General features: G+C 42.5%; 45 protein-coding genes and 2 CRISPR repeat arrays (1 of these 47 only partly in view). Of the genes, 14 read left to right on the top strand and 31 right to left on the bottom strand.

The features are described 5' to 3' along the window. Positions 1-335 precede the first annotated feature (335 nt). Positions 336-1979 carry a peptide ABC transporter substrate-binding protein gene (locus FFM77_RS03245; RefSeq protein WP_137634308.1) on the top strand — a complete coding sequence of 548 codons (1644 nt, stop codon included), beginning with the start codon at positions 336-338 and terminating at the stop codon, positions 1977-1979. A gap of 61 nt (positions 1980-2040) precedes the next feature. On the opposite strand, the gene FFM77_RS03240 is transcribed toward FFM77_RS03245, so the two are convergent. Further along, positions 2041-2472, bottom strand: coding sequence for a pyridoxamine 5'-phosphate oxidase (locus tag FFM77_RS03240; protein ID WP_137634307.1), 432 nt, complete (start codon positions 2470-2472; stop codon positions 2041-2043). A 143-nt stretch (positions 2473-2615) separates the two neighbouring features. Further along, positions 2616-3329: an outer membrane protein assembly factor BamD gene (locus FFM77_RS03235; RefSeq protein WP_137634306.1), complete on the bottom strand. Its 714-nt coding sequence runs from the start codon at positions 3327-3329 to the stop codon at positions 2616-2618. A gap of 173 nt (positions 3330-3502) precedes the next feature. Between FFM77_RS03235 and FFM77_RS03230 the strand changes: the two genes are divergently transcribed. Further along, positions 3503-4015 carry a hypothetical protein gene (locus tag FFM77_RS03230; protein ID WP_137634305.1) on the top strand — a complete coding sequence of 171 codons (513 nt, stop codon included), beginning with the start codon at positions 3503-3505 and terminating at the stop codon, positions 4013-4015. A gap of 65 nt (positions 4016-4080) precedes the next feature. Here the strand turns inward: FFM77_RS03230 and FFM77_RS03225 are convergent, their stop codons facing one another. Together FFM77_RS03225 and FFM77_RS03220 are read right to left on the bottom strand one after the other, a co-directional pair. Next, positions 4081-4959 carry an EamA family transporter gene (locus tag FFM77_RS03225; protein ID WP_137634304.1) on the bottom strand — a complete coding sequence of 293 codons (879 nt, stop codon included), beginning with the start codon at positions 4957-4959 and terminating at the stop codon, positions 4081-4083. Beyond that, positions 4959-5528: a TetR/AcrR family transcriptional regulator gene (locus tag FFM77_RS03220; RefSeq protein WP_137634303.1), complete on the bottom strand. Its 570-nt coding sequence runs from the start codon at positions 5526-5528 to the stop codon at positions 4959-4961. Before FFM77_RS03220 ends, FFM77_RS03225 begins: the two co-directional genes overlap by 1 nt. A gap of 119 nt (positions 5529-5647) precedes the next feature. On the opposite strand from FFM77_RS03220, the gene FFM77_RS03215 reads away from it, so the two are divergent. Together FFM77_RS03215 and FFM77_RS03210 are read left to right on the top strand one after the other, a co-directional pair. Beyond that, positions 5648-6685, top strand: a complete 1038-nt coding sequence (locus FFM77_RS03215; protein WP_137634302.1) for an SDR family oxidoreductase — start codon at positions 5648-5650, stop codon at positions 6683-6685. Positions 6686-6978: 293 nt separating this feature from the next. Further along, complete coding sequence (locus tag FFM77_RS03210; RefSeq protein ID WP_137634301.1) at positions 6979-7515, top strand: hypothetical protein; 537 nt, start codon at positions 6979-6981, stop codon at positions 7513-7515. A gap of 190 nt (positions 7516-7705) precedes the next feature. Here FFM77_RS03210 and pepI read toward each other — a convergent pair whose 3' ends face one another. The 5 genes from pepI to FFM77_RS03185 all read right to left on the bottom strand — a co-directional run bounded on the left by pepI (position 7706) and on the right by FFM77_RS03185 (position 13180). Next, positions 7706-8590 carry a proline iminopeptidase gene (gene pepI / locus FFM77_RS03205; protein WP_137634300.1) on the bottom strand — a complete coding sequence of 295 codons (885 nt, stop codon included), beginning with the start codon at positions 8588-8590 and terminating at the stop codon, positions 7706-7708. A gap of 28 nt (positions 8591-8618) precedes the next feature. Further along, the gene (locus FFM77_RS03200; protein WP_137634299.1) at positions 8619-10175 is read right to left on the bottom strand and encodes a PucR family transcriptional regulator; all 1557 of its coding nucleotides are present in this window, start codon (positions 10173-10175) and stop codon (positions 8619-8621) included. Positions 10176-10763: 588 nt separating this feature from the next. Then, positions 10764-11414: a nitroreductase family protein gene (locus FFM77_RS03195; protein ID WP_137634298.1), complete on the bottom strand. Its 651-nt coding sequence runs from the start codon at positions 11412-11414 to the stop codon at positions 10764-10766. A 29-nt stretch (positions 11415-11443) separates the two neighbouring features. Beyond that, positions 11444-12289, bottom strand: a complete 846-nt coding sequence (locus FFM77_RS03190) for an acetoacetate decarboxylase family protein (protein WP_137634297.1) — start codon at positions 12287-12289, stop codon at positions 11444-11446. A 30-nt stretch (positions 12290-12319) separates the two neighbouring features. Further along, positions 12320-13180, bottom strand: coding sequence for an SDR family NAD(P)-dependent oxidoreductase (locus FFM77_RS03185; RefSeq protein ID WP_137634296.1), 861 nt, complete (start codon positions 13178-13180; stop codon positions 12320-12322). Between the two features lie 291 nt (positions 13181-13471). On the opposite strand from FFM77_RS03185, the gene yaaA reads away from it, so the two are divergent. Further along, positions 13472-14218: a peroxide stress protein YaaA gene (gene yaaA / locus FFM77_RS03180; RefSeq protein WP_137634295.1), complete on the top strand. Its 747-nt coding sequence runs from the start codon at positions 13472-13474 to the stop codon at positions 14216-14218. Between the two features lie 55 nt (positions 14219-14273). Here the strand turns inward: yaaA and FFM77_RS03175 are convergent, their stop codons facing one another. From FFM77_RS03175 to FFM77_RS03160, 4 genes are all read right to left on the bottom strand, one after another. Further along, positions 14274-15314 carry a zinc-dependent alcohol dehydrogenase family protein gene (locus tag FFM77_RS03175; protein WP_137634294.1) on the bottom strand — a complete coding sequence of 347 codons (1041 nt, stop codon included), beginning with the start codon at positions 15312-15314 and terminating at the stop codon, positions 14274-14276. Positions 15315-15506: 192 nt separating this feature from the next. Then, positions 15507-17087 carry a cation:proton antiporter gene (locus FFM77_RS03170; RefSeq protein WP_137634293.1) on the bottom strand — a complete coding sequence of 527 codons (1581 nt, stop codon included), beginning with the start codon at positions 17085-17087 and terminating at the stop codon, positions 15507-15509. A gap of 180 nt (positions 17088-17267) precedes the next feature. Further along, positions 17268-17840: a plasmid pRiA4b ORF-3 family protein gene (locus tag FFM77_RS03165; RefSeq protein ID WP_137634292.1), complete on the bottom strand. Its 573-nt coding sequence runs from the start codon at positions 17838-17840 to the stop codon at positions 17268-17270. A 30-nt stretch (positions 17841-17870) separates the two neighbouring features. Then, positions 17871-18536 carry a type 1 glutamine amidotransferase gene (locus tag FFM77_RS03160; RefSeq protein ID WP_137634291.1) on the bottom strand — a complete coding sequence of 222 codons (666 nt, stop codon included), beginning with the start codon at positions 18534-18536 and terminating at the stop codon, positions 17871-17873. Positions 18537-18935: 399 nt separating this feature from the next. Between FFM77_RS03160 and FFM77_RS03155 the strand changes: the two genes are divergently transcribed. Further along, a complete protein-coding gene (locus FFM77_RS03155) occupies positions 18936-19304 on the top strand; it encodes a type II toxin-antitoxin system RelE/ParE family toxin (RefSeq protein WP_137634290.1) in 369 nt (122 codons plus the stop codon). Beyond that, positions 19291-19566, top strand: coding sequence for a helix-turn-helix domain-containing protein (locus FFM77_RS03150; protein WP_137634289.1), 276 nt, complete (start codon positions 19291-19293; stop codon positions 19564-19566). Before FFM77_RS03155 ends, FFM77_RS03150 begins: the two co-directional genes overlap by 14 nt. 84 nt (positions 19567-19650) lie before the next feature. On the opposite strand, the gene FFM77_RS03145 is transcribed toward FFM77_RS03150, so the two are convergent. Then, the gene (locus FFM77_RS03145) at positions 19651-21609 is read right to left on the bottom strand and encodes an elongation factor G (protein ID WP_137634288.1); all 1959 of its coding nucleotides are present in this window, start codon (positions 21607-21609) and stop codon (positions 19651-19653) included. A 183-nt stretch (positions 21610-21792) separates the two neighbouring features. Here FFM77_RS03145 and FFM77_RS03140 point away from each other — a divergent pair, with 183 nt between their 5' ends. Continuing rightward, on the top strand, positions 21793-23205 hold the full coding sequence (locus tag FFM77_RS03140) for a 4-hydroxyphenylacetate 3-hydroxylase N-terminal domain-containing protein (protein ID WP_171001543.1): 1413 nt from the start codon (positions 21793-21795) through the stop codon (positions 23203-23205). Between the two features lie 57 nt (positions 23206-23262). Here FFM77_RS03140 and FFM77_RS03135 read toward each other — a convergent pair whose 3' ends face one another. After that, positions 23263-23799, bottom strand: coding sequence for a hypothetical protein (locus tag FFM77_RS03135; RefSeq protein ID WP_137634287.1), 537 nt, complete (start codon positions 23797-23799; stop codon positions 23263-23265). Positions 23800-24126: 327 nt separating this feature from the next. Here FFM77_RS03135 and FFM77_RS03130 point away from each other — a divergent pair, with 327 nt between their 5' ends. The 3 genes from FFM77_RS03130 to FFM77_RS03120 all read left to right on the top strand — a co-directional run bounded on the left by FFM77_RS03130 (position 24127) and on the right by FFM77_RS03120 (position 26472). Then, on the top strand, positions 24127-24780 hold the full coding sequence (locus FFM77_RS03130; protein ID WP_137634286.1) for a FusB/FusC family EF-G-binding protein: 654 nt from the start codon (positions 24127-24129) through the stop codon (positions 24778-24780). Between the two features lie 102 nt (positions 24781-24882). After that, entirely contained in the window at positions 24883-25308 is a 426-nt protein-coding gene (locus tag FFM77_RS03125; RefSeq protein WP_137634285.1) for a MarR family winged helix-turn-helix transcriptional regulator, read from the top strand. A 6-nt stretch (positions 25309-25314) separates the two neighbouring features. Beyond that, positions 25315-26472, top strand: a complete 1158-nt coding sequence (locus FFM77_RS03120) for an MFS transporter (protein WP_137634284.1) — start codon at positions 25315-25317, stop codon at positions 26470-26472. A 118-nt stretch (positions 26473-26590) separates the two neighbouring features. On the opposite strand, the gene FFM77_RS03115 is transcribed toward FFM77_RS03120, so the two are convergent. Together FFM77_RS03115 and FFM77_RS03110 are read right to left on the bottom strand one after the other, a co-directional pair. Beyond that, positions 26591-27274: a type 1 glutamine amidotransferase domain-containing protein gene (locus FFM77_RS03115; protein ID WP_137634334.1), complete on the bottom strand. Its 684-nt coding sequence runs from the start codon at positions 27272-27274 to the stop codon at positions 26591-26593. Continuing rightward, complete coding sequence (locus tag FFM77_RS03110; RefSeq protein ID WP_137634283.1) at positions 27271-27609, bottom strand: ArsR/SmtB family transcription factor; 339 nt, start codon at positions 27607-27609, stop codon at positions 27271-27273. Before FFM77_RS03110 ends, FFM77_RS03115 begins: the two co-directional genes overlap by 4 nt. Positions 27610-27785: 176 nt before the next feature. On the opposite strand from FFM77_RS03110, the gene FFM77_RS03105 reads away from it, so the two are divergent. Then, positions 27786-28793, top strand: coding sequence for an NADP-dependent oxidoreductase (locus tag FFM77_RS03105; protein WP_137634333.1), 1008 nt, complete (start codon positions 27786-27788; stop codon positions 28791-28793). Between the two features lie 197 nt (positions 28794-28990). Next, positions 28991-30115: a D-alanyl-D-alanine carboxypeptidase gene (locus FFM77_RS03100; protein ID WP_137634282.1), complete on the top strand. Its 1125-nt coding sequence runs from the start codon at positions 28991-28993 to the stop codon at positions 30113-30115. Positions 30116-30346: 231 nt separating this feature from the next. After that, positions 30347-33366: direct repeats of the CRISPR family, unit length 28 nt; unit sequence GGATCATCCCTACATACGTGGGGAATAC. Between the two features lie 29 nt (positions 33367-33395). On the opposite strand, the gene cas2e is transcribed toward FFM77_RS03100, so the two are convergent. The 13 genes from cas2e to FFM77_RS03035 form a co-directional block, all read right to left on the bottom strand. After that, on the bottom strand, positions 33396-34286 hold the full coding sequence (cas2e, locus tag FFM77_RS03095) for a type I-E CRISPR-associated endoribonuclease Cas2e (protein WP_137634281.1): 891 nt from the start codon (positions 34284-34286) through the stop codon (positions 33396-33398). Continuing rightward, entirely contained in the window at positions 34286-35236 is a 951-nt protein-coding gene (gene cas1e, locus FFM77_RS03090; RefSeq protein WP_137634280.1) for a type I-E CRISPR-associated endonuclease Cas1e, read from the bottom strand. Before cas1e ends, cas2e begins: the two co-directional genes overlap by 1 nt. 4 nt (positions 35237-35240) lie before the next feature. Then, positions 35241-35912 carry a type I-E CRISPR-associated protein Cas6/Cse3/CasE gene (gene cas6e / locus FFM77_RS03085; RefSeq protein ID WP_137634279.1) on the bottom strand — a complete coding sequence of 224 codons (672 nt, stop codon included), beginning with the start codon at positions 35910-35912 and terminating at the stop codon, positions 35241-35243. Between the two features lie 15 nt (positions 35913-35927). Further along, on the bottom strand, positions 35928-36629 hold the full coding sequence (cas5e, locus tag FFM77_RS03080) for a type I-E CRISPR-associated protein Cas5/CasD (RefSeq protein ID WP_137634278.1): 702 nt from the start codon (positions 36627-36629) through the stop codon (positions 35928-35930). Next, a complete protein-coding gene (gene cas7e, locus FFM77_RS03075; RefSeq protein WP_137634277.1) occupies positions 36610-37683 on the bottom strand; it encodes a type I-E CRISPR-associated protein Cas7/Cse4/CasC in 1074 nt (357 codons plus the stop codon). Before cas7e ends, cas5e begins: the two co-directional genes overlap by 20 nt. Next, positions 37683-38285: a type I-E CRISPR-associated protein Cse2/CasB gene (gene casB / locus FFM77_RS03070; protein ID WP_137634276.1), complete on the bottom strand. Its 603-nt coding sequence runs from the start codon at positions 38283-38285 to the stop codon at positions 37683-37685. Before casB ends, cas7e begins: the two co-directional genes overlap by 1 nt. A gap of 9 nt (positions 38286-38294) precedes the next feature. Continuing rightward, positions 38295-39995, bottom strand: a complete 1701-nt coding sequence (locus tag FFM77_RS03065; RefSeq protein ID WP_137634275.1) for a type I-E CRISPR-associated protein Cse1/CasA — start codon at positions 39993-39995, stop codon at positions 38295-38297. Continuing rightward, entirely contained in the window at positions 39985-42750 is a 2766-nt protein-coding gene (gene cas3, locus FFM77_RS03060) for a CRISPR-associated helicase Cas3' (RefSeq protein ID WP_137634274.1), read from the bottom strand. Before cas3 ends, FFM77_RS03065 begins: the two co-directional genes overlap by 11 nt. 701 nt (positions 42751-43451) lie before the next feature. After that, a CRISPR array of direct repeats spans positions 43452-44578; the repeat unit is 28 nt; unit sequence GGATCATCCCTACGTATGTGGGGAATAC. 359 nt (positions 44579-44937) lie between these two features. After that, positions 44938-45354, bottom strand: a complete 417-nt coding sequence (locus FFM77_RS03055; RefSeq protein ID WP_137634273.1) for a putative immunity protein — start codon at positions 45352-45354, stop codon at positions 44938-44940. Between the two features lie 390 nt (positions 45355-45744). Beyond that, a complete protein-coding gene (locus FFM77_RS03050) occupies positions 45745-47847 on the bottom strand; it encodes a hypothetical protein (protein WP_137634272.1) in 2103 nt (700 codons plus the stop codon). Beyond that, entirely contained in the window at positions 47840-51445 is a 3606-nt protein-coding gene (locus FFM77_RS03045; RefSeq protein WP_137634271.1) for a hypothetical protein, read from the bottom strand. The genes FFM77_RS03050 and FFM77_RS03045 overlap by 8 nt, the downstream gene beginning before the upstream one ends. Before the next feature lie 2305 nt (positions 51446-53750). Then, positions 53751-54605, bottom strand: coding sequence for a hypothetical protein (locus FFM77_RS03040; protein ID WP_137634270.1), 855 nt, complete (start codon positions 54603-54605; stop codon positions 53751-53753). A 1141-nt stretch (positions 54606-55746) separates the two neighbouring features. Further along, a complete protein-coding gene (locus FFM77_RS03035; protein ID WP_137634269.1) occupies positions 55747-56460 on the bottom strand; it encodes an SDR family NAD(P)-dependent oxidoreductase in 714 nt (237 codons plus the stop codon). 70 nt (positions 56461-56530) lie between these two features. Here FFM77_RS03035 and FFM77_RS03030 point away from each other — a divergent pair, with 70 nt between their 5' ends. Next, positions 56531-56911 (top strand): MerR family transcriptional regulator, encoded by a 381-nt coding sequence (locus tag FFM77_RS03030; RefSeq protein WP_171001542.1) that lies wholly within the window; start codon positions 56531-56533, stop codon positions 56909-56911. Between the two features lie 544 nt (positions 56912-57455). Here FFM77_RS03030 and FFM77_RS03025 read toward each other — a convergent pair. Further along, positions 57456-57671: the 3' portion of a DUF4411 family protein gene (locus tag FFM77_RS03025; protein ID WP_137634267.1), read on the bottom strand. Its footprint extends 285 nt past the window's final position; the window shows 216 of its 501 coding nt (coding positions 286-501); its start codon lies beyond the right edge, outside the window; the stop codon is at positions 57456-57458.

Here is a 57671-nt window from a genome sequence, read left to right as displayed (position 1 = left end):
TCGTTGCTGAGAGTATGGCCGAACGCAGGTAATTAAATGGACCACCGAGGGCTTTTCCGAAATTTCGAGAGTACGAAAAGACGTGCGGCATACGTCAGTTGTCAGGAGAATGATGGTTCTCTACTAAGAAGGAGTGCATATTTAGTCAATTAGTGACTGAAGTGGACTCAAGTAAGGTGGCACCGCGGTTTATTAACCGTCCTTAACACAGCATTGGCTGGCTAAGGACGGTTTTTTTGACTTTAAAACGGGGTGAACCAGATGCAACAGCAACGATGGCAAAGCTTAATGATGACGACAACCAACTTAATTTAAACCTTTTGGAGGATCAACTCATGAGCTTATTTACACACAAAAAATCTTTATTACTAATCGGTGGGATCATCATTATCGGCGGCATCGCCTTCACCGTTAATGCCCAATCAAAACCGACTAAAACAGCGGTAGCACAACGTCTTAATCTATACGAAGCCACTGCTTTAACGACTTTGGATGTCTCTAAATCGACTGACGGCGTCTCAAATGCCCAACTTAGCCAAGTCAACGAAGGGCTTTACCGCTTGGATAAAAATAGCCAACCGGTCAACGCCTTAGCTAAAAAAACGACGATTACCAATGGCGGTAAAACTTACCTGATCGACCTACACAAAAACGGCTACTGGAGTAACGGACAAGCTGTTACCGCCCATGATTTTGTCTATGCTTGGAAACGAACCGTCACGCCAAAGACTAAGTCGGAATTCACCTATCGCTTTACCAACATCAAGAACGCCAGCGCCATTATTGCTGGTAAAAAGGCCCCTAGCACGTTAGGTGTTCAAGCAACCGGTAAGTATCAACTCAAGATTACGTTAAGCAAGCCCGCCGCTTACTTTAAAAAGTCATTGGCTAGCACGATTTTCTATCCATTGAATCAAACGGCCGTAAAAAAATACGGCAATAAGTACGGGACTTCAGCTAAAACGACGGTCTTTAACGGCCCATTCGTTTTGACCGGCTGGACTGGGACTAATGATCACTGGACCTTGAAGAAGAACCCCCACTACCGGGATAAAAAGGTGGTCAAACTTAACCAAATTAACTATCAAGTGCTAAAGTCTGGGACCACCGCTTACAACCTCTATCAAGCCAACAAGCTAGATATGGTCACTTTAACTGGTGAGCAAAACATTCAAAACCAGCATAACCAAGACTTGAAGACCTTATCCGCTGGGCGAGTCGGCTTTATCCAATATAATCAAAAGGATAAAGTTGCAGCTAATCAGGCTTTACGGACGGCCATTTCACTCGCTATTAATCGGCAACAACTGGCTAACAAAGTCCTTGAAAACGGCTCAATCGCCGCTAAAAGTTTTGGCGTCCACGACATGCTCAAGAATCCTAAGACCGGGACTGATTTCATCGATGACGCGACCGTTAAAAATACCGCGACGACTAACCTGCCACTTGCTAAAAAAGACTATCAAACGGCTTTAAAGCAATTGAAACAATCGCATTTAGACTTGACGATTACTTGTGGCGATGACGATACTAGCCATCAAGTCGCGGAATTCCTGCAAGGACAATTAACGAGTCATTTAACTGGGCTAAAAGTTACCATCAAGGCCATGCCATTTACCGCTATGCTGGGCAAAGTCTCACAGGGTGATTTCCAATTGAACCTAACCAGCTGGGGCATGGACTTCGCCGATCCATCGCAAGCCCTTACCATCTTAACGTCTAAGAGCAATTCCAACATGGGGCATTATCAAAGTAAGCCTTACGATCAAGCGATGACGGCAGCGGAAGGTGTGGATGCAATGACCCCCACGACTCGTTACCAAGCTCTTGTCAAAGCTGCTAAAACGGCAATGACCGATCAAGCAGTGACGCCATTGTATGAAGGCCGCTCACATGTCTTAGTTAAATCACGTGTTAAAGGCGTGGTTTATAATAAATTCAGCGGTGATATGAATTTCCGAACTGCCTATGTAAAGTAAACGCAATTTGAATTAAAAAAATCAGTCAACAAATTCGTTGGCTGATTTTTTTCGATTCAATTTAAAAATGCAACGTGCCTTTACCTTGACCCAAACCTGGATCAACAAAAACATCCTTTAATTTCAGTTCAAAAACGACTAATTTAGACCCAATCATATCCCAAACCTTTTGATAATTTGGCACCGTATCTAGATACAACGGCAATAAATCTTGCATCGTCAAAGCCGACCGCTTCAATTGCACGTGCTGGGCACGCATGTAAGGATTACCCGCCGTGCCATCGTTAGGTACCGTGATAAATGCCACATCGGGATTTTGATTGTAGACTGCTAATGCAGGACTATCTTTAACTGACGAGAAATACAACGTATTTGGTTGTTCCTCACGCCAAACGATGTTTACAATCTTAACGTCGGCTTCGTCATTAACCGCCGTACTCAACGCAATCTTATTCGTCGTTGCTTTAACTTGTTTAAAGCCTGCAATATCCATTATTATTCCGCCCTTCGATTAGTCTCTCTTAGGAACTAATTATACCGCAAATTCCAGTCAAATCAAACAAGTGTTCGTGGTGATTGTACGATTATCATACGCTTTGTTCCACGTGAAACATTCCCTTTAACTCAATTAAATGATTATTTCAAATTTGGATATTGCTGTAACAACTTCCCCGCCGATTCCGCTAAAGCGGCATTAGTCGCATTGCCACTACCCGCAAATGCCTGAATAATGTCAGCATCGGGAATTCCCTTAAGTACCGATGCTGAAAAGCCTTGATTTGACACTAATAGCCGCCGCAAATCATTGGCTTGCTGATGTTCAGCTGGCGAAACCGCCTTCGAACTACTAGACGTTGACTTAGCAGTTGTTGAAGAACCAGCCGCTTCACTAGACTGACTGCTTGCAGCTTGGCTAGCCTTGATCGCCGAAGCTTGTTTCGCCTTGACCCGGGTAGCCAAGTGATCTAAAGCAGTCGTTAATGCCGTTGACCCAGTTGCCTTTTGGCCTTGTGCTAGTTGCGTTTGGGCCCTAGCGTAATTCTGCTGATCAAAAGCCGTCTGTGCTTGATTAAGCGCTCGAACTTGCGCCAAATACTGTCTGGCCCGTTTGGCTTTTGGTTTAGTATCGACGGCATTTTCAAAGTAGGCTTGTGCTTTAACGTATTTGCCGCGGGCTACTGCATCTAGCCCTTTTTCCAAGCTTCGTTGATAATAAGAAACTTGTTTAACTGAGCTAGTCTTGGCACTAGTGGCTGACTTGTCAACTTGCGTTTGCTGACCACAGCTCGTTAATACCGGTGCCACCACCAGCAAAGAACTAACTATTAACACCCTTTTTAATCGTCGCATGGTTATCCCCTCCAAAAAAGATACTCGTTTATCATAACCATAGCGATCCGATAACGTTCTTGCAACGGTTTAAGTACTGGCTACTTTCCTTGAAACTAACTATCCTAACTGTCATTGCAACGCCCACGTCTTTTTCTATAATTAAAGATGATGACAAAGGAGGAGTTTAAAAGATGAAACACATCAAAAAGGTAGTCTTAGCAATGGCAGCCATCACAGCACTAGCTGTCACCGTGCCACTTGCACCCACAGCTTCCGCACAAGCTAGTACGACCACCACGCCTAAAACGTTACGCGGTACCTGGTACACCTACGCTGGGAGTCATCGCTACAACGTCACCAAGATTACAGCGCATACCGTGACGCGCTACGACCTAAACGCTCGCGGTATGGTCAGTGCCAAACAAAGCTATACCAATCACAAGTCTGGCCGCTACCGTTTGCATGTCACTAAGCATCGCAACCGTTACGGCGGTACCGTCTATAGCCTTAACAAAGGTCAAGCCGACTATCAAAAATTACCTTTAATGTGGGTTAGCCATCGTCGTATTCATGGGACCCGTTACCGCGTCTTAAAAAGTTATACCAATGGCGGTTACTTCAACGTCGCCACTAAACATAAACTCACACACAGTGGCTCTTATCAATACATGGGCAGTAACCCGTTGCACCAAATCGGTAAATAAAAAATCAGCGTTCATCACCAATTTTGGCGACGAACGCTGATTTTGTTTCACGTGAAACTATTCGATTACTTAAGCTTGATACCCGGTCGATTAGCGAAGATAACGGCACTAATAATCACGATTACCCCGACTAACTGTAGCCAGCTAACCCGTTCACCTAACAGTAAGAACGCCACCACAATCGATGCCGGCAACTCCAGCGACGATAAGATGGGACCGACCCCCAACGGCACTAACGGCATAAAGCGTGAATAACACGCTAGCGGTAAAATCATTGAGAAACAAGCCGTTAGTAACCCCCATTTCACCGCCACTAACGAGAACGGCACATTGATCAACTGCGGTCCCCAAGCTACCACAATTAAGCCCAGCGCACCGACACACAATAACCAGGTCTTCGTTAATGGCTCCAAGTTATTGCCGAGACTCGCGGTAAACTGCAAGGTTCCCGCATAAGCGACCGCCGCAAGAAAGCTAAACAACAACCCCCAACCGGACAATGCTGTCGTGATGGGCAATAAATCGGCCGCCAAGACCGTACCGGCTAAGACTAAAATAATGCTCAATAATTGTCGTCGTGACGGCCATTGACGCTTGATCATTGCACCCAGCAATACCGACAACCAGACTGATTGCATCAACATCACTGCGGCGACGGCCACTGGAATCGACCGTAACGCTAAGATATAGAACGTATTGGTAAAGCCAGAAGCGGTCCCAGCCGCCATCACTAATAAGACTTGTCGCCAACTCGTCCCCTGCGTTTTCAACCGGTTCCCACGACTCACGTGTACAAGCGTCAAGATGACAGCCGAACTTAAAAACGACCAAAACAATAACGGTCCATTTTGAACCCCGGCGCGACCAGCTAACTTAAATAATGACGCTGGAATCCCATAACTGATGGCGCCTAAACCGACGATCCATGGCGCTAGTCGTTTCATTAGGCGTCCACCCCGGCAGTTAACGCCTGTAAAGTTGCCGTTTGAAAGGTCGCTAGCAACTTATGAATCATGCTTAATGGCTCGACTTGACCATTTAGTAACCAGTTGCGCCAGATCTGATAAACGCCGGCGCTCATAAACTGCGCCCAATACTTTTTCTGGACAGCCGTTAAAGGCGTTGTCACTAATAAATCATCATAGAGCCGAGCCAAATTTTCGTTAAATAATTGCTGAATAACGGGTTCAAAGCCACGGGTCACTGCTAATTCTAATGTTGTCGCATAATCCGTGAAGAAGGTTCGTACTGCCGCCTGCTTTTGGGCGACCGGGACATGTTGACGAATATCATCAAACCGCGCGGCAATCACCGGTTCAAAATAGGCCGTTAAGACATCGGCCAAAGTCGTAAAGTTACGGTAAAATGCCATCCGACTCACGCCCGCGCGCTTCACTACTTGGGTCACGGTCAACTCACTCAAATCTTTTGTTGCTAAAAGCTGCAATAAAGCCGTTGCGAGATACGTCTTTGAATCCCGTTTAATCGCTTGCGCATGCTTGGTTGCTGCCATAACACTTCCCTCTTTCTGTCACAGATGCCCCTTAACCACTAGCATCTGGTTTAAGTTCATTGTAAGCTATTTTTACAGACGTTACAAATGTCACAAAAATATCTTGGAGGCACTTAAACATGCAAAAACAATTAGTGGTCGTCACTGGTGGTAGTGGCTTTATTGCAATCCATATCATTTTACAATTACTGCAACGAGGCTATGCGGTGCGCGCGACCGTTCGCAGCCTTAATAAACAGGCTTTAATCGAAACCATGTTAAGAAACGGTGGGCTCACCGACCTTAGCGACCTTTCACTCATCGAAGCTGACTTAAGTCATGACCGTCATTGGGCCGCGGCCATGCAAGGTGCCAGCTATGTCATGCATGTCGCTTCACCAACCCCTAAATTACAATTTAAAGATGAAGCCGAGATGATTAAACCCGCGGTCGACGGCGTATTACGGGTTCTCACCGCCGCTCGGGATGCCCACGTCAAGCGCGTCGTCTTAACCTCCGCATATGGCGCAGTCTTTGCCGGGCATCCCCAACAGCGGACACCGTTCACTGAAACCGACTGGTCAGATTTAACGGTGAAGCACATCCACCCCTACCAAAAGTCAAAAACCTTAGCTGAACGTGCTGCTTGGGACTTTATCAAGCGTGAAGGCCACGGTATGACCTTAGCAGCCATCAATCCAGTTGGCGTGATGGGTCCGGTATTAGCCAGCACATATTTCCATTCAAATATTCAAATTCAAGAACTGTTAGCTGGCAAAGTACCGGCCGTCCCACACATCGATTCCGGTTATGTTGACGTACGCGATGTTGCCCAGCTCCATATGTTAGCCATGACCAGTCCTAAAGCTGCTGGTGAACGTTTTCTAGCAACAACTGGTGAAACCTTATCAATGCTAGATGTCGCTAATAGCTTACGGTCGGCCTATCCTCAATACGCGTCACGACTACCGAAACACCAATTGCCGAATGTCATCGTTAAAACGGCCGCTATCTTCCAGCCTAACCTGCGCATGCTAGCGTCACTAGTTGGCGGCTACGCTGAGACCAGTAATGCCAAAGCTCAGTGCCTACTTGACTGGCACCCCCGTTCGGCTAAAACCGCGATTTTAGCCACTGCCCAATCAATGTTTGATTTAAACCTCATTAAACCAGTATAAATATAACGCTTAGGCTCGTTAAAGTGCCGCCTACCAGTTGGTTTCTAAACTACTGGGTCATTAACGCCGGGCGGACCAGAATTGGCTCAGTGGTGTCGTTTATCTTAGTCGTGGTTTTCGACTTAGATAAAGCCCGGCTTTCGAGACCGCACCTTGGCTCGAGAACGTGGCCACCACGTTCCAGCCGATTCTGGTCCAACCAGAGTGGCAATTTAAGCCAACTAGCACCAAATATAGTTATTGTGAACCAGTCCCCACATCGCTATACTTAGCCATACGAGGGGGCTATGCACATGCCATTATTATCAAAAAAATACTTATCATTGAGTACTATCCTACTAGCGAGTCTCGCGATGACCGCTATTGCTGCTGAACCGGCTCAAGCCAGTTCAGTCAGAGATTTCAGCCAAGTAAAACACAACTGGAATACCGATAACGCCATTACAAAACTCCAACTTTACAAAACGACGCACGGTCACTATACGACTGGCCCGCACGCGCGTTATTATTTCAATATGCGGATTACTAACCGAACGAACCGAGCCTTTCGCTTTAAGTTCACTCGGTTAGTTGCCGATACTGATGGCGGTGAATTCGACGGTTATCTCTATAAATTAGTTGATCGACACAAAGCCGTTAACATCCCAGCGCATCACACAGTTACCGTCAAAAAAGCCTTCGCAACCAACCAGCAAAACTTAGTGAAGTGGGACTTTCCCCATAGTGAAAATTACTTGAGTTACGGTAAAAAAACGACTCATTATCTCTTCATGATTACACCGAAGAATTATTATCGGTTATATCAAGGCAGTTATCACACCTTCAATTAGACAAAAAAGTTGCCAGTGATTAGCTGACAACTTTTTAGACGTTTGACTTTCAACAACTAACCGTGCGATAATACACACGGTGCCAAACCACGATGGGGGTACGCGATCGGTGCGCAAGCATTCTGAAGGTCGCCGCACCTCATCAGGACAATCTCGAGTAGAACGCGAGGTTGTCTTTTTTTGATCTTTTTTAGTCATGCATCGCTAACCAATGTTTAAGCCGGTCAAAATAAGCGGCTTGTTCATCGATAAAGGCCATATGTCGACTGTGCGCAAATAACGCCCACTCAGCGTTTGGCAACTGATCAACCATCGTTTTTGCCACTAAAGGCGTACATAAGTCATTCGTCCCACTCGTTACTAGAGTTGGCACCGTCACTTGCGCCAAAGCCGTGGTATAATCATAAGCTTTCAAGTTTCCGGTCGGACAATATTCGTTAGGACCCCAGGCGGTTTGGTACGCCAAGCTGCCACTAATTTTGGGCCGTCGCAAATACGCTGGTGACGCCGACGTCACCGGACCAGTCGCGTGCTGTTCCATATAGTGCTGGTTGGCAGCAACATAAGCGGTTCCCGTAAAATTACCCGTCCGTTCAGCGGTCGCAATCGCCGCCTGATCAGCTGGCGATAAATAGGCGATTAAGCGATGCTGCTCTTGCGCCCAGAGTCGTGCCGACGACAAGGTACTAGCTAAGATCAGGCTCTGAATACCTTGGGGCCGCTGATCACACACATACATAATCGCTAACATGCCGCCCCACGACTGACCTAATAAATGCATCCGATCCAATCCCAAATAATCACGGACGGTTTGCAATTCCGCTAACCAAGTTTCAGCCCGATACCAACTTGGATCACTGGGTAGCGATGATTCGCCACAGCCGAGCTGGTCGTACATCACGATGGGCCGACCCGTCTCAGCTGCCAATTGATCAAACGCCTCAAAGTAATTATGCGTTGAGCCTGGCCCACCGTGTAACAGTAATAATGGTGTCATCCCAGTCGTTAAGTCACCTACCACCCGATACGCCGTCTGAAACTTTTGAAATGGTATCATTCCAGTTTTAATCTGCATCCTCATCATCCCTTTTCAACCTAACTCATTAATGTCGCGCAGCCGGTTGTGGATCTTCTTTTGGCAACGGCAACGTCGATTGATAATTATTCTTCACTAAGAACCGCCGCAATTTAAACCCCGAAGCGAGCTTAAAACAAGTCTCCGCATCCCGTAAATCACATCCCGTCAGTTTTGAAATATGCTTTAAGCGATTCCGCAACGTATTGGGATGGACATAGAGTTCTTTCGCTGTCCGTGTCAAGTTACAAGTCGCTTCCAGATACGCATCCAAGGTCGGCACCAGGTTCGTCCGATTCTTAGCGTCATAAGCAATCAGGACTTTTAAGGCCGGGTTAATGAAAAATGGCAAAATCTCAATATGGTTCACCCGCGCCAATGATAAATTAAAGAATTCATCCTCACAAAAAACGACTCGATCATGATACGTCTGTAGCTTGGCCGTCCGCGTGCAGACTGTATACGCCGCAAAGGTATCTTCCGGTTGCTGATAAAAGTTCGAAACGATAAACCGACAATCAGTATGATTAGCGGCTTGCATCAAGCGCTCTTTAAAGTCCGGACTATTATACGCGGCCAATGATAAGCTCACTAATGCCACACAATTATGCTGATAAACGGAAACTAGGACTTGTGAAAATTGCGGTGCTAATAAATATTGTAATCGCTGTTGTAAAACGCGTGCAGATTGGCCGGCCAACGGTTCACATTTAATAATCACCATGGCATCGGGCAACGTCGCATGTTGTTCTGCGAATTGCGCAGCAAAGGTGGTGCTTTGACGTTCCGTTAATAACACATTGATCAAACGATCGCGTTGTGATTCCGCAGTTGGCATAATCTGATTTTTGACTAACGACCCCGCCAACACTTGACTGAGGCCACTGATCAACAATGCGTGGGTCGCATTCAGGGGTGTTTTAATCGCCGGCATCACTAAGTACCCAATTGGCTCTCCTTGATGGGCCAGTGGTGCGATCAACATCGGTCCCGACGCTAGATTATCTTGAGCCACATAGATTTGCGTCAAAAAGTCACGTTTTCCAGGGGCAAAGCCATGTTCCAATAACCACCGGCCGATTTGATTTTGCTCGACTGCCGCACTAATACTGGCCCCATTGATCTGAGTGGTATGCGAGCGCGATAAAATCTGACCATTCAAATCAATAATCGCCACCGGATTTTTAAGCAATTGGACTGTCTGGTCCAATACCGTATCAAAATCAGCCGTAATGGCATTAATGGCGAGTTGATTAATCGTCGTCTGCACCGATTGGACTGGTGCTAGCCACTCGCCAATCTTGAACAGAACTTGCATCAGCTGATTCTCCAAGCCCACCGCCACCTTTTTCGGCACGGTCAATTGAAGCACCCCAATCCGTTGCAACTGACCCTGATCGTAATAACTTAACTTCACTTGATGAGCCGTCACCAAATTCAAGAATAAGACGTGTTCTTGAAACTGCCGCACATCATTATTCCCTAATTGTGCCTGTTCGATCTCCGTTGTCCCCGCCACAAAGCTACCCGCTAACGTCAAGTCAAAGGTCGTGGCTAACTGTTGTACTAATTGCTTAAGTCGCATCATTCATCCCCCGCAAACTTCTAAATATTAGTACGATTTTTGAATCATCAAAATACTGTCTGCATACTTGATACTCATTATAATTGACACCCGCCACTCCGGTTGGTCCAGAATCGGCTGGAACGTGGTGGCCGCGTTTGCGAGCCACAGGGCGGTCTCACAAGCCGGGATTTATCTAAGTCGGAAAATCGCCGACTTAGATAAACGACACCACTGAGCCAATTCTGGCCCGCCCGGCGTTAATTATCAGATCAGCTAACTTAACGATCTGTCATTTTAGTCAACTAATTTAGCCGAGAGGTTGGTTCCTAAAATGCTCAGCCGTGTCGTTGGCCTTAGTGCGAGTGGTCTGCTCGGACTTAGGCCAAGGCCAGTTTTGAAGACCGCACTTTGGCTTCAAAATGGCCCATGGCGTTCCAGCGTTTTAGGAACCAACCGGCAGGCGGCAATCCAATATCACTCACCTCAATCATAAGGAATGAAAGCGTTATTGTAAAGATGAAAGTGACAATAAAAGCCCACCGCCAACATTTAGTTGGGACGGTGGACTTTCATATTTATTCAAGTGGGAAATGATGAATCCTTAATTTAGAGAAATTCGGTCTGGGTCTTCGTATCATACCGTTGCGTATGCAATGGTTCTGACGCGGCTTTACCTAAAGCCACCCCCATGATTGGCACGAAGCGCTTAGGATCTAAGCCCAAGGTTGGAATCATGTGTTCAAAGTCGATACCAGAAAAGGCATTGGCGTCATAGCCATGAGCCCGAGCAACCAACAAGAGTTGGGCGCCAACAATGGAACAATCCATTGTCGCATCGAACTTCAAGAATTCTGGGGTCGCCTTTTCATATAATGGTAAGAAGGTCCCCAAGATTTGGTCTAAACGTTCCTTGGTGATATTACCAGCTTTATAGACTTTATTCCAAACATCCCGATAAACCAAGTGGGATTGCGTATCCCCAGCGATGAAGACAATCGCCGATGCCTTATCAACTTGTGGATAGTTGAATGGCATAACCGCCTTCTTGAACTTTTCCTTCGCTTCTGGGGTATCAATTACCACGAAGTGCCAAGACTGCAAGTTGCAGGCTGATGGTGCCGTTGCTGCTTCTGATAGCATTTCTTGAATTTCATCACGGTCGATTTTAACGGCTGGGTCGAAATCTCGAACTGAATGCCGATTGAACATCACATCGGCTAAATCGTTATTACCTAATTTTTTAGTCATCGTTGCCATATTAATTACCTCGTTTTCAAATCTGGGTCTTAAATTTTATATGACGTTGCTTTCGGGTTGAAGAAGCCACGGTCGTAACGGCCGGTTAAGAGCTTAGGCATTGTTTCATCAGTATCGACTTTTTCAAGCTTCAAGGTATTGAACATAATGGAAGTATCGAAGTGGAACCAAGCCGCGCCTAATGGCTTCAAGACTTTTAATTCACCAAATGGATCGTCATCAGTAGATTGTAATTCAATTGATAAGTTCCCTGGTTCAACTTGGTCAGCTAATGAACGCAATTGGGTCGCAACCAATTCAACATTGTTAAAGTGGTTAGAACCATCTTCATGTTGGTCAATGTCATAGGTATAGAAGAAACTATTCATTTCAGCTTCCTTACCTAAAGCCAATTGCCCAGCAAATTGCTTCATAATTGATGGATCGTTCAATTCACCAGCGGTCCAGTCAACCTTCAACAAGGTCTTGCCATGACGTTCAACGGTCGCCGTGGCGGAATTATCGTTACGACGTAATTCCATCGCGTCAGCCAACTTCTTAGGAATCCCAGCGCCTTCACGGCCAGCAATCATGCCACTTTCAGCACCTGGACCATGTAACAAGAGTGAGATTGGGTAGGCCCCCATCATCTTGTCTTTGTAGCTGACTAAGGCAAAGAGGTTCAATTCCAGGTAAGGACCGCCAAAAGTTGGTTTGCCCATATGAACAACATAACCGCAAACAACTGGAGCCATGAGCTTCAATGGGGCTGGAATTAACTTCTTCAAGACAGCTTCATCGGTCGCATATGCGAAGCCTAGCCCTTGCTGGTCGTTCATACTTGGTAAATTCAAGAAATTCTTGACATCATCATTGCTTACAACATAACTAGCCATAATTTAACACTCCTTTGTAATTAGCCGTAACTACATAATTCCGTTCATGACACTGACATCTGGTGCACCATCGTTGACGATCCGGTGAACCCGATCGGCAATCAATGGGTTGAATTCTGGATGCGTCAAGATGTAGAACCGATTGTCTTCCAAGGCTTTGAAGACTGTGTCAGCGATTGAATCGATTGGTTTCCCGTTAGTAATGACATACTTCGCAAACTGCTGCCCTTTTAAATAGGCTTCGCTTTGATAGTACGGGTCACTCTTATCGGTATATTGAGCTGGACGATGATTTTCAGTATGGTACAAGTCCGTCTGAACAAAGCCAGGGCACATGACGTGCATACTAATATCGGCTTTAGCCCGTTGTAAATCATAGGCAGTCGCTTCAGTCATCCCTACGGAAGCAAACTTGCTTGCATGGTAGGAAGGCATTCCGGGAGTGTCAACTAAGCCAGCAATTGAAGCGACATTTAAGATATCCCCGTGGGTCTTTTGTTTCATCATAATTGGGATGACCCGTTGCATCGCGTAAACTTGACTCATCAAGTTAACATGCATGATCCATTCCCAATCCCGGGTTGGTAATTCCCACATCCGACCTGGTAAAGCGATTCCGGCGTTATTGATCAATAAATCAATCTGACCGAACTTAGCCATCGCTTTATCAATGGCAGCGTCAACGTCCGCTTCCTTCGTGACATCGGCACCAATCATCATGGCTTCCGTGCCAGCATCGATAGCAGCTTGATAGGTGTCCTTTAAGGCATCCTCATCCATATCGACTAAGGCCAACTTCATGCCGCGTTTAGCCCCTTCTTCAGCGATAACTTGGCCAAAGCCATGGGCCGCGCCAGTGATGAACATTACTTTATTCTTAAAATCCTTCATGATCACAGACTCCTTTAACAACTTAATTTTTTTGTGAAAATAATTGCTAAATCATCAATTTGAAACTTTTTCGGTCGACCGGTTAACCTCAAGTACAGTTACATTGTAGCGCTTACATTTGGCTCTGCGTAAGGGGTAAAAACTACACAAATTTCAGGACTAAACTGTAGGATTCTCACATCTAACACCTTAACTATTAATTCACAAATTCATTAAACGAGTGAGTCGCTGTGACCCGCAAACTATGCTACGATGAAACTATTATCTTGTCAGAAAGCTGGTTAATTCTTAATGAAAATCATCATCGCCCCCGCTAAAAAGATGCTCGTTGATCCGGACTCATTGGCTTACCAGGCCTTACCACAGTATCTAGCCCAAACTACCCAACTCTTAACCCGACTGCGACAACTCAGCTATCCCGCAGCCAAAGCACTCTGGCACTGCAGCGATAAGCTCGCCCAACCAAACTACACTTGGTTGCAGCAGCTAGACCTCAATCGCCAACTAACGCCCGCAATTTTGAGTTATCGCGGCATTCAGTACCAATATATGGCACCTGATATTTTCACCGAACCGGCCTTAGCTTATATTCAAGCTAACTTGCGTATTTTATCAGGCTTTTATGGTATTCTGAGACCCTTTGATGGTATCGTCCCCTACCGATTAGAGATGCAAGCTAAGCTTACCGTCAACGGCGCCCCTAATCTGTATGCGTTTTGGGGGGACTTACTTTATCAAGCGTTAGCCGGTCCCACTGAACCGATCCTCAACTTAGCCTCACAAGAATACGCCAAGGCAATTACGCCCTATTTGCAGCCGCAACAGCCATTTGTCACGGTCATCTTCGGGAGTCTAATCAATGGTCAACTCAAGACCAAGGCGACACTAGCTAAGATGGCGCGCGGCGCGATGGTTCGCTATTTAGCTGAAAATCAGATAACTGAACTCGATGGTGTCAAAGCCTTTGACCATCCGGATTACCGCTTTGATGCGACTCGTTCAACGACCAATCAGCTGGTCTTTATTTATCAGCACTAAAAGAGGCGTTACCTAGGTTGATTTTCCAACCCTAGGCAACGCCTTAATGCTGACCTTAGTCGCTGATGACTAATAATGATTTAATCGCTTCTCGTTGATCCATCGCTTCGTAAGCCGCTTGAATCTGATCCAAAGTGAACCGCTTGGTGAAGACCCTGCCAGGATGAATCTCACCCTTTAACACGGCATCCAATAAGACCGCCCGATCATCGGTCGTGACGGAGGCAATCCCACCGCGCAGCCCGATATTTTTCCAGAATAAGTTATTGGTATTCATCTCAGCTTTTTGTGGCACCCCGACCCGGCCAACGACTGCTCCAGGACGACCGACTTTAACGGCGGTATCCACTGAAAGTTCCGTTCCAACACATTCTAAGACCGCATCGGCCCCAGCCCCATCTGTCAAGGCTTGCACCCGTTCAACGGCGTCATCACCACGTTCGGCAATAATATCCGTTGCGCCAAACGCCTTGGCTAAAGCTTGACGATCGGCATGCCGACTCATGGCAATAATGCGCTTAGCCCCTAATAGCTGTGCTGACAACACACCGCACAGGCCAACGGCGCCATCGCCCATGACAACAACCGTGTCGCCCGCTTTAACTTCCGCACTCTTAGCGGCATGATAGCCGGTTGCCATGACATCGGATAAGGTCAATAAATCATTGAGCTGATCATCCGTATAATCAGCGGGCTGTCCCGGAATCTTGACCAAGGCCCAATCTGCCTGCTTAAAACGTAAGTATCCACTTTGATAACCGACGATTTCATCATCGGTTGGATTCAAGCAATCACCATCAAAGCCGGCTAAACAAGCGGCACAGTGCCCACAACCGTGCGTAAACGGTGCAATCACAAAATCGCCTGGTTGAACGTTGGTCACGGCACTCCCGACTGACTCGACAATCCCAATGGCTTCATGGCCAACTGGTGAATTCAGAGTTCGCTTAGAAATACCACGATACCACCACAAATCTGACCCACAAACACATGCCCGGACGATTTTTAAGACGGCGTCAGTCGGGTTCTTGATCGTTGGTTTCGGTAACTCCTGAACGACCATTTTTCCTGGTTCGGCAAAAACTGCTGTTTTCATGCTTTTTCCTCCCAATTATTAACTAGATACTTTTAGTGTAGCCGTTTCAACGTGGCTGAGCTAGTAAAGTTAATTGCTAAACTTAGCTTAACCCTTCAAGTGAACTTTAAGGCAAACAAAAAAATGACGTTTACCAACAAATTACGCTGATCAACGCCATTTTGTTGAATTTTCTAGATCCTAGCAAGACTCTTATGATTCTGTTTGATTAGCCGGATCTAAAACTAATGATTCTGCAAGTAAGATTTCGCTATAGAGATCATAGATATATTTAGACGCAATCTGATGGGTCAATGCCAGCTCATACAAATATTGCCGTTCCGCATCAAAGGCTCGCATTAAGGCTCGACGTTCTTGTAAGGCTTCATCGCCAGTAAATGTTTTTGGTTCCCAACTACTTTGACGCCATTGTCTTAGAAAGCTTTGTAAGCGCGTCTGGCGTAATTGATCACGCAAATCATAAGTCACACTAGCTTCAACTGCTGGTGTTAATGACAACTGTGCCAATTGGCTCATCCCTGCCGCAACCATTTTCTCCCGCATTTTGGTCATCTTGGGTCGCATTAATTTGGCCGTTTTCTTGGCAGGTAACAAGTACCGCAACAAGATTGTCGGCACTAACATGCTTAAAATGATCACAACCGTTTCAATCAATAAAACCAGTTGATTATCGGTGGCCGTCAAGACTGACACAGACAGTGCTAAGGCCAAGGTGACAGTCCCGTGTACGCCACCCAACGAAAAGATCCAGGCATCGTGCGACGTTAACTTAATGGCTCGACCATGAATGTAACGGCCAACTAGTCCTAAACCATAAACTAACAGTCCTAACCAGAACCAGTGACCTGTCGCCGGTGATGCATGATAGCCGGTCACAATTCGGGCTAACAAAATACCCAGGATCACAAAAACAAAGCTATTTAGGATTTCCGAGCCAAAGTTAATTAACTGAACGGATAAATGAAACTGCCTTGGATCAGAGAAGCGACTCCGCTGGGCTTCTCCGTTATAAACTAGTCCGGCGCTAACGACCGCAATAATGCCGGACATCGCCATGGCTTCAGCCAATACATAAATCACGATTGGTGTCATCAAATAAATAATAATCTGTGACGACGCCAAGTTCCAACGTGACCGCAACAGGGCTTGCCGACAAATCATCAATATAAAGGCAAGCGCGGCACCAAAGACTAATCCGCCCCCAGCTGACCACAAGAAGGCCATTAAATTTTTCCCTAAGGCTAAATGGCCGCTGGTATACCACAACACGCCAGCCTGCAAAATAATCAAGCCAGTTGCATCATTGAACAAGGCCTCCAAGCGTAATACCCCACCAACCCGCGTTGGTAGCTGACGACCACCGGTTACTGAATCCAGCGCGGTTGCATCCGTTGGCGCGCTGATCGCTGTTATAATTAACGCCAACGGCAACGCGATCCCACCGATCACATGTACTAATAGTCCAACCACGATTGCCAGCGCCGCAGCCATCGAAACCGCAGTTTCTAACGTCACCCGGCGCATTTTCCGAACAATCAAGACCCGTGTATTTTGGCCTTCAAAAAATAGTAAGGGCGCAATAATCGCTGTCATAAAAATTTCATTATTAAAAGACAAGATAGCGGCATTCGTTATCGGTAATAACCCCACCAAAAGTCCCACTAATAAATTGATATACGTTGGTGCAATTTTTTTAAATCCCTGTGCTAATAGATTGCTAATCGCCACTGCAATTAAAATCATCAACGTTGATGAATAAATCGTAGTTGTCATCCTGCTCACCCCACCTAATTAGAATACTGCTTTGATTATACCTGTTCGATTGATCAAACATTCAGCAATTCGCCCTATGAAAACCACACCGGCTAGCTATAATTTCAACACAGTTAACCTAAAAGTAAACACAAAAATAACGTTCACCAGCAAGTTACACTGATCAACGCCATTTCAAGCTTAAAAGTCTTCGTTTAATTCACTAATCGGTGCCAGTCCCAAGTTCTCAGTATGCACCATCTGTTCACCAGCGCGGGACCATAACCATAACTTCTTGTTCAGCGCCGCTTTGTCGAACTTTTCAGGTTCTGGCAAGACTTTGCCAGTCTCTTCATCATAAGTGGCATCTTCTGGAATATTGTCACCACGATAAGTGACACAACTTGGGATTGCAGTGCCCGGTAAGTCGGCAAACGTAATGATCTTATTCAACGAAATCAGATGTTCCCAAGTCGCCCCAAAATCATACGTATAGACGATATCCGTCTGCAATAAGTCGGGATAAACATAGGCCTGAGTAGTCAGAATTTCATCATCATCAAAACCCATCCCCGTTAATGCGGGCACATATTGTCGGGCTTGCCCCTTTAGGTGGAAGCCATGTAAATGGTAGTTCTCCCACCCAAAAGCAAGTTGAATCAAGACGTGCAGCTGGTCATAACGAATCGACAGCGGCACCACTAATTTCCGATAAACCGCGGGATGCACCCCCGCTAACTTAATCATTAATTCCATCGCAGCAGCATTATCCATCTTACAACACCTTCGACTTTCATTTATGGTCTAATTGGTTAGATAATCTAAAATTTTAAATAACGTGGTTTGCGTTACTTCGGGAATCGGCGCCGCCAGAATATCAGCGGCCGTCTGTCCTAAAACAGAGCCTGCAATATACGCGTGGTCATTGACCACCATCTCCCGCACATTGGTTACTTTGGGTTCCAGATGAAACTGGAGACCGACGATCCGGTGTCCCAATACAAAACCTTGATTGCGAACAGCCTCACTCGAAAATAGTAACGTGGCTTCAGCCGGAATCGTAAACATCTCTTCATGCCAGTGCAGCACGTTGAGCGTAGCCGGCAAATCTGGAATCACCGTTGCTTGTCGATAGACTGGTGCCCAACCGACTTCTTTAGCTGGCGCTTTGGTGATTGGATAACCCAGCGTCTTCGTAATCTGTTGCGCCCCAAAGCAAGCGCCAAATATCGGCTTAGCGGTCGCCATTAACACTTTAATCAAGTCGCGTTCTTGCTTGATCCAGGGTAAGTCATCGTTAGGACTCATCGGCCCACCTAAAATGACCAGCATATCCGTTTGGGCGGCGGTTGGTAACTGGCCAAACTGATAAGGATGGTAGATATAGAGTACATGTCCATGTTGCGCCGCCCAATCAGCAATCATGCCGGGGCCTTCATCTGGCGTATGTTGCAAAACATTAATTCGCATAAATAACCTTTCGTCAACGGCAGAGATTTAGTTTGGGACTTGCCTGCAAACTCCCATATTAATATTATTATAGCACCAACACCTTATTTGGAGGTTCTGAAAATGAATGCGCTAACTTTCTTTGGTCAAATTAAACGAACCCTATAATTACCTGAAAATACCCACCATAAAAAGTACTTACTGATTTAATACCCAAACTGATAGGTTAGCTGCTTTATCCGTGTAGCCAGACTTAAACCTTCAAAAATATGGCTATTTAGTATAACCATGCGACCAATAATTATATCCTACCCTTTATAGCTTTTCCTTTTTCTAATTTATTTCCGAGTAAGTAGTTGATATAAGCAAATTTTAATATCATATAATGGTATTTATTCCTATATATGATATAATCAAGCTATGAAAAAGCCAGAGTTCGAATTCTACCAACGACCAAATAGTCACACTGAATTTATCGAGTTTCTACAAACTCTCCCAGAAAAAGATCGCGTCAAGTTAGTCGCAACTATTGCCAATGTACAGGACCAAGGATTAATCGTAGCTAGAAAGATGAAATGGATTAAAAAAATAGATGATAACTTATTTGAACTACGATCAAAAACTGGCAATAATATTCAGTGCGGCCTGTATTTTCATGTAACTGGGACAAATTATCAAATCACACATGGTTTCACTAAAAAAGCACAAAAGACACCTTCATACGAAATACAACATGCCTTAGAAATCAGAGCTGAATATTGGAAGGAGCACAACCATGACCAGCATTAATTTTAATAGTTATTTGAAAAACGCCTTAAAAGATCCTGCATTTAAGAAGGATTTTGATAATGAGTATTCAAAATTAGCCAGCGCAGCAGCACTGATGAAGGCTCGTGAAGCTGCTGGACTGACGCAACAAGAACTTGCAGACAAAGCGGCTGTACCTCAATCAACTATTGCTAGAATTGAACGTGGTGCTAACACCTCTTTTGATACCTTATCAAAAATTGCATTTGCTTTAGGAAAGCGATTGACTATTAGTTTCTCTTAAATAAAAATGACTTCATCCAATACTTATGCTAGTAGGATGAGGTCATTTTTATTTGGTACTACATTTGTAGTATGACTAACATTTCTATAATTTCGCTAACTCGGCCGCTGTATAAACATACGGCACATGCGCCATTGCCGGCACTTGATCCCACGGTACTGGATAACCAGCACCATGCGCACAAAAGACCGAATCCGGCGTATTTTCTAAATCAGCAACCGGTTGATACGCTTGGGCTGCCACCACTTCTTCAGCGTTGTGACAAGGCCGATAACCGTCAATCAAGCATTCTAGTTGGCCCTGTCCATGCGTATAAGCATTGACCGCCTGCGAATAATCCTGCATCTCGGCAACCGGCGCCGTCCCAGTTAACACGACCAAGTCACTGCCATTAGCGGCTGGTTCCGGACCTTCAAAGCTACCTTGCATCCGTTGAATATCCGTCATTGCCCGACCAACTTGGGCTTGGCCTACTTCTAAGCGGAATCGATACCATGGCTCTAATAATTGGCACGCCTGTTGCGTTTTCAACATCATTAGACCTTGCCGTACCGCCCGCCAAGTGGCTTCGCGAAAGTCGCCGCCAACCGAGTGCACATTGCTGGCACGTCCCGTTACAAGCGTTAGCTTCACATCCGTTAAAGGTGCGCCGACTAAAACCCCAAGTTGATCCTTCGCCTGCAAATTCGACAACACTTGATGCTGCCAATTACGGCCCAACACTTCTAACGGGCAGTCAGCTGCAAACGTCAGTCCACTACCAGTTGCCGTTGGTTGCATGAGTAAATGCACTTCTGAATAATGGCGTAACGGTTCAAAATGACCGACCCCTTCCACCGCTTGGGTAATGGTTTCTTTATATAAAATACTCCCCTCACCAAAGCCAATGTCTAATTGGAATTGCGTCTGGAGACGTTGCTGCAAAATCTCTAATTGAACCTTCCCCATAATCTGTAAACGAATTTCTTGTAATTCCGCTGACCAGACCACGTGCAGTTGTGGGTCTTCATCCGCTAACTGTTGCAAGATGGTTAGACAGTGATGCAGATCATTGTCTTTAGGATCAACCGTATAATTCAAGACGGGTTGAATCACCGGCATCGCTGCATCAGGTTCAATCCCTAACCCTTGCCCCGGATGCGTGTCTGTCAGATTAGGAATCGCCGCCACGTCACCAGCCGTTAAAGTCGGCACAATTTGAAATTTCGAGCCGTTATAAACGCGAATTTGATTGATTTGCTGATTACCGAGGAGATACCCCTTCGTTTTCAATTCGCCCCCGGTAACACGCAACCAGGTCAACCGGGTCCCTGCATCGTCATACGACACCTTGAAGACCCGCGCCCCGAATGTTGATTTAACGGGCGTTGGCTCAGTCCATTGGGCCAGTCCTGCTAGCAAGTCATCGACCCCATCCACCTTTAGGGCCGCACCAAAGTAACATGGAAATACGGCTCGTTGCTGAATCAGTTGCTTAACGGTAGCTGCCGTCAATTCACCAGTCTCTAAATACTGTTCTAAAATCGTGTCGTCTTGCATCGCCATCGTTTCGATCGTCTCGGCAGACAACGTCGCGTCAAAAGTCACGCACCCGGCCGACAACTCCGTCTGTAGTTGCGTTAACAGGGCCGCCTGATTAGTTCCCGGAACATCCATCTTATTCACAAAAATGAACGTTGGCACGTGATAATGTGCCAATAACCGCCATAAAGTCCGCGTGTAACCTTGAACACCATCAGTCGCCGAAACGACTAAAATCGCATAATCGAGCACACTTAAAACTTGCTCCGTTTGCGATGCAAAATCCACGTGTCCCGGAGTATCTAGTAACGTTAACTTGAGATCTTGATAGCTTAAATTCGCCTGGTGCGAAAAAATGGTAATCCCGCGTTGCTTTTCCAAATCATCGGGATCTAAAAAAGCATCCCCTTTATCAACGCGACCCAATTGTCGAAGCGTCCCGGCTCGATACAACAACGCTTCAGACAACGTTGTTTTACCGGCATCGACATGGGCGATAATGCCCGCTGTAATTGATTTCATAATATCCCGCCTGTCTTAAATAAAATAACTGCTATGTACCCTATCTATCATAACATGCTACTTGCCAGCACCCAGTTTGCAAAGTCAGCTAGTAAACCGTACTTAACTATTTTCAAGAAACCGCTTTATTCATGATAGATATCTGTTATAGTGAAACTGATAACCAGTTAGGGGGACTTTCACATGCACACGATTGAACAACTCGACGATGGACGTGCCGTTTATTTAAATGGCAAGCTAATTCAGGTTTCTGAAATACCAATTTTTTGGAAAACGCTCGCGTTGAATAACCAATACTATACCCTGCAAAAGACCCATCCAGCAGTTCACACTTACCAAGAAAATGGCCACACCTACGACATTGCCTACAAAGTACCACGCAATGTGGCTGATTTGCGGCAAAAGCATCAAGCCTATCAGGAAATTGCGCAAACTAATAACGGAATGCTAGGTCGCACCCCAGACTTTTTAGCCACCGGGATGGGTATCTTAGCGGAACGCTATGCCTTCTTAGGCCATAACAAATGGACCGATTTTGCTGCTAATGCCAAGCACTATGCTGAATGGATTAAGGAAAATGATATTTTTATCAGTCATGCCCTGCAAAACCCACAGTTAGACCGCACTAAGCCAATTAATCAGATTCCTAGCGGTTATGCCGGGGTGCATACCGTTGAACGTCGCGCCGACGGTATTGTGGTTTCCGGCGCCAAGATGGTGAATACCATGGCCCCAATTGCAGATGATTTATTAGTCTTCAATCCACCAGAACTATTACTAGAAAAAGGCGATACTAGTTATGCCGTTGCTTTTGCCACCCCATTGAACACACCCGGCGTTAAGATTATTTGCCGAAAGTTACTCGATCATCCCGGCTACACCGAAGACGATTATCCACTAAGCAATGCTTTAGATGAAATCGATGCCTATGTCGTCTTTGACCATACCTTCATCCCATGGGAAAAAGTCTTCGTTGAAAACGACACCGATATGAGTAACCGTTTCTTCATCGAATCTGGAATCTTTGGGCACACCTCGCACCAAGATGAAGTTCGTGGGATTACCAAGTTAGAATTCGCCACTAGTTTGGCGATTCGCGTCGCCCATACGTTAGGCTTAGATGGCTTTTTAGGTGTTCAAGAAAAGCTCGGCAGTTTGACGGCTCACTTGGAACTGATTAAAGGTACGATTGCTCGATCCGAAGATGAAGGCCAACTAGACGAATTCGGAATCTACACCCCGAACTTACAAGCTTTATTAGCCGTTCGCGCTAGTTTACCCGCCTTTTATGATGAAGCATTGCGGGTCATTCAGCATCTGGCCGCTGGTTCAATGGTCGGCGTCCCCGGCTTTGAAGAATTCGCTGGTGACAATGGACCAATCTTGGATCAAGCATTGACGACGTCACGAGCTGATTCACGAGAACGGTCGAAATTATTGAATTTAGCATTTGATTTAAGTAGTTCTGGCTTCGGTCAGCGTCAGTTAATGTATGAATATTATCATGGCGGTGACCCGATGCGAATTCGCTCGAAACATTATTTGGATGAGGATTTGCAGGCTGGAAATGCGATGTTGGATCGGTTATTAAAATAAGACGATGACTAAGTAAAAGGAACGTTTGGGCAATGATGTCCAGACGTTCCTTTTCATTTAGAGCCGATTATGTCGATCACCTTTAAACCAATGATGACTATAGGCTTTAGCTGCCTTTTTTGAGTGATAGGCATAACCATCTGTCCAGATACCGGCACCACTTGCTAATTGTAAAGTGGCATATTTCTTACCATGAATACGATGACTTACTTTTCGATAATAATCTCCAGCCCCAGCGCTCTGGTACCAACCATAAGTCTGAGTCCAATATTCACCTTTATAAGTGAAAGTATAACCAATAATCCAGCTTGGATGTTTTATTTTCGCTCCTAGTTTTGGATAGGCTGTCGTTTTTCGCGAGTGTAATCGGCTAATATATTTATTTTCCGTTAGTTTCTTAGCTGAAATCTTAATTCGAAAAATTTTATGATCATAGCGATCGTAAGTATACCAAGTACCACGCAATCTCTTGGGAAAGGTCTTAATGGTATACGCTGACGCTTGTACCTTTTGATCATTTGGCTTCAAGAATAAGCCACCCACCATCATCGCTAACGTTGCTGTAAACATGACTAATAGTCGTTTGACTTTCATTTGTTACTCCTCCTCCATTTATTATCAATCTTAGTTCAAACACCTGCATCGTTCAATCAGAAAAATCTAATATAAGCGCTATTCGTCATGCTAATTTAGTTAATCATGAATGTTTCACGTGAAACATTCATCGCTTTGGTTATTCAAAGTTGCCAAGTATTTCACTTTCTTGTATACTACTAACCATTCGGCCACAATGGCGAAATAAGGAGATGATCAACGATGATGGCATCGTTATTAGTACGGAAAAGTGCTGCCTGCTAGCGACACTTTTCTGCTCGACCTTTCAGAGAAGTGTCTGGTTTGAATCTGAAAGGAACTTTATTTATGAAACCAACTATTACCACCTATCAATACACTTACATCACCCAGCAAGTTGACAACCTCGTCAGTGCGGAACTTTCCGTTAACGACAAGCAAGTATTGGCAGCGGTCTTGGCTAAAATCCTTGACCACATTACCCCACTCTTGCCAATGAATGAACCGGTTGCCCAAACTTTTGTAACCCAGTTACAAGCGGAGCGGCTCACACGCGCAAAAGCGGCGAAACTAATCGCACCGCTAGTGCCATTAGTAATCCCGTTTCCACAATTGACGCCTAAGCAACTGGAGAAGCTCTTTCGGAAAGTTAAAAAGCTGAAACAGCCCAGCTGGTCAGCGATGCACTTACACGAAATGACTTACTTGGGTTGGAATGATGGTGGTAGCCAAAAGAAATACCTCGTTGCCCCCTATCAGGGCCGCCTAATTGGTATTCAAGGTGAACTCGCACCACAAACAGTTAAAGGTGTTTGTGCGATTTGCCAAACAATCGGGAATGTTGCTTTATTCCTATCAACAACCAAATCGTCTGGACTGGGAGCCTATACTAAAAAAGGTAATTATATTTGCCGCGATAGCGCCCAATGCAATCGGCAATTAACTGATCCACAGCCGTTAGCCGACTTTTTGACGGTTGTTCAACCACAACGAAAAAAATAGTGCTCAACGTCCTCGTCAACTGGCGAGGACGTTTTTTGAAAATGAAATTTATCCTTACAAAACTATACAGTATGCTGTATAGTTTATTCATGAGGTGATCAAATGAACGATGATGAAATGATTGCGCGGCAACTACTACAGTTAGCCCGCCGGATTAAGCAGCGACGAAATTTACATATTCAAGATTTGAATTTAACAACGGTCCAAGGTGATGCGCTAAAGTTCTTTGGCGATCATCCTAATCAAACCATTACCATGTTTAAGGATCATCAAGGGATTACCCATCAGACAGCACGGGTCATCGTGCAACACTTGGTGAACTTGGGGGTTGTGACTTTAGCCCCTAATCCTAATGATGGCCGATCGAAACTAGTCCTGGTGACCCCACTCGGCTTAACCAAACACGCCCAGTTAAATAAACACGGCTGGCAAACGAGTGCAGAGCTCTTTGTTGGCTTTACACCAGAGGAACAGCAACAATTTTTAGCATTAGTCCGTCGAGCTAACACTAACTTAGAAGGGAAATGATTTAGCGTGCAAACGCGTTTATATACCAAAGATGTGACATTAGTTTTAGTAGCAAGTTTCTTTTATTTAATGAGTCCAATGTTAATTAACCCGGTCATTGCTGGTTTTTCGACCAACATCGGGGCAAGTAGTCTTTTAGCGGGCGTGATTGCGGGGGCTATGAACTTAACGGCCCTAGTGTTACGACCACTGGCTGGTAATTTAACTGATCGCGTTTCTAAATACAAGTTGACCTTCGCAGGCGGTGTCTTCATCTTATTAGCGAGTTTAGGCTATATTTTGACAACCAATGTGGCCTTAGTCATGGTTTTTCGTGTAATTAATGGCCTCGGCTATACATTATGTTCAGTCTGCATGGCGACCTGGATGGCAGCTTTATTGCCAGCTGACCGCATTGGCTCCGGAATGGGGATTTACGGGTTAGCCAGTGCCCTTGGAATGGCAGTGGGCCCAGCAGTTAGTGTTTATTTATACCAACACTATAGCTATCAAAGTGTCTTTTGGCTCGCAGCGGCGTTTAGCATTTTACTGTTGATTGTCATTCAATTCGTCGGCAACCGTGGCGTCCCTAGTCCAACACATCAAACGACCAAGACGGCAGCCAAAAAGTTTCAGTTGGTGCAGCCTAAAGTCGTCCCACTGGCATTAATTTTGCTATTATTCTCCTTACCCTATTTCGCCACGGAAACATATATCGTGAGTTACATTGCCCATCGTCACTTTGCAGTGCCAGCGGGTGCCTTCTTTCCAGCTTATGCCATTATTTTGTTGGTAATGCGCTTAGTATTGCGCGATGCATTTGACCACGTCTCGTTTCAAAAATTCTTTTGGGTGTGTCTGGGATTTGATTTATTAGGAATCATCGGCCTCACGGATTTAAGCAATTGGTTCATGTTGTTACTAGGCGCCTTTGGATTTGCTGCTAGCTACGGCTTGATGTTTTCAATCTGTCAGGCTAAAGCGTTGACCCTGGTCCCAACGTCTGATCGCGGCTTAGCCAACAGTACCTTCTACATTGGCGTGGATCTAGGCATGTCAGGCGGACCAATGTTAGCCGGCGCGATTACGTCCGTCTTACCGTGGGCCTGGCTCTACCCGGTTATGGCCTTAACATTGCCACTGACTGTGGTTGTTTACTTAGCCAATCGACGGTTGTTAGCCTAATCAAAAAGTGCTTGTTCAGTCTCTTTTCACTGAACAAGCACCTTTTAATAGCCAGCAAGACTTTCAAAACACCTAGTCCTGCCCACATTATCTCAATGTCTATTTTTTTCGACGCTACTTAACTAACTTGCTTTAAATTCTTCACTAATAACCGCGCGACTGCTTTAGCTGAGAACGGATTCTGGCCAGTGATTAATTGGCCATCCTGAACGGCAAATTCCTTGTAAGCCCGTTGTTTAACAAAGTTGGCCCCACGCTTTTCGGCCGCGACTTGATTAAAGAATGGAACTACCGATTGCTTACCTGCCAAAACTTCTTCCGCTTTCGTAAAACCAGTGACTTTACGCCCCGCGATTAAATATTGACCATCAATTTTGATATTCAGTAGTCCAGCAATGCCATGGCATACTGACGTCACATAACCATGATTTTTATAAATTGACACCGCCAGTTGTTGTAATTCTGGGTTATCTGGAAAATCCCACATGACCCCATGACCGCCAGCATAATAAATCGCTATATAATCAGCTGGATTGACTTCATCAGGCGCTAAGGATGCCGTTAATGCCCGCTTTTGAAAGTCAGCCGTCTCATAAAAGGCCATTACTTCGGCGTCTGTATATTTCATACTCCGCGGATCTAGTGGTACAAAGCCTCCTTTAGGGCTGACATAATCAACTTGATAGCCAGCTTGTTGCATAATTAAGGCAAACTCGGTCGCCTCACCGAGCCATAATCCGGTAGGGTCAGTCGTTTCACCATAACGCGTGGTATTCGTTAAAACAATTAAAATTTTCTTCATAGTTGTTGGTTGCATGTCATCGTCTCCGTTACATGGTCTAATAAGGTCTTTAATTGGTCAATTGCTTTGGTCTGGTGCGTCAAATAGTAAAAGTTTTTCGTTCCCTCACGTCGATAATCAACGAGGGTGGCTTCTTTTAACAACTTTAAATGATGGGAAACCGCTGGTCGTGATAAATCCGTAACGCCCATTAAGTCAGTGACTTGTAAGCCACGATGGACCACTTGGGGGTCTAGTAACGCAATAATGATGGCCTGTCGCTTTTGATCACCCAGCGCGACTAAGAAATCACTAGCTCTGGTAAATTCATGTTTTAATTTGGTTAGGTTGGACATTTTCATCACTCGATTGTTTATTATTTTAAACCATTAAAACATGTAATTAATCGTCTGTCAATTGAATAGAATTCGATATCTATACTGTTGACATTTCAAAATAAAATAGTTATTATTTTTATCAATCGTTTAAAATTATAAACCACAAAAGAGGCTATTTTATGTTAAGAACCACAATGCAAGCTGCCGTGATCACTCATTATCACCAAGCAGAACCGTTAATGACGTCGATGCCGATTCCCGATGTACAGCCTACAGACGTCTTAGTCAAGATCATGGCTGCCAGTATCAATCCAATCGATACTAAAACAATGGCCGGTGGTTTAAAGCTCCTGTTACACTACCCGATGCCATTAGTCTTAGGCAGCGACTTTGCCGATGAGATTGTCGCGGTAGGCAATCAGGTTACTCAGTTCAAAATCGGCGATGCCGTTTATGGCCGACCGCGCAAACAACGTATTGGCACTTTCGCTGAATATCTAGCCGTTAACGTCGCGGATATTGCGTTAAAGCCAACCAATCTTAGCTACCAAGCAGCCGCGGCCATACCGTTAGTCGGCTTAACCAGTTATCAAGCACTACATGATCTGATGCAACTTCGACCGGGACAAAAGGTCTTGATTCAGGGCGGTTCAGGTGGCATTGGCACAATTGCGATTCAGCTAGCGAAAAGTCTGGGCGCCCAAGTTGCTACCACGACCAGCCTCAAAAATGCCGCGCTAGTCAACTCTTTAGGCGCAGACCAGATTATCGATTACCATACCGAAAACTTTGCCACGGCCTTATCAGACTACGATGCTGTCTTTGATACCCGCGGTGGTACCACTCTCGAACAAGCTTTTCAAATCGTCAAACCCGGTGGCCATATCGTTAGTATTTCCGGCTTACCCAATGGTCGCTTCGCTAAAGCTGCCGGTCTCCCACTTTGGAAACAGAGCCTGTTCAAGCTAGCCGCGCATCGCTTAACTCGTTTGGAACGCCAGACTCACGTGACCTATCACTTTTTATTCATGCACCCAAGTGGCTCAGAATTAGCTATCTTGACGAAACTAATCGAACAAAATAAAGGCCGTCCCATTATTGACCGCGTCTTTGACTTCAAAGAGCTCAACCAGGCCCTAGCTTACTCTAAAACTGGCCATGCACGTGGGAAGATCATTATTAAGATTGGTGCAACTAACTAAAAATGGATGCTAGGAAAGTTTTTTCCATAATGTTGATACGGAAATATACCAGTCTGCTGATTAACAAGCTAACGTTGTTTTCCTTGAAAAGGACCGTTTATTTGCCAAGCCAGCCGATCACTTCGATTAAATTGTAATCCCATCAATCAACGGCTATACTGTGAACTATCAAAACGATACTCGGAGGAAACAACGTTATGAAAAAATTGGGGACGTTCCTATTACTCGGTGCCCTGGTTGGAATTGGTGGCTTATCCACCGTTTCGACCCCCGCAAAGGCCCAGATTAAGACTAATTTTACCAATATTACTGATCAGAATGACTTTTACTACAACAAGTTCACTAATATTGCCTATCATCCAAAGAGTAGTAAAAAGAATGCTTATATTTGGAATGACACGCACACTAAAAAACTCTATAACTTGAAGTCATATCCTAACTATACTTGGTTTAAGGTGGCTTCGGGCACTTATAAAGGCAGTCATAACTGGGTTCAAGTCACCAATAGTCCTGATAGTAAGCGCGGTTGGGTCTACAAGTCCAACTTAACTAAGGGCTATAATTCAAAAGGATATCAAATTACCAGTAAGCGCTATGGCAAGTATTCTGGTGGGTACTACCACGTTCCGGCTGGGAAGAAAAATATCTACCTCTGGGACTGGACGCATACTAAGAAACGCTTGAATATCAAGAGCTATACTAACCAAACTTTCTCTCGCCGACACTCGGTAATCATGACGCATAATGGGAGCAAGCATTGGTACTACTACGTCGGCATTCAGACTAAAAAGCAAACCGTTTACGGCTACGTCCGCAGTGATCAAGTCAAAGTTGGCAAAACAACCGACCACAGTGGCCAAGATGTCCTATTTCCTGGAGCTTTTGTCGGAACCAAAGACTATGTCCAATATATCAACCAAGGTAAATATCAAAAACTCGCGCGCGAAATAGTTAAGCTATTCCCAAACACGCCGGTGGACTTAGGCCTTTCGCGTATCGCCGCCTATAATTACGCGACCAATGATACTTGGGAAGAAGACGCCCCCGAAACCATTGAAACAACCGGCTACAAAGACATTGTGCCATTTGAATCCGTTGCTACTTATTTAATGGCGCATAAAACACAAACCAATGCGCAAAAGATTGCTGGTATTGAGAAGTTGCTGAATAAAGCCGGCTATACTAAGGCCAAGCGTGCTAAACTGTCTGGATATAAATTAGGGATTTATATCATTAATAACGTTAAGGGCGGTAAGGTCACTGAATCTGGGGAACTGCTTAAAGGAAACTGGTATGGATTGGTGATTGGGAAGACTGAGTAATATTGTGAAGGACTTTGTTAGCCCTGCTTGAAGTGATTACAACGTAACTAAAAAGGCATTAATCGTGATATTGGAATTTCAATATCGTAATTAATGCCTTTTTTTATCAACTGAGAAATATCTGTTAATATGGAAATACACTTCATTAAAATAATCACTTGCTTCTTTAGGATCAATCCCTACGTATGTGGGGAATACGATTTATCGACCGGTAAGATTACCGCTGGGACGGGATCATCCCTACATACGTGGGGAATACAAATGCCACCACAACACGGCAAGTCAACGACTAGGATCATCCCTACATACGTGGGGAATACCAGTAACTAAATCCGAACTTAGCCCTAATGTCCGGATCATCCCTACATACGTGGGGAATACAAAGCTTCTAAATATTTATCTTCTACATCTTCAGGATCATCCCTACATACGTGGGGAATACATACTCATCAATAGCTTTCTTTGAAATTCGTTGCGGATCATCCCTACATACGTGGGGAATACATCAAATCGGGGCCGAGTGATTTATATGGCGTAGGATCATCCCTACATACGTGGGGAATACACCGCGCCAGCTATTAATTGAACATACAATTACAGGATCATCCCTACATACGTGGGGAATACTGGCATAAGGTAATCACCGAGAAGCGTTGAGCGGGATCATCCCTACATACGTGGGGAATACACCGGGTGTCGATATAAAAGCCCACATTAATAAGGATCATCCCTACATACGTGGGGAATACTTTGAAATCGTTCAATCGCATCTAGTCGATCCGGGATCATCCCTACATACGTGGGGAATACTATCCGATAGTATTCTGCTTAGCGTTCACTTCAGGATCATCCCTACATACGTGGGGAATACTCATATACTTTGAAACAAAATTGGGGTTACGGGGGATCATCCCTACATACGTGGGGAATACGATATGAGCGTCATGATTAACCGGTTCCCAATGGGATCATCCCTACATACGTGGGGAATACAATATTAGTATATTTCTTAGTTACATGAGGTGAGGATCATCCCTACATACGTGGGGAATACCAGAAGATGATGCAGGTAAGCCAGCTTGCAAGGGGATCATCCCTACATACGTGGGGAATACATTGTCTTCGTTGCGGTTGAAGGCTCCCAATCGGGATCATCCCTACATACGTGGGGAATACGACACTTTGTGTTGCCTACTTTCGGGATGCCTAGGATCATCCCTACATACGTGGGGAATACAGATAACGTAAGATTTTTGCGTACGTGTTCTTGGGATCATCCCTACATACGTGGGGAATACAACGGTCAGGTAGCAACGGATGTCATGCACTGGGGATCATCCCTACATACGTGGGGAATACACACTTTTGGAAGCCTTTTTGTTTTAGCTGGAGGGATCATCCCTACATACGTGGGGAATACATTGGCGTGAAGACCGCACCCACACCACCCGAGGGATCATCCCTACATACGTGGGGAATACTTAGTGGGGCATTTACCAAAGCACAGGTTTCAGGGATCATCCCTACATACGTGGGGAATACAAGGTATAGCCACGCTTGTATACTTTATTTTTAGGATCATCCCTACATACGTGGGGAATACTTGTGTTTCTTTTTAGAAACTTCAATTGCTGAAGGATCATCCCTACATACGTGGGGAATACGGGCATTTTCTGGTATCTCTATGGGAATCATGAGGATCATCCCTACATACGTGGGGAACACCATTTGCCGCTGTAAGTTTCCAATCACAGTTCGGGATCATCCCTACATACGTGGGGAATACCGATCGTAAAACTAATAAAGCAAAAATTGATAAGGATCATCCCTACATACGTGGGGAATACCTTGGTTGTTGTTCGGCAAGAATAGCGATGACGGGATCATCCCTACATACGTGGGGAATACTGACAGTAATTTAAAAAAGTTGGTCAAGAACATGGATCATCCCTACATACGTGGGGAATACGTACATTTTAAAGACTTCAAGTCGTTTGATAGTGGATCATCCCTACATACGTGGGGAATACCGATGGCTGAGACACTAATTAAGGAGTTCTCAGGGATCATCCCTACATACGTGGGGAATACACACTAAATAGCTTAGTTCCGGCATCGCCCGCAGGATCATCCCTACATACGTGGGGAATACTCTTTACCTTTACGTTCAATCGTGGCCGGTGAGGGATCATCCCTACATACGTGGGGAATACCGGAAAAATTAGTTCAAAAGGCAATGCCGGTTAGGATCATCCCTACATACGTGGGGAATACTCTTTGCCGCCAACCGTACCAGCTAAAGTGGTGGGATCATCCCTACATACGTGGGGAATACATAAAACGACCGCAATGGACAAAGTTGTCAAAGGGATCATCCCTACATACGTGGGGAATACAAAATGATTGCGCTAAAGGCTTCTGCAATCGAAGGATCATCCCTACATACGTGGGGAATACTAAAGTCCGGTTTGAGTTCGGTTTTGATAAATAGGATCATCCCTACATACGTGGGGAATACCGAGTTGATAACTTAGGTAGTACACAAGTCCTGGGATCATCCCTACATACGTGGGGAATACTTGCCAATCTGTTTTACTGCTTTATCTGGCTTAGGATCATCCCTACATACGTGGGGAATACTCTCCTTGATTAGTTTCGTTCCAAGATACTTTGGGATCATCCCTACATACGTGGGGAATACGCAAACAAAATATTCGTGGCTCACGTCAGGACAGGATCATCCCTACATACGTGGGGAATACAAAGCTAGAGAGCTTGGCAATCAGGCATTTAAGGGATCATCCCTACATACGTGGGGAATACACTAAAAAGAAGTGATGTGAATGCTGAGCCTAGGGATCATCCCTACATACGTGGGGAATACACTCGTCACAAATATCGATGGTTTGCCCATCTAGGATCATCCCTACATACGTGGGGAATACGTAGTCAAATTTGACAGCATCACCGGCGCGCCGGGATCATCCCTACATACGTGGGGAATACTTAAGCAGCAAGTTGTTGATCGTGATGGTCAAAGGATCATCCCTACATACGTGGGGAATACTTGTTGTCGGTACCGTGGTTCATACCAGCTTCAAGGATCATCCCTACATACGTGGGGAATACCGAGTGCTCAGAAATACTTCTACAAACAGTTGTGGATCATCCCTACATACGTGGGGAATACCAGCCAACTTAGGTAATGTCCAAGCCGGAAATAGGATCATCCCTACATACGTGGGGAATACACTAAAAAAAGGCTGTTCTAACGCGGTTCTTAAATTTTCAAAACCCCATTTTCAATTAGTTTGATTGCTAGTTTAAAAGTTGCCTCAGCATCTGACAACGAGTTATGTGGATTTTTATTTTCAATTTTGTACTCATTCAATACAGTTTGTAGTCGATAATTATCCAAAAACTTATCCGACTTCTTCACCATTGGCATCAGATCTAATACCTTGTTAGACAAATCTGATTGATCAATTTTTCTAAAACCATTGGTCAAAAACAACCCATCAAAGTGTGCATTATAACCAACTACCGGCAAATCACCTAAAAACACCCGTAATGCCTGCAACCCATCACTTAAACTAGCCCCTTTTGACACTAGCATTTCAGAAGTGATATGAGTTAACTCAACAATCTTTTTAGGGATTTTTCGATCACTCTGAATTAACTTGTAAAAATGATCTACTTGATTACCCTTCACTCGCTTGACTGCACCGATTGAGATAATTTCATCCTGCGTCGGATCTAAACCAGTAGTTTCAAGATCAATTGCAACTATCGGTGTTTTTTCAGACTGAACCGCTTTATGACCACGCTTTTTCATCATTATCTTTGCTTTATGAAATTTTGCCGCATTGCTAAACCCATGGTCAACCACTCCTGATGAAACATTTAAATGCATCATTAGCGGAATCCCATCGAAATCAGCAACCTCATGATCTTTACGCGTCGTTCGAAACTGATAACCCAACTCATTATTAGTGTTATAGACCATCGTTGCTTCGCCATGACCAATATTTTTCATAATTCTGTCCCATAACGAATCTCGAATACGTGCACTAACATTGCCCACATAAACACCCGTTTGAATTTCCTGATACCACTTCGTCAGATCACCTCGTAATGACTTCGGGACTTTCGTTAAAGTAATCACAATCATTAGCGGCCATCCTCCGGTAATTCTTGATACTGAACCCCAAATTTTTGTAAACCTAAACGATCATCCCATAAACTAACCGTATCAACGTCACTATCTTCATCTGGCATACCCAAAAGTGATTTAAGATCTCGAACCATTCGTACCAGCAACTTACCATCTTTAAAGGCATCTCGCATTGCCAAACGAGTTCGACTTCCAATATCTGGATCATCACTATAAACTGACGCTATCTCAAAAGCAACCGGAATAGAAAACTCCGCTTTATACAGATCAGCAAAATCATAAACAAATGACAAATCATGACCCGTATGCACAAACCCTAACCCAGCCGAAGCTCCTAAAGCTGAAATCACACTATAACTCAAGCCATAAAGCGCTTGATGCGCGGCTGTCAGAGCCTTATTAATCGGTGTGCCAGCATCAAAGTCATCTGGATTATACTCACGTCGCGACCATGGTACCCCTGTTTTTTCTGACTGTTCCAGATAAACTCGGCGAACACGAGCGCCTTCCTTACCACGCAATGCTTGCATGGTTAATTGCGAAACATCATCATTTGGAAACCGCATCTGATACATCCGCCGAGCAACCATGACTCGCGATCGTCGATTTGAAACCAAACTGGCCTGTGCCTCAAGTAATGCTGAAGAGTGATTTAATGATCGACCATACGCATATTGCCGGACTCCTTGTTCCCCAACCCAGACAACGCCTAACCCAGATTCACCAATTAGTTCCATGGCTCGATGCGTCACGTCAACACCTGGTCCAAGCATTAGGACACTAATAATTGCTGCTGGTACATAAACAATGCCACGCTGGTCCGTCACTTGAATTGCACTGTCTTGACGATTCAACTTCGCATGTTCTAAATATAGAAAAGTTACCCGGTCACGCACACGGCCTAATTCATATCGCTCTGGCTTTTTTGCACCAATCTTTCTGCTCATTCGACTAAGCCTCCGGAATAACCGTCATCAATCCCATTCCAAACGCTTTTTCACGACCAAGACCATTAGTCAAAGTATGTTTGAAATCATCAACATCGCTGACTCGTAACAAGCCTTCAAATGTTACACAACTCAATCGAACACCACGACCAACCTTGCGATGTAGCATGGGCCACTCCCGATTGACAATATCAAAGGCTAGCGTCGCCGGTTGCTCTGAATCATTATCTGGGACTTGTTCGATCAATTGAAAACCAGACTTTTCGGCACGATCCACCAACCATTGGCGTTGTTGCGCAACTGTCACATGCGGCATCACGCGACCTTGTTTTTTACCTGGACGTGTCACTGTATGGGTAGGATTGGCAGTTAACCGAAATTGCATCAATTGACCTTCATGGATACCGGCCAAAAACTTAGTGTACGATTTGATGATTGCTGTCCCTGGTACACCATATGTCTCCAACATGCCTAAGTCTGGTTTTGATTCACTCAATACTAATAAATATTTTTTGCCTGCTAGCACATCAATTCGCCATAGATGCCGACTGCGCTGTCCTGTTGATATTTCAGTTGGAAAACTTTGTTCAACCCAATTATGAAAAGCCCCAAGATGCGTTAAATCTTTAGTTTTATAGCGATCGTTAATATCAATTTGAACTCTCGATAAATACATAAACTGTCCCCCTTTCTAGAGCTGATCTATAATATCATGTTGCGTTTCAGGCTCATTAACCTGCACATCAAGCTGGTCGAGACTAACCCTGGTCTTAGTAATAGCTCGAAAACGATAACTACGATGACGTTGATCAAATGAACCGACCTGATCTTTTACCATAGCGCTACCTGCTGCCGGTATTAAATTCGCATCAGCAACAATCTCGATTGATTGACTGCGACAACTCCTTTGATACCAATTTGCTGCCTGCCAAGTTAACTTTTTAAGCACAGCAACTGGTGTTTCTTCTGGAAATTCACGAATATCTAATACACCAGCAGGCGCATTCGAACGTCGGCCTAAAAATAATGGAAAATATGGATGTTTTAAGGCAACCTTGATATGATCAATTAATTGATCATCTTGACTCCCAAGTGCTACCACAAAAACCGCATCTTGAAGATAGTCGCGATACGTAATTTTCCGCGTGTTTTTCTTCCATTCAACCGTTTGATAATCTGTCAGGTTTTTTCCAACTTGATCGATTCTGACCGCAAAAGCCAACTCATTTAGCACTAAAATTCGCTCATCAGTACGTCGATAGCCCAATGCAGCCGCAACCATCCCAATTACTGCACTTTTGGTTGGATAGTCATTAGTGGTACGGCGTTCAAAAGTTGCCTCATTACCATACGACTGTAATGGTGCTGTTAATTTAATCGTTAATGTTTTCATCCTGAACCGCCTTCGTTAAAGCCGCAGTGACTCTCTCTAAAAGTTCAGTGACATTAGCAGCTTGTTCACCAACTTTTGACTCATCCTTACTTAATACTAGATTTAAGATTGGTTTATCGACATATTGCAAGGTGCGTTCATATTCGCCTTCAATCCGCTTAATGGAAGGTCCGACATAACCATTTCTTGATGTGACTGGTTCTTCAAATGCAGACACCAAATTGACCGGGGTATCCGTCCGAATCGTAATCATGACATAGCTTGGCAACGTTTTATTTGCGAAAGTATTCTGCTTACCATCTGGCATGGATAACAAGAAATCTTTAATAAAGGCTGTGGCGCCTTGAATAGCATCCTTTTCATCCAAGTTATGCACTAATTCATTCATATTCAAATTAGCGTAACGATATAATGTCGCCGAGTTAAAATTAATCGTTCCCAACATCGCCGCACCAGTTGCATCTTCTGGCTGTTCATCATCCAAAGCCGTAAAGTAATCATACTCTGGAACTACTTCATGCGTTGAAACGGCATGCGCCACTTGCGCCGAAGCATCGACATTTAATTCCGGATTATCCGCAACCATTCGACCAAACAAGGCTAAATCAACAGATTGATCACCATTTAAAACCTTTTTAACTTCTTTTTTATCCAAAGTTTCATTATCAATGGCATATTGAGCTAACTTCGTAATTTGACCACGACTAATCAGCAATAATGCTCCGGTCTCGTTATCTTTATTCAACTTAATCCCAACAGTTTTAAAGAGTTTACTAGTTTTGTCTAATGCCGCTTCATCATCCAGTGCTGGCTCAAGTTCTTTTAACTTAGCAGTCAACAATTTGGCCGCTTCTTTGGTTCGCGTTCCAACAGAAACGTTATCTTCCTTGAAAGCTAATCGTACTGCTCTTTTCCAACTTTGCGAAGAAACGCGCGCACGTGTTACCCCACCATATAGCGCTGTTTTAGGTGCGCCAGTATCATCACGATTAATATTTGATGATGGCACTGTCTGCAATACACTTAAGTCAACATATAAATTTTGTTTAGTCATTAGTTTTTTACCCCTTCAGTTTTGGTCGTTGCTAGTTGCACCCTAAAATATTGTTGTCCCCAAAGTAAACGAACCTGAGTTGCTTGTTCATAACTGGCCTGCAGCCGATATAAGTCCTGCGCGAGCCAAGCAAAGTCTATTTTTTGGACACCATTGCGCCCCTTCAACAGACTATTCAAATGCGAAAGGCCATTAATCACACTGGCCGCATTGGTCGTTGCTAAAACATTTTGAACACGACTATCCAACGCCTTACGCGTTTCCTCATTTTGACGTAACTTCGCTAACGCTGTGAAAAACTTGATACCATCTGGTTGGTCACCACTGGCCTTACCATAAACAAATTGGTCTTGCCCTTGCTGATAAATCGCATAAAAACGAATTGCCGTATATACCGCTACCTCGCCTCGGGTCGGGACGCCAGTATGGCTCAGCTGATTTTTGTCTAGGTTGGCCATCAAAATTGGCCAGACTGCCTGCGCGCGCTGACTTGTGATTGTCGGCGCATTAATCAGACTACTTAGAGTTGCTTTGTCACGGTTACCATCCCGATCTAATAACTTAATAATTCGATTGACTGTTGCTTCAATTTCATAGGTCATTACTGTTTATCACCCTTTCTCTAAATCAAGATGCTTCCGTAAATTATGCATTAACCGATTCTTAGCAATAAATATGTTTAACGGTCCTTTTTCACCCGAGATTCCTTTAATATCACGTGGTGAAGGCGACTTCATTACATCTGCCACTGCCTCATTCGTAATCTCTTTAAGTTGGTCTTTCCATAAATTGATTTTTGCATCCCGGTCATCTTTACCAGTCAAACCCGCCAGCCACTCCTTGAAGGGCTCATTTAAACGATCATAAAATTTAGCACTCATTGCACTCGCAAACGGTCGTATTTCCAAGTTGCGAATTGTTCCAATATCACTGACAAAGTGATAATAATCTTTACCGACCGCTTGAGTCTGCTCAATGACCCCTTCAATTCGTGTTGGCCAGTAATCCGCGGTTTCTGGATCAAATAAGACATCTGCTTGCAATTGCATATCATCAATTAATTCAGCCGCTGGTGATTGTGAAGTCGCATTACCATCACTAATCAAAGCAACCGAGTTTAAAATCAACGGCGCATTCCGTGCAATTAAATGAGCCTTTTTAAGTTTACGCAACCAAATGACAAGCCCTGGTTCATGAATATCATCAGCCTGCTTGACCTTGACATATTGACCAAAATTGCGCCACATCGCAATTCCTAATGTTTGTAGTGACTTGATTGCCGGTCGATACTCATTGGTTTTCTTATCCCGTCGCCAAGTTGTCATGGGTTCAATCAATGCACTATCCGCAGCAAACATTGGAATCCCAGCACTGAATATTGTGGGTTGCCCATTGTCATGCCACTCAATATGCAAGACCCGTGACCAAGCAGTATACAATTCGGCTAAATTATCCGGTAAAATCTGTTTTTTACGCCTTTCAACATAGTCGTGAACCGTTGCGTATTCCCAAACTGGTTTCTGAAACACGTATTCGGCATCACTTTTCCGCGTGTTAATTAAGACCAGATTTAACATCAATGTTTCGAATAACGATGCTCCTTTGACAAAAACGGGATTAATTCGGTAAAGCCACCCAGCCGGATTAGAAAATTTTTCAGCCGTTACAACTTTAGTTTTATCAGTCACACCAGTAAAGTTTTGATAAGCAATGACCCAGCGAACCAGTTCATCAAGTTGAAGTTCATCTTTAGCTTTCCCTGATTTCGACGCAAAAATTGCCGGTGTGTGCGCACTCTCAGAAACCCGTCGATTAATTTGTTTAACCGAAACTTGACCTTTACCTGCAGCAACCCGCTTGCTTTCAGGCACCAAAGCATCGTAATCTTCAGTCGTCACTTGATAAAAAGGTTGGCCACCAAAGAAATTAAACCGCTCCTGATACTTCTCTAAGTACTGCGTAACAACCTCAGAAAAATGACCGGTTTGATATAAGCTCTTCCAAGTTGCTAGCAAGTCATGTTGACCATCATCATCATACATTTCCTGGTCAACAGTAAGTCCTTTTGTTCCCATCTCTAACCATGGGTAAAGCTTCCCGTTTGCATCAAACCGTGTATAAACTGTTGTTAGAATCGCCAATAACAATCGCAGAACTGCTAAATCTTGACTACGCATTTCACCAGCCAACTGTCGATAACTTTGACTGTTTCTAAATAGCTCTACCAAGGAAACTGTGCGTTCATGATTAGATTGATTTTCAATCACTTTGATCCACGGATTAGTAACCAAATTAAAACTTTTATTGTCCATCATCATCCTCCTTTACATAACTAAGTCCCAACCTCGATGAATATGTGAGCCGCCACCCTTCAAAATTCGTTGAAAGATCCTGATCCAACGGTAAAGCTAAGGCCCCTTTTAACCATACATTACTCTGCCAACCAGCAAAGTAACGACTAGTCAACTTTTCCAAGTCATTGATTGCTTGCTCAATCTTTTGTGGCCCTGGTGTCACAATAAACGGAATCCGGACCAGTTGTTGCGCAATCTCTTGTGGCTGAACTCCTAGTAAATTACGACCATCCAGCAAGAAATTGCCTTCATCAGTATGTCGCACAAGAATAACTTCCAACGTTTCCTGAATATCGCGAACTGCTGCACTCGCTTTTTGTTCATCTTTATCCACACTGCCAAGATCACGACCTAACCAATCATGAATCGTTGCTCCCATTCTAGTATTAGGATCATCGATTTGAAAGACACCAGCTTTACTGGTTTCTTTAGCAATCACATCATCAAATTCAGCTCTTATCGCATCAATACCGTCTATTTCATGGTCAGTTGCAGGATCATAGACTTGTTGTACGAGTGGCGAGATATCGTCCGGCAAAGTGATCGTATTTCCTAAAAAGTGATCCGTTTTCATCAACAAATATTTGCCGTAAACCGCTTCATTTCCAGTACCGTAATCGTTCAGTCCCTGAATGCCCATAATGAAAAGTTGTGGCTGTTGTAGCCCTTTCGGCCGCGCAATTTGATGCCGATGCAAACGACCCGCTCGTTGCAAAATCAAATCCATCGGTGCAATATCTGTATATAACACATCAAAATCAATATCCAGTGATTGTTCCAAGACTTGTGTTCCAATGACGATCATTTTATCAGGGCGCACAACATGCTTACCAATTGCAGCCTGTAAATCAGTTTCCTGAGCAGTTCGATCAGTTGCTAGAAACGCCGAATGTAGCACCATAAGTTTGATTCCAGCTGGAACCAATTTGGCCAACGCCTGCGCACGTTTGACGGTGTTAACGATAATTCCAGCAATACCACCATTACTAATCTTTGCGACAACTGCCGAAATCAACTCATCATCAGGTTCATTCAATCGTTGTACTTGTAACGTCTGCGGTTTCTGGTCACTCAGGCCTGGAAAATCTTTAATTTGTTTAATCTGGTTACCATCCAGAATACTGAGTAAGGGATAGGCCTGCGCATTTTCCCAATTAGCTGGTGCAATTAACTTTTTTTCATAGTATTTACCATACTTGCCCTTTAGATAAGCTCGCAATAATACATTACGTTTATCCTTAGGCAAAGTTGCAGATAAAATAACAATCGGCACATGATAAGTACCCAACCACTCAATTGCTTTGCAAAGGTAAGAATCCATGTAACAGTCATACGCATGGACCTCATCAATAATAACTACCTTGCCACTAAATCCCAAATGTCGTAAGAAAAGGTGTTTCTGTTTCAACCCCATTAATAGAAGATTATCAATTGTCCCTACTGTAAACTTCGTTAAGATTGTTTTCTTACCAGAAAACCAGGCATTTAGTACCACCGAACCAGTTTTATCTTCGTCCGCATATACATTGACAGCATTCGGTAACGCTAAGTACTTTCGATTAAACAGCTTCTTCCCATGCATCAGATTAATCTGAAAATTTTCGTCTTGAGATTTAGCTAAAATCTCCACCCAATCCTCAACCCGATCGAACATTGCATTGGTCGTTGCTTGTGTTGGTAATCCCATAAAAACACCATCTCGGCCAGTCGCGTAAGCCAGTTGTTCAGCCGCAATTAACGCAGTTTCGGTCTTACCTAGTCCCATTGGTGCTTCCACAATTGCCATGCCAGGATCTGTAGTTGCTCCGATTGCTTGCGTCATTTTCTTTTGCACCGGCCGTGCACTGAAGCCCCATCGGTCTTTGTAAGGATCATCTGAACTAACTTTTTGTGGCTCCCATTTTCCGCCCAAGTCCCAAGCTCGCATTGCGTGGCGAAAACGCTCATCCATATTAATACTTTGCCAAGATTGATCAATCTCAATCAGTGGGAACAGTGGCACACTTTGATCTTGATTTAGATACTCACTAGATGATAGCCAATCGGCCATAATAAGTAATCCTTCTAAAATAACAGCTTGTGGCTGCTTGATTTCAGGTACATCACCAACAACCTGATACCCCGAGCTGACAAGGCCATAATTAAATAATTCTTTTTGGACCTGTCGCCATGGTGCCTGGAGCGACGAATTATTATCACTTTGAACATAATTTGCCGTATAGACCTCTAACTGATCATCCGGACTTTCGCTTTCCGGTTTACCATGATGACCGCCGATAATTGCACCAATTGACTCTGGAATTTCAAAATTCTCAACAATAGCTTCTCCAGCCAGAGCATGTGGCGATTTGTTTGCCGAAGCTAAGCGTAACTCATCAAAATCAAGGAATCCGCCTCGTGATAACTGTGACTTCAGTTGTTCATCTAGCGAATCATCACGATCATACGATGGTTTCGCTTGGAACGCGGGGGTCGCTTTACCAATATCATGAATAAAACCCACAAATTTCACTAATTTTTGGGCTTCCTCTTCTGATAAACTTCCTTGCAGTATTTGCCGCTGACCATCACATAACCACTGATTGAAGAGCCAGTTAATCGTCTTTTGAGCATCCGTCAAATGCACAATTAATGGTAACCAATATTGTCGGCCTTCTTCTGATCGTTTCTTTGCCCACAAAACAGTTGCTTGTTTAGATAACTTTATATCCATAAGTATTTTTCTCTCCCTTCGTAATATAAATGTTTGCTATGTTCAGTTTTGCTGGATTAGTAATTCTCAGTTAACATGAAGATATGCCATTACTATTTTAAATACGAAATTGTTCCAAAAAAATTTTTCTGATTTTTAAAAATATTGCATCTATAAATAGTCTGACACCTTTTGTGAGCGCCTACATTTTATGGCGAACCAGTTAATCTCCTGAGATGTCATTTTTACCATCGCCGTCATATTTTCATAGCACATTTAATCTCATTCTTCATTAACCACTGCTCACAAGTCTATATCACCAATTCTTGTTATGCTTAGTAAACAGATTGCGATATCTGTATAATTCTATTACTTGAAAAACCACTTTAAGTTTCGTTATCAAATTTACCATTCACAACGAAGGGACTTTAATAGATGACATCAAAGAATCGCCCCATATCATGTAGAAAATGCATAGTAACATTTGGCCAATCACCACTTTAGCTAAAGGGATTGCTTCTAAATAATCACTGAAAAAACATTATAGCGATTCTACAATAAAAACTTACAATTATATTATATCAATGTAAGCTAAAGTATTAACGATTATTTTAAAATCATCTAAATTATCCAGTGTTGAACGATTCTGAATAGAAGCTCTCACAGCTATCTGAGCTTTTCGAGAATGTGTTTCTTCGAGGTAGAACTGTTCAGATATCTTAAAATCATCCCTACGTATGTGGGGAATACGACCCTGATAAGATAGTCACGGTCAGTGAGCCGGGATCATCCCTACGTATGTGGGGAATACGCTGCATTTGCGACAGCTTCCGGGTTAAGCATAGGATCATCCCTACGTATGTGGGGAATACATTAATTCAGCAACGATTGGCAAATATTGATTAGGATCATCCCTACGTATGTGGGGAATACATGTTTTTGGTTCGGTCGTGCAGTAATTTGAAGGGATCATCCCTACGTATGTGGGGAATACCTGGTAACGTGATTAAAACGGCCTTAGCTCTAAGGATCATCCCTACGTATGTGGGGAATACCGGTAATGATCGGTTTAGTAGGGACGCTGGAGAGGATCATCCCTACGTATGTGGGGAATACTAATGTCGCGATCATCAAAATTAAAGACATGCGGGATCATCCCTACGTATGTGGGGAATACCTTTATCTTGATCTGGTATAAACCAACGATAGAGGATCATCCCTACGTATGTGGGGAATACTTGAGGGATCACAAGGCGTTTTCCGTATGGACGGGATCATCCCTACGTATGTGGGGAATACTACCTGAATAACGTCCCAAACATGCTTATGACGGGATCATCCCTACGTATGTGGGGAATACATAGGAATCTTTCCATCCTCATAAAACTTCATAGGATCATCCCTACGTATGTGGGGAATACATTGCGGCAGCTAAGGGTATTGATGTGAGCAAGGGATCATCCCTACGTATGTGGGGAATACACAAAAACTGGTTTAACACCACCCGACCGGCTAGGATCATCCCTACGTATGTGGGGAATACCTATGAGTTCGCTCGGCCTCATTTTTGACCTTAGGATCATCCCTACGTATGTGGGGAATACCCAATAATTCTTTTCTGATGATAGCAAGGCATTAGGATCATCCCTACGTATGTGGGGAATACTCTTTGTTAAATTTATCATCTAAAACGGCAGCAGGATCATCCCTACGTATGTGGGGAATACTGGGATACTTCCCTGCAGATATGCCAGAAGCTAGGATCATCCCTACGTATGTGGGGAATACGTCTACTTCATTCTTGATGACGAATACGTCCGGGGATCATCCCTACGTATGTGGGGAATACACTAAAGATTCGCTGATATAACGGCATTTTCATTTTCCAATACCAACAATTTACATTAGTTTGCATCCTGACCTTCAGACTATATTTTATAGCATATAACAGTAATCAGTCTTTAACAATAAACAAATCTAATAGCACACCAGATTTTCGTACATAACATTGATAAAAATATCCAGGCTTTAATTTCATACTCACATTATGCGTATCAAAACATATTGATTTTAAATCAAAAATCACGATTAAATTCTAATTGTAGATAGAATCTGACCGTGATTACTTCATGAATAGATTGGAAATATCCTTAAAATTTAAGTTTCGTTTTATTCTTACTATTTGCCAATAGCTAAGTCCCTTACTAATTACTCTTGTGACCTCGTACCTAACAATTGCGCACACTGCCAAGTACGCTCCTTAGTTGCTGATTGCAGTTGTGCTGTTCCCGCCAGTAATGCTTCCAAAGCAAAATCGGATGCAATCAACGCATGACGTTTCACATGCGGCGTAACTGCTGCCTGATGTAACATTCGATAAAATAATCGATGAGGTTCATCCGACGCCTCACGACTATATTTCATCGGAATTCCAGCATAAGCACGTGCTTCTTTGAAGGTGATCTCACCAGCTAGCCAACGTTCATTAATGGCAATCGTCTCCTGCAGTACCGAGTCATCCGAGAATCCTAAATCTGCGGCAACATGCTGACACAGCGCGATGACATAGATTGCCATTTGTCGATGCGACGATCGTTCACTAGTTTCAATTAATCTTGCACGCAAAACCACATCATCATTTTCCGGGTTAGGTGCCCGTACATCTCCCATATAACTACCGATTTTCAGCTGCCTATGACCATCATTCAATTCATGTTGAATATGCAAAAGACGAGCTTGTTGATCTTCAAAACTTCTAGCTTTATTAAGCTACTGTTGATATCGTGTCTGACTACTCGGCACTAGCGACATATAAAATTTACTTAACTCCGGCTCGTTCACTAATAGTCGTAACAGGTCTTCCATGCTATACCGCCTTTCTTCAATCCAAGAGCACCAACTCTTTGCGACTAAATATCTATTTGTGATACGGAGATTCGTATCATACCTAGGCACTATCTTTAAAACTTACCTTTTACCCTGACATCCCCAGCATCTATCCTTTATTTTATAACTTTAGGATTCTTCGTATTCAGTAAGGTACTCTCTCAAATATTTTAATGGAAATGGAATAACAGTACTTTGACCATTGCGAACAAAATTAACTTGCATCATGCGTTGAAAATCAGCAAAATGTAGTTTCACTTGTTCGTCATCTCTCATATCTGAATCACCAATGACATCAATTCGTTTTAGCCTAATAGCTTTTCGATAATTCTTTTTCAATGGTAAATTTGTCGCAACAAAATAATGTGGTAACCCATTTATAGATAACAATCCACTTCCCTTAAATCCATTCCAATATTCTTGATTATTCTTACTTCTTAGGCTTGGATTCAACCAAAATCCAAGCTTTGAGTGAACGCTTTTATTGAATTCAGATAGAATTTTCATCTTCCAATTCATACGTGCTGACTTTATCTCTATAAGCAATTGTGCTACTGATAATTTTTCGTCAGCTATGTTTTCTAAGAGAAAGATTAATTTAGATTGGTCATCTGTATATTTTTTATCTAATCTCAATTTAACTGCAGTCTCTAAAAGTTGCGTTCTTGAAACTAGACGCCTAGGATTAGCTAACACTAATTGTTTATGAATATCTTTCACTGCAGGTAACGTCATTAACGATGTATTGCATACAACATATAACGTTTGATTTAACCGCACAACTCCCAATACTTGGTAATACTTATTTCTATACTGCTGTATAATAGTGGCGCCAACCTGCTGAAGTTCATCTAGACTCTCTGAATTAGAATTCAAAAAGGACAAGTGACTCGTTTTGAATTCCATACCACCATTTATGTCAATCTTAAGGCAGCCTATTGTAACTTTCCATTCACTTTTTGCTTTCTTTTTGGAGGTATCCCAATTTAGATAATAAAATGAATATGGTGTTAAATATTCTAGTTCATCCTTAGGCACCATCCGAAGTGTTCTCAACGCTATATCTTGTTTTATAACTAATTCTTGTAATATCTTGATCATGGCCTTATCTTTCTGCAAAAAATCTACCTGCAGATCTGACAATGTTTGCTCTTCGTTTTTTCCAAAATTTTCGACAGTAATATGTTGAATGACGCTCATCCCCTGATTTTTTTGATAACCATCCACCTTATCAGGACTATCTCGTACATCACGCACAACTTGAATATTTAAACCTAGTTGCTTTTTCTCTGAATAACGCGCTGCTATATTTATTCTACTCATGTTTATTGCATTCGTTATTTTCTTTGCTAAATGTTGTGAAACCAGATCTTTATCGGCATAAACAAAGATTGTTTTTCCACTTATTATCTCATCTGTCAAGTCTTTATTCTGTTCTTTTCTAGTTTTTGTATAATGAGTTAAGGGATATGGGCGCAAAGATGGCATACTTTTGAAACAATCTTCAAACCGACTAGTCCTTAACCAACTCATTAATTCATAAATCACTCCAACCTTAGTGTCAAAAAAAGCATTTTCTTCTGTAATAGATAAAAAGTCCACAAATTGCCGCTTACCACGATTAACCTGCACTAAGCCACGCTCTTCACCCCGGTCTGAAGGGTAAATACATTCAGTAGCTTTTTCAACTTGGAACGACCACTTATCATCCGAAGTTACCTTTTTCTCAGTATACGTCCGTCCAACTAACTTAAGTACACTATTTTTCGTTAGCTCAACTTCAAGAGTTCGCTGCTTATTTTGTTTCCTCCAATTAGGTAGGGCAACAATCAAGCGGCTAAAAGGATGAGGATTAGCAAACACACCATGCTGAACAAAACATTGCCTTTGCTGTAACAACATAAATACTATAGTCTTGTCAGAGATTCCATAATCATCTAATTCTGAAAACGATATCTTTTTTTGTTTCCCGTTTGGAATATTCGGTAGACTTCCAGTTTGTTCATCCGTCATGACCAGATAATTACCTCTTTTTCGGTCTTTCCATTTCCAATCGAGATGGAAAGGATCCACAAAACTTCGAATTGCTAAGACTGGATGCTTTTTGAATAAACTGGGCAATTTTTGGGGCTCGTCAGTGTGTAACCACACTAAATTAAATCTTGCAGTCAAACCAACTAAGTCTAATTCAAAGTCAAGAAGGTTGGTATAAATAAAGTGATTATCAGTCATTGACAAACTCCCCCAATTGTTTTCGTTCCGACAAAGATAATGCTAATTTTCCAGTACAATCGATCAACCCCGGAACTTCTAAGATTTTTCCATGATTACTACTGCGTTGAACATAGGTATCAGGTACTTCACTATTAACCAAATTTACAAAAAGAACCTTCCAATCCCAATTATTTGTCTTTTGACAAATCTGTCCCAATTTATTTGCAACATTTTTTCTCTCGTTTTCCAGAGACTCACTATGCACCTGATGCCAGTTTTTAAAGTCGACTAGTGTATGCGTCCCAATAATATAACCATCGAATAATTCATTTAAATCTCCTGCCAATCTTTCCACTTCAATGGACCAAATATCTTTTAAAATAAACTGCCCTGCTTTTTCACCAAGGATACCCAAGTAACTGTCAAAGTGAATTGGATTCATAATATAGTCACGTTTTTTCCATTCCGTTGCCCAATGATTTGCAATAAAATATTCCCACATTTTAGGATAAGCCAATATCGAGGGCAAGTTAGCTGCGTCAGCAGAAATTTTAACATTTGCCTGCTTTTCAAATGAAAATTCATTTCCTCTACGAAAAACTTTATAACTCTTTTCTGGTATTGGTAAAAATTCATATCCCGCCTTTAGTTCAAACTTTCTATATTGCCGCTGATACAGTGTTGGATTTACTAGTAGATCCTCACGCAGCTTCTGGTAGCGATGGGCTTGTTTTGGATCTTTTTGTAAATGTGCCACCCACCCCTCTACTACAGTTTTATATGTTTTTTTGATTAATTCGTTCCAGCCTCGATATCTAATCGTCAATGGCGTACTTTCTTGATATACTTTCTTTTGGCGTCGATACATTTGAATCGCCTTTGCCCCCACATCTAATTGGTAATCTTTTAATCCATAAACATTAAATTTATCCATTACCTTTGTATCCACAACAATCTGTAACGTAGGTAATTTGTTAAAAGTACGATCCATTCGCCCTAGTGCTTGCAGTATAGTTCGTGTGTATGCCCATGCATAACTCATAGTGGTTTGAAATTGTTTCTCTGGTATCCTTCGATTTAACCTTTGAAGGTACAAAGTAAGCTTAGCTACCGAAATCTCTCCATTATCAACTAATGCACTTAATTGTAATAAATAGTGAATTGTTTGTGGCGTCATTTCATGTATTGCATCTACATTCTCAAAAATCTGAGTAACATTTCCTAAATAAACACCTGCCAAATCGACTTTAAATTGTCGCTGATCTTTCGATGATACGTTTTTTGATGCAATACTTATTACTAATGGCTTTTCAAAATCGCTTAACCGATGATTTAAGTTCTGTCCTACACCGATAGAATTGTATGCACTCAAAAGATATACTCGTGTTCTATATTTCTCTGGCAATGCTAACGCGTCAGCCAATTGTTGCTCAATCGAAAAACCTACTTGAAAACTATTTTTAGAAATCACTCGTAACTGCGGTTTCTTATCCGACATTATACCTAACAAGTCTTCTATCCCGTCAAAAACAGACTGAATGAACTCTAATCGCATCGGATTACCACCAATTTTTGTGCTTTTTCTTGGCAGTGGCGTTTGTAATCCCAAAAATGAAGTTAAATTTTTGTTACACAAAAAAACAATAAAACTATCAAATAGTTTTAAATACCTTTGTTCTACAAAATCCCTATCCTTTGCATTTGGTTGGGCTCTGATTTCTTGAGAAAATTCTTGGGTTAACAATTCTACCTTCTGTTTATCTAACTCTTTATATTGGTGTTCTGATAAACGTTTTCTTAGAATCAATTGAATCCCGGGAATGCCATCTAAACCCATAGACTGTCCTTCCGTCTCCGTTATAACAACTCGCACACCCTTCTCTTGACACCTTTTTCCAACGTCCAAACTTTTTAAAGTCTCTTCTGGTAAATAATCACGACCATCTAATAGCCTTATCCCTAACTGTTCTCGTAAATAATTAAAATCAAAATTACCAATCACAGTTTCAAGATTTACTGTTGCCGACATTCCCAACACTAAATTTTTTCGACATAGTTTCAGCAAAAATTTTTCTGCCGTCTTCTGAATTAAAACAGCATCAATCCTCGTTGAAAGATTATGCTTTGGATTATCTGTCATTGAAAAAAATTGAGCTCCGAATTTTTGTAAATATCGATTACTGATAACATCGCCTTGATCTTGCACTAACATTTTACTTTGAAATTGTTGGCTTTCCCAAACAGAGATCAGCGCTTGAAACTCCGAACTTGATTCATCCAAGCCAAAAAAATCTGTATAAATCGTAGTCATTGCATCCATAATAGTTAAATCGTTAACTATAGAAGAATGTCGACTATTTTCTTGTTGCATGTACCGTACTGCCCAAACACCAACATCGGCCACAAAATAGTTAATAAAGGATGTTACTTGCCGCAACATCGCGTAAAAGTTTAAGGAATCTTGTTTTCTTGACAAGTTTTTTTGAGAAAGACTCACCTGTGGCACTTTCAAGTCGACTACACTCTGCCAAGGAGTATTTGCTTTAGTAACCGTAATATCGGCTAAACGAAAAATAAAATTATCCTGAGCATTATCATCAATATTTTTGTAGTTAAATGTTAAATGAAATTTATCGCTAAGCTGATTGGACTGCTTTTTTAATTTAGAATACCTATCCTGTTCTTGGAAAATCTTCATCAGTGCAATTGATCTATTATCTTGTGGCCTGTTCAACTCTTCATGAATATGTTTGAACAGTTCTAGGAAATGTACTTTCAGGCGGCAGGCATCCTCAATGATATTCTGCGTAATAGTCGGTTTCATACTATCGATTTCGTCCAAAACAATTAGCACATTTTTCAAAACCTTTTCATTGCAAACTCGTTTTGTCCTTGTTGAAAAGAATGGCCTGTAACTTCGAATTGCTTTTGCATTTGATGTAATAATTAATTGTGCATTCTCAATATTTATAGACGGAAAGTAATGTCTGAGCCAAACAGATATTTTTGTATCTTTTGACAACACATATTTTTTAAGTAGTTGTAATTTATATGGGTTCAGAGGACTATCAATATTTAAATCTTTAGCCAACTTTTTCCAAATTGCTTGTCTAAACTTAAATTCAGCAGTAGACAACGCTCCATAACCCTTATAATCTTTATCATCAATTTTGTGAATAACATTATATAGTTCATATTTGCGTTTGACTTCTGATTTTGCTGCAGTAATCTCTTGGCTATCTAAACCACTTGGTAAATCTGTCGAAATCCATCGCTCAACGCTATCAATTAGTGACCGCAATACCACAACGTGCTTGTCTAGATATTTTTGCCGTTCTGCCTTTTCCTTGAATTTAGAATGTTGCTTCACATAATTTGCTATTACCTCGTCATAAAAAGCATCGGGCCACAGATTCTTCTTTTGATCTGTAATAAAAATAAGTCGAAAACTTGGATCATCGACAAGATGTTTTCCCGCAAAATGTACTAATCCTCTGGTTTTTCCACTTCCAGTAGGTGTCCCCAACGTCATTAAACACCCGTTATCTTTGCTTTCACAATCCCGCTGAACCTGTTTCATTTTTACATACAATTTATCCAAATCTGATACTTCCACTTTTTTGACAACTCTTCTCAATAATTTAATATTGCTGGCTAAGAACGTGCGTTCTATAGTGCCATATGATTACGTTCATTTAAACCAACTATTTCGTTAAAAACGTCAATCCTAATACAAAACGTATTACGTCTTAGTTTCTTCTTTTAAGAGGATAAAAATCTGATCACTTAAGAATCAAGATTCATTGCAAATGACCAGTTTAAACATTTAGCTATTATTAGTTTCAACGTTTCTCATTCTTCAACAGTTTCCATGCTTGCTTCTTTGGTTAGTACATCCGGCGCATGCAGGTCGATAATAATTCCTACGATGTCAGTTTGCATCTTTTTATGATCTCATTCACCAATTTCTTTTAGAGTCACTACTGATTACCAATCCGGCGCCATCAAATTTTGTACATTCCAAAAATCAACTACCGCTAGTATGACATCAGGTGTCTCCCATAGCTTTGCAGCCCAGATTGCTTTCGCAATCCGGTTTCCAGAGCCAATACATGCGTCTTAATCACCCGCATACGGTTCCACCCCATCGATTCTGTTCGCCTTCAGTGATTTAGGGGTGTATCAAGATCATATATATTTACTTACTTTTTCCTAATGATGATTCTTATTCAGTTTTATATTTTTCTTTCAAACTGGAACACTTTCACTAACACCTCAAGATTCAATAATAGGTGCCCTCGAATATATATATATCCAAGAATTATTGTTTTACTAGTCGATTTCGCTATTCATCAATCTTTTCTCTCCTCTTCAGGCCTGACTACCATGCAACAATGAATATGATATCTGGAAGTTTCCTGATTCTGGATTGTGAAAAGATGGACAACATTCGGAAAAATCCACTCATAAAACGTTAGTCGAGCCTGTATTCCCCATTAAAACAACGAAACCGAAACCCATAACACCTCCTCAGTATTCCTTGATGCTTTAATTTCCAATATTCGTCAGCATTGACCTCTCTCTTTAAATACTCACATAAGCACTATTGCAATACCTGATAAATCCCGCTTATTTCCTGCTTCAAATTTTAATCTGACCTCACTGTATTAAAGCATTGTATCTATTAAAAAAATCAACATACAGACCTAATCACAAAAAAACACCGCTATAAAAATTCGTATATATTCTTAACTAGATAAGAAGTTCCATTTTAGTATATCACATTATAACCAATATAGTATTAACGAGTGTTCTATATAACAGTATCAGAGAAAAGCATTAGCTTACGTTAGTGAACTAGGCACAACAATATAGGATCGTATTCAAAGTAAACTAGCCCAACAAACTTCTTTTGGTCTTATCTGCATGACGTCATCGAAAATTATTAAAAAAACAAATTGATTCCTCTTAGCCATGATTACTTGGTTAACGACTGCTATTTATTGAGTAAGATTGCCTAAAAGCTTATTCAAGCCAAAGAATATTAGTGCTCTCACAGGATGAGAATAGACATAACACCGTAATGTTGGGCTTCAAGTTGTTTTATATTCCAGCTAAGACTATCCGTCACATAAACAAATTGTCGTTTACTTGTTACTTTTAAGGACCACGGAAACCAAGAATGTAGCTTGGACTCTTTATTAGATAACTGAACGTTTCACGTACTTCAGTCCTTGCCAAATAATTGACTGTAAATAAAAAAGACTAACCTAAGTTATACTAATTCGAACTTAGATTAGTCCTTCCATTTTTTCATGAATAAAAAAAGCCCTTATCACATTGTACACACATTTACTCTGATATTTACCCGAAAAATCACCCCCACATATGTAGGGAAATACAGCACTGTATGCCGTACACTACTTAAAACTATTGGATCACCCCCACAAACGTGGGGAATTAAATTATTTTATCACACTTGAATTTGATAAATCTGCTTTATTTATGGTAAGAGGACTTCCCTAACAACATAGGTAGCTATAAGCGCCGAAGCATCAACTAGTTTACGATGTCATGAATTCTAAGTGCTTAGCATATGGAACGCCTTTTTCGCGTCACTTGTGATACGGAGATCCATATCATACCTAGGCGCTATTTTTTTAAAAGCTAAAGCCTCATCATGACATTCAAGTACGTATAGCCATTAATTATGATTGCTCTATACAACACCCCCACCCGTTTTCCCGCACTTATCGGACAAACAAACTGTGTTTTCTTTTCTAATCTCCTATCCCTAATCAATCATAAACTAAATATACTTGTCAACTATTCATTAGAACTTGAACATTATTTATCACTAAAATAGCTGGCTCTCTTTCTCAGAACCAGCTATCTTACGCATGCTATTGTATGAAGCTTGATTATTTCCAATTACCCGTACCAACATTATCTCCACTGGAGGCTTGTGCGGACATACTCCCATCATTATTTACTTCAAAGGTTCCACCCATATTGCCACTCGAAAAATGCCATGTGAATTCCCATCCATTAGCTGTCTGTTGCTGGCCTGTAATATCAATGTGAGAACTATTCTTTTTATAAAAAGCTAATGATGCGAGCTTACCCTTAGCATCAGATGCAGATAAACCACTCTCCGAGCTTGCTGTGCTTGATGAATTGCTCGAAGAAGCTTCAGAACTACTGGAACTGTCTCTTTGACTCGACAGCTTAATCAATCGGTTTACTTTTGGTTTAAGTTTGCTTAGGTAAGGTTTTTTATCCCAATCAATCTTTTGACTTTGCTTCAAAACATCACTCGAATAATTACCATCTGTGACTCTTAGTTGAGCCGTAACATCCTTATTCAATTGGTTGTACTCTGTCAAATCAGATTTTGCAGTTGTCTTTAACTGGATTAATTTAGCATCTAGACTTCTGGCACCATTTTTAATTTTTACGCCATCAGTAACAGTGGTAACTGCCTTTTGAATTTCACCAGCTTTGAGTTGGTTATTCGTATCAACATAGGCTTGTGCTTGGTTTCGATAGACCTTAGCTTTAGCATCTTTATGCTTTTGAGTCAAAGCATTATCAAAGTAAGCAATCGCTTTGTTCATCTTGTTCTCAGCAACTGCGTCTAATCCCTTACTGATTGAATTAGCGTACCCCGATGACGAATCACTATTTGAACTAGACTTACTCCTACATGCGACTAACCCTGCCACTAGTATCAAAAATAGCGCAAGCAGTCCCGTAAATCTGATAAATCTTTTCATTTATTCTTACCCCTTCCACCGCAAAGCAGCGCTTACATACGGATTTAATTATACTTTGAAAATATTCGCCATTTCAACTGCACTTATACCTTGAACTGTACTAAAAGTAGACTAAATCACTAGAACTATTTCGTCTTGAACACATGAAGAAGCCAGAGCATCCGAAGGGCACTCTGGCTTCTTGTGATACTGGGAAATCCGTAACAGACTACTCTACGATCACTCCAATAAATTGATTCAAGTATGATATACTAATTCGCAGAAGTAAACTATACATACAGCCTTAGAGCTCGTGGGTTCGATCCCCACTCCTGCTATCTAAAATTACCGGTTCTAAGCACCTTACTCCAATCTCTGTTCTCAAGTTGTCTCTACGATTCCTTGAAGGAGGTAATGGATATGCATACTTTACTCACAATCCTAGCTATGTCCCTGGTTTACTTACCAGCAGGATGCTTGATCCGGTGCAGGGGTAATCTGTAAATCACTCACATCTAATAGATTTGAGCTAGTTTAACTACTAGCTCATTTTTTATACAATGAACTCAACCACCAAGGTATCAGGTAGCTTGGTGCTGATCTGTCTACCCCTATAGAAAAATACTCAGTCTAAACCCACACAAAAATAATCTCTTCAAACTACGTAAAACTCAATTGCAACCATCTAAGGAATAGGCGGGGCACGTTCATTTCGTAAGGAGTAGAAATGTCGGCACTCCGACACGATAGCTAAGATGGTTCTAACAAATCTACGAGGATAATCAAACTAAGGAATTCCAGACTAATCATCTAAAATGAATTGGCGAACTTTATTAAATCTGATCAATTTTACAAACTAGGATACTTGGCATCGAATTAACTAGTACTACGCATAAAAGAAGACTCAGTCGAAAAACCAAGTCTTCTTATATGTATGCTGAACAACAATTATTTTCCAGGAATTACAGCCACATAAATAGTCGGATAACCAACTTCTAAGCTTCAGGTATCATCCGACGTTAAAAAGTAATCCCTCGTAAACAATCACGATAAGATCACTTTCATTTTGATTCGAAGTTGTTAAAATGTCTTGTCTAAAATATTATTTTTTCTTCTAGAGATAACTTTGCCTTCTTAGTTTGTCGTACTAGATTTGAGCAGGCTACCAAGGTACGATACCATCAATATCTGAAAACGTACCAGAATCAGTTAACACATCAGAAGTGGCCAATTCCACAGTCCGCGCTACACCTACTTGCACGGTCCGATTACCGCCACCACCACCAAAACTGGTGTCTACCCAACCAGGATTGACGGCGTTTACCGTGACAGACGTTCCCTCAAGTTCGGCGGCGAGTTTAATGGTGAACATATTGACCGCTGATTTAGAAGCCTGATAGCCAGATGCTTGTAGCTTGTGAATGCTAGTACTGGTATCGCTGGCCAGCATCAACGACCCCACTGCACTGGAGATATTGATAATCCGGCCAGCCGGCGCTACCTTCAAAAGTGGTAAGAAGACTTGCGTGACATCGATCAAGCCAAAATAATTCACGTTAAAATCTTGCCGAATTGCGGCTAGTGACAGTTCCGACGGCTTAGTCTCATGATCAACAGCAATACCGGCATTATTGATTAGAATATCTAAATTAGTGGTGATATTCGCTTTCGCGGCAACAATCGACTCATGATCGGTCACGTCTAACTGTACTGCCTGAGCTTGAACACTCGCAGCCTCAAGCTGGGTAACTGCGGCCTGCCCACGAGCTAAGTTCCTAGAACCAACATAGATATATTGGCCTTTCAAACCAAGCTCTAGGGCTAATTCGTAGCCCATCCCGCGATCAGCACCAGTAATTAATGTCTTGATAGTCATATTCATAGCTTCCTTTTCTGTTATGATGGACCTACTATATCAGCCTAACGTAACGGGAGGTCAAGCAAAAATGGACAAAAATCAATTGATGCGGATCGGTGAGTTTGCGAAAGCCGCTAAAGTCACTATTCGAACAGTTAGGTATTACTTAGAGTGTGGCTTATTACCACCAGAAAAGCGCAATGAAAATAATCAACGGATCTTTAATGATGAAGACCTACACTGGATAACTAATTTGCATTATTTGCGAGAAGCTGGCATGTCGATTGTTGAATTGCAACACTACACGACCTTAGTACGTGAAGGCGATAACAGCTTACCTCAACGAATTGAATTAATGCGCGAACAACGTAAGCAAGTCATCGCTTCGATTGCTGATAAGCAGGAACAGCTGAAAGTGATTGATCATAAGCTTGAGCGGTACTTAGCTGGAGACAGCACGGTGATGTGAGCAACATAGACAAAGAGGCCTCGAATCGTCGAGGCCTCTTTGTTTGCCGTATTTTTGGTACTTATGGTGTGGACTTCCGTAACCATCCACTTAGCAGTCAATCCCAAGAAAAGCCGCGTCACTTGTGATAAGGAGATCCGTATCATACCTGGGCGCTATTTAAGTAGAGACCCCAATACTTATCAAACTTTGTATAACGGTCAAAAGAAAACCTAATCGCTCATATTTCCAAAGCACCTTAAAAGTATAAAAGATGACAATGATCCGGCAATCGTTGTTTATAGATAATTCGCTTCAATAAGTTTTATTTTCTTGTTTTCTATAAAAGCTAATGACTTCTCTCATTAAAAATAAATAGCCTATTCTACGATTCTAAAAAAAATCGTGAAACGGACTATTTTTTGACTATTATATCTGGTAACGCAAGGAAAAAGAATCTCAATTCGAAAGTTGAATTGAACCTCCTGTCCTTTCATCAATACAAGTTGATGAGAAACCGATTTAACATCAATGTTTGAAATTTCAATGAAATAATTAAAAAAATCTACACTGACAAATTTAACTGTTCAAGCAATTCATAAATCGTTATTGTCGGAACATTAAACTGACCCGCAACTGCATTAATTTTAGGCTCTTTTCCAGAAGCACTCCCTACATTTGGCATGGTTGCCCGACCATTCCCATCTAGGGTCACAATTGTTTGCTTGTTTATTTTTGCTGTGGCAATCAACCAGGGATCAGCCTTGTCAGGACTTTGCCA

Source organism: Lactiplantibacillus songbeiensis, assembly GCF_005405125.1.
Classification (GTDB): Bacteria; Bacillota; Bacilli; order Lactobacillales; family Lactobacillaceae; genus Lactiplantibacillus; species Lactiplantibacillus songbeiensis.
Note: the sequence above shows the minus strand (reverse complement) of the source record. Positions and strands in the feature narration are given on the sequence as shown.

Coding starts and splice junctions, on each gene's coding strand:
- FFM77_RS03245 (WP_137634308.1), top strand. CDS start 336: ATGAGCTTATTTACACACAAAAAATCTTTATTACTAATCGGTGGGATC.
- FFM77_RS03240 (WP_137634307.1), bottom strand. CDS start 2,472: ATGGATATTGCAGGCTTTAAACAAGTTAAAGCAACGACGAATAAGATT.
- FFM77_RS03235 (WP_137634306.1), bottom strand. CDS start 3,329: ATGCGACGATTAAAAAGGGTGTTAATAGTTAGTTCTTTGCTGGTGGTG.
- FFM77_RS03230 (WP_137634305.1), top strand. CDS start 3,503: ATGAAACACATCAAAAAGGTAGTCTTAGCAATGGCAGCCATCACAGCA.
- FFM77_RS03225 (WP_137634304.1), bottom strand. CDS start 4,959: ATGAAACGACTAGCGCCATGGATCGTCGGTTTAGGCGCCATCAGTTAT.
- FFM77_RS03220 (WP_137634303.1), bottom strand. CDS start 5,528: ATGGCAGCAACCAAGCATGCGCAAGCGATTAAACGGGATTCAAAGACG.
- FFM77_RS03215 (WP_137634302.1), top strand. CDS start 5,648: ATGCAAAAACAATTAGTGGTCGTCACTGGTGGTAGTGGCTTTATTGCA.
- FFM77_RS03210 (WP_137634301.1), top strand. CDS start 6,979: ATGCCATTATTATCAAAAAAATACTTATCATTGAGTACTATCCTACTA.
- pepI (WP_137634300.1), bottom strand. CDS start 8,590: ATGCAGATTAAAACTGGAATGATACCATTTCAAAAGTTTCAGACGGCG.
- FFM77_RS03200 (WP_137634299.1), bottom strand. CDS start 10,175: ATGCGACTTAAGCAATTAGTACAACAGTTAGCCACGACCTTTGACTTG.
- FFM77_RS03195 (WP_137634298.1), bottom strand. CDS start 11,414: ATGGCAACGATGACTAAAAAATTAGGTAATAACGATTTAGCCGATGTG.
- FFM77_RS03190 (WP_137634297.1), bottom strand. CDS start 12,289: ATGGCTAGTTATGTTGTAAGCAATGATGATGTCAAGAATTTCTTGAAT.
- FFM77_RS03185 (WP_137634296.1), bottom strand. CDS start 13,180: ATGAAGGATTTTAAGAATAAAGTAATGTTCATCACTGGCGCGGCCCAT.
- yaaA (WP_137634295.1), top strand. CDS start 13,472: ATGAAAATCATCATCGCCCCCGCTAAAAAGATGCTCGTTGATCCGGAC.
- FFM77_RS03175 (WP_137634294.1), bottom strand. CDS start 15,314: ATGAAAACAGCAGTTTTTGCCGAACCAGGAAAAATGGTCGTTCAGGAG.
- FFM77_RS03170 (WP_137634293.1), bottom strand. CDS start 17,087: ATGACAACTACGATTTATTCATCAACGTTGATGATTTTAATTGCAGTG.
- FFM77_RS03165 (WP_137634292.1), bottom strand. CDS start 17,840: ATGGATAATGCTGCTGCGATGGAATTAATGATTAAGTTAGCGGGGGTG.
- FFM77_RS03160 (WP_137634291.1), bottom strand. CDS start 18,536: ATGCGAATTAATGTTTTGCAACATACGCCAGATGAAGGCCCCGGCATG.
- FFM77_RS03155 (WP_137634290.1), top strand. CDS start 18,936: ATGAAAAAGCCAGAGTTCGAATTCTACCAACGACCAAATAGTCACACT.
- FFM77_RS03150 (WP_137634289.1), top strand. CDS start 19,291: ATGACCAGCATTAATTTTAATAGTTATTTGAAAAACGCCTTAAAAGAT.
- FFM77_RS03145 (WP_137634288.1), bottom strand. CDS start 21,609: ATGAAATCAATTACAGCGGGCATTATCGCCCATGTCGATGCCGGTAAA.
- FFM77_RS03140 (WP_171001543.1), top strand. CDS start 21,793: ATGCACACGATTGAACAACTCGACGATGGACGTGCCGTTTATTTAAAT.
- FFM77_RS03135 (WP_137634287.1), bottom strand. CDS start 23,799: ATGAAAGTCAAACGACTATTAGTCATGTTTACAGCAACGTTAGCGATG.
- FFM77_RS03130 (WP_137634286.1), top strand. CDS start 24,127: ATGAAACCAACTATTACCACCTATCAATACACTTACATCACCCAGCAA.
- FFM77_RS03125 (WP_137634285.1), top strand. CDS start 24,883: ATGAACGATGATGAAATGATTGCGCGGCAACTACTACAGTTAGCCCGC.
- FFM77_RS03115 (WP_137634334.1), bottom strand. CDS start 27,274: ATGAAGAAAATTTTAATTGTTTTAACGAATACCACGCGTTATGGTGAA.
- FFM77_RS03110 (WP_137634283.1), bottom strand. CDS start 27,609: ATGTCCAACCTAACCAAATTAAAACATGAATTTACCAGAGCTAGTGAT.
- FFM77_RS03105 (WP_137634333.1), top strand. CDS start 27,786: ATGCAAGCTGCCGTGATCACTCATTATCACCAAGCAGAACCGTTAATG.
- FFM77_RS03100 (WP_137634282.1), top strand. CDS start 28,991: ATGAAAAAATTGGGGACGTTCCTATTACTCGGTGCCCTGGTTGGAATT.
- cas2e (WP_137634281.1), bottom strand. CDS start 34,286: ATGATTGTGATTACTTTAACGAAAGTCCCGAAGTCATTACGAGGTGAT.
- cas1e (WP_137634280.1), bottom strand. CDS start 35,236: ATGAGCAGAAAGATTGGTGCAAAAAAGCCAGAGCGATATGAATTAGGC.
- cas6e (WP_137634279.1), bottom strand. CDS start 35,912: ATGTATTTATCGAGAGTTCAAATTGATATTAACGATCGCTATAAAACT.
- cas5e (WP_137634278.1), bottom strand. CDS start 36,629: ATGAAAACATTAACGATTAAATTAACAGCACCATTACAGTCGTATGGT.
- cas7e (WP_137634277.1), bottom strand. CDS start 37,683: ATGACTAAACAAAATTTATATGTTGACTTAAGTGTATTGCAGACAGTG.
- casB (WP_137634276.1), bottom strand. CDS start 38,285: ATGACCTATGAAATTGAAGCAACAGTCAATCGAATTATTAAGTTATTA.
- FFM77_RS03065 (WP_137634275.1), bottom strand. CDS start 39,995: ATGGACAATAAAAGTTTTAATTTGGTTACTAATCCGTGGATCAAAGTG.
- cas3 (WP_137634274.1), bottom strand. CDS start 42,750: ATGGATATAAAGTTATCTAAACAAGCAACTGTTTTGTGGGCAAAGAAA.
- FFM77_RS03050 (WP_137634272.1), bottom strand. CDS start 47,847: ATGACTGATAATCACTTTATTTATACCAACCTTCTTGACTTTGAATTA.
- FFM77_RS03040 (WP_137634270.1), bottom strand. CDS start 54,605: ATGAAAAGATTTATCAGATTTACGGGACTGCTTGCGCTATTTTTGATA.
- FFM77_RS03035 (WP_137634269.1), bottom strand. CDS start 56,460: ATGACTATCAAGACATTAATTACTGGTGCTGATCGCGGGATGGGCTAC.
- FFM77_RS03030 (WP_171001542.1), top strand. CDS start 56,531: ATGGACAAAAATCAATTGATGCGGATCGGTGAGTTTGCGAAAGCCGCT.